The sequence below is a fragment of the Aliidiomarina sedimenti genome (assembly GCF_003986955.1).
Lineage (GTDB): Bacteria > Pseudomonadota > Gammaproteobacteria > Enterobacterales > Alteromonadaceae > Aliidiomarina > Aliidiomarina sedimenti.
Genome location: NZ_PIPN01000004.1, coordinates 115,343 through 171,835, shown reverse-complemented (window position 1 = coordinate 171,835; position 56,493 = coordinate 115,343). Strand labels below are relative to the sequence as shown.

Genomic DNA, 56,493 nt, shown 5'->3' with positions numbered 1-56,493 from the left:
AGCCAGTGCTGGCAGCAAAGTACTGCTGGATACGTCCGGCGCTGCGCTGACCAAGAGCTTTTACCATGGTGCCTACCTGGCCAAGCTCAATCGCCGCGAATTCGCCTCGCTGGGCTTCGATGAACACAGCTCAGTCGAGCAACTGCACTCTGATATGCAAACGCTGGTCGCGCAGGGCGCGGTCGAGGTGTTGATAGTCACGCTGACCCGCGGTGGCGCCCTACTGGTAGACAACAGCGGCCGTAGCCTGCATTTCAGTGCTCCTAAGGTGCCTATCGTCAGCCATGTGGGCGCGGGTGACAGCTTTATGTCCGCATTGACTCACCAGCTGGTGCAGGGCGCCCCCTTAGAGCAGGCATTTAAGTACGGCGTTGCCGCTGCCTGCGTTACCGTGCAATGCGAAGGGAACCAGCTGACGGACTTCGACTGGATGGAACGAACGCTGGACGAGATACAAGAGGAAAACATCTAAGCAGATGCACCATCGATAGCACCATTTCGGCGCAAAAATGCACTATTTTTGCGCATTTACCTTTCTGAAAATCATTCCTACCTATTTAAATCAACAACTTAACAAGTGGCTTACAAATTGAAATAGGTTCCCTGACTTTAATTCGTCATAAGGAAGCACTTCATGCGTTTAATCATAGCAATTATAAAACCTGCCAAGCTGGCTGATGTGCGCGACGCACTCAGCGACGTCGGCTGCAATGGCATGACAGTGAGCGAAGTAAAAGGCTTCGGCCGCCAGAAAGGTCTCGACGAGCTCTATCGCGGTACCAAATACAGAGCTGAATTTATTCCCAAGATGCGCCTCGATATCGCCGTCACTGCCGAGCAGTGTGACAACGTGGTTCACGCCATTAAAGATGCGGCCTACACCGGCAATACCGGGGACGGCAAAGTATTCGTCCTCAAACTCGAACATGCAGTCCGCATCCGCACTGACGAAACCAACCACGATGCCATTTAGGAGGCGACCATGACTTTGCAACAACTTAGTTACTCATTAGACACCTTTTACCTGCTTATCAGTGCAGTACTGGTGATGTGGATGGCCGCCGGCTTCTCAATGCTCGAAGCAGGCCTGGTACGAAGCAAGAACACCACGGAAATTCTGGTTAAGAACATCATGCTCTACGCCGTTGCCTGCACCTGCTATTTGCTGCTCGGCTATCAACTGATGTATGGCCAGCCAGAACTCACCGACTATGCGCCAGCGGCCGACTTTTTCTTTCAGGTTGTGTTTGTCGCCACCGCCATGTCGATTGTGTCAGGCGCTGTCGCTGAGAGAATGAAACTGAATAGTTTCCTGCTTTTCTGTGTGGTCCTGACTGCTGTTATTTACCCGGTGCAGGGCAGCTGGAGCTGGGGAGGCGGCTTTCTTAAAAGCGCCGGCTTCAGCGACTTCGCTGGCTCAGGCATCGTCCATATGGCGGGGGCAGCCGCCGCGCTGGCCGGTGTACTACTACTCGGTCCACGCCGCGGAAAATACGGTAAAGACGGTCAGATCTACGCCATTCCCGGCGCAAACATGCCCCTCGCCGCACTCGGCACCCTGATCCTGTGGATGGGCTGGTTTGGTTTTAACGGTGGCTCGCAACTCCAGCTAAGTGGTACCGAAAATGCACAAATTGTTGCTCAAATATTCGTTAACACCAATGCAGCTGCGGCATGTGGGGCTATTACTGCGTTTCTGGTGATGCGAATTCTGTGGCGTAAAGCTGACCTCACCATGATCTTAAATGGTGCCCTGGCCGGGCTGGTTGCCATCACCGCGGAGCCCAGCGAGCCGAGTGCCCAGGTTGCCTGCTTAATAGGGGTCGGGGCCGGCATACTGGTGGTCTTCTCTATCCTCGCGCTGGACCGGCTGCGTCTGGATGATCCGGTTGGAGCGATTAGCGTCCACGGGGTCGCTGGCCTGTATGGCTTACTGCTGGTTCCACTCAGTTCCGCCGACGCCACCCTAAGCGCTCAACTGCTCGGAGCCGGGGCGATCTTCGGCTGGGTGTTCGGCGCCAGCCTGATAGTTTGGCTGATCCTGAAACTCACCTTCGGGATTCGGGTTCACGCCGACGAAGAATATCAGGGTAGCGACGTCAGCGACTGCGGTGTAGAAGCCTACCCCGAGTTCACGCCAAGCAAACAAAACTAAAGGGGGAGCCGGAGGTGATTCTGGGGAAGCAGAATCACCTCCGACCTTTACTGTGAACGCTTACTGTTCACGCTGCGCCGCCAGCGTTTTACCGGCAGAAAACTAGTAATCACCACTCGCTGAATTAATAGCCCCAGTACAATCAATAACAGACCAACCACCGTCGCCGGGTAAATCACTTCACCAATGATCAGCGCTAACAGCAGTAATGAGATAAACGGCGAAATAAAGATCAGATTGCTGATTAAGGCCACGTTGCTCGCCTCGCGCATCGCTTTAAGCCAAAGGAAAAAGGTAATACCCATTTCAAACAGACCGACATAGCTGACCGCCAGCCAGCCTTGCAACGGGACTCCCGCCCAACCATGCTGCCAGGTGGCAACCAACAAAAGAACCGGCACTGCGACACTAAAGCCAAGCAGCAGACTCACCACGGGTTCGCCCGGATGACGCGTGTTCAGGATCCAGTAGCCTGCCCATAACAGGGTCGACAGCAGCGCCAGCGCGACCCCCAAAGGGCTACTGAAGGACAGCTCCAGCAGATTCCCGCGAGTGGCGATGACCAGCACTCCGAGGTAACCGAGCAATGCAGCCAGCCAGTCCCGTTTGCGAATTTTTTGTTTGAGCACGATAGCGGCAAGGAAACTCAACGCAATTGCCCAGGTATAGTTCAGTGGCTGGGCCTGAGAGGCGGGCAACAGATCATAGGCTTTGAATAACACCAGGTAATACACCGCCGGGTTTATCAGGCCTAAGGCAACATAATACAGAGGCTGACGGAGGAAGGTCGTCGCCAGCCCGCTCAGCTTGCCCTGAAACAAGCAGATAATCAGTAGCACCATCCAGGAAACGGTACTGGCCGCCGCCACCATTTGCAGCGGGGTTAAATAGAGCAGAGTGATTTTGAACGCCGTGGCCACGGTGGACCACAGCAAAACCGCCGCAAGTGCATAAAAAAGTGCTCGTTTATCTGCGTTCATCGCGCGGCTCCGTCAGTCCAGCTGAGGCAGTATACGTGAGAATGACAGCGTCAGTGAAGTCTGTCATTATCAGCAAAAAAGCGACCTATAAGAACCTTATGACTCTGATTGTATTTTTGTTTATCGTTTTCATTCTGGCGGCAAGCCTTGTCTATATTGTCCGCCGCCAACAACAAAAACCGGCATTACCGCCAGCCTTATACACACTGGTTCTTGGCATGGCGTTAACCGGGGGGTTAGTTGTCTTTGTAGTCCAGCAAGGCAGCCAGTTACCCGACGCAACCCTGACCAACTTTGCGCAACAGGAGACCGAACTGGCGGACTACCTGGATGGCCGCCCGCTGGTGGTAAATCTGTGGGCAAGTTGGTGCCCACCTTGCGTGCGGGAAATGCCGATGCTGCAAAACGCACAACAACGTCACCAGGATGTGCGTTTTATCTTTATTAATCAGCGCGAGCATCTCGATTTAGTGCGCCAGTTTTTACAACAGCATGAACTCAATCTGGAAACCGTCCTACTCGACAGCAGCGGTGACTTCTCAGCCATGGTTGGCGCCCATGTGATGCCGACCACCCTGTTTTTCTCCGCTGACGGGACACTGCAAAAGCGTTATTTTGGCGAAGTCGATGAGGCCGTACTCAGTGATGGCCTGCAACGCATTCGTGACCAACTAAAATGAAAGAGTGAAGCCAAGCTGAACCAGGTTCACGCCCATATTCGGCGACTTAATTCCGGCGTTCGAGTAATGCGCCATCATGAGAAAAAGCCGTGACTCGCTATTGTCACTAAACTGCCAGCTCAGACGCAGCAGGTCTTCAAACTGATAGTGGGTCGATAATTCCCGCGGCCCGGCTGTTACGCTGTCAATTAAGGCGCCGCCGATACCAGCCTCAATATACAGTGGTCGTTCATCACCCAGTACCCGCCATTGCAGCACCGGACTCAGGCCTAATGCAGTCAGGCCGGATTCCTTGTCACCTTTCACCCGTATACGGTTAACTGACCCTTCAATAAATAACTTTGGCGAGCCAAGCCAGGACGGCATCTCCCATTGGTTAATCTCATCGCTGCGTAAGGCAAGCCGACCCGCTCTGAACTGATCTTCCCACGCACCGGTACTAAAATGCAGCTCCTTACTATGAGCTACCGACCCCAGACTCATCATCCAAATCAAACCCAGGCTAATCGCCCATACTCCTCTCACATCATGCTCCCTGAAGGTTAAATAGCAGTTAAAAGACTAGACAAAAAAAACATGGGCGGCCAAGGGCCGCCCATGTTTTACCTTTTTCTTTCAGATAGATGGCTTACTGATCCGGGGCAGAGTGTTCGACCTTAATAATTTCCACATGCTGCGCACCACGCTGACCGGGCCACTCAATCGACTGGCCAATAGTAAGGCCGAGCAAAGCGCTACCAACCGGGGCAAATATCGAGATAGCATCGCTATGGGAGGCTAACTGGTCCGGGTAACACAAGGTTTTGGTAAAGGTCTGGTTCGCTTCCTCAATGCGGAAGGTGACCCGACAGCCCATGGCCACGCGATCAGCAGGCAAGTCAGCGTGCTTAACGATTTGCGCTCGCGCCAACTCAGTTTCCAGGGCGTCTACTACGTCGCGTTTCAACGCACTCTTTTCGATCCATTGCTCAATTTTAGCAACGTCGGCAGACGATAAAATAATGTCTGGCTGTGTACTCATTGCGTCTCCCATTGCAACTTCCGTTGCGTCTTTAAAAAGCCGGGTTACGACCCGGCAGCACAAGCGTTCAGCGCCTGATAATAGCCTGTTGGGTTAAAAAGACAAGCGACTGCTTAAGGCTGGTCGTCGTCCTTATTGCGCAGATACACGCCGTCCTCATACACAGCCCGGCTGTCTTCAACACCATTGCGATAGAAGATAGCGACGCCATGCTGCACATCGTCCTGGTATTCAATCACTGAACTCAACGCGCCGTCGCGTTCAAACTCAAACTGGCGGCCCTGGCGTAGCCCCTGATCATTATAATGACGGATAGCAACCCGGTGACCATAGCGGTCATAGGTTGTCCAACGCCCCACAGGGGTGTCATCCTGGTAGCGACCATGTTCGACATCACCGCCACTCCACTGCGAGGAGATACGCCATTCTCCCTGCCGCTGGCCGTCCACAAACTCTCCATCGGCGATCACCTGGCCGTCACGAATTTGTTGGTAAGGTCCGTGCAAGGTGCCGTGCTGATAGGTTTGGCGCAGGATGACGTCTCCCTCGCTATTCCGCTCGGTGCGCTCGCCATGCAAATTACCCTCGTCATCGAAATACTCCACCACGTAACCATGCCCGTCATGGCTGTCCCAGCGGCCAACCTTATTACCATGCTGGTACTCACCTTCGTTCACCACTTCACCGTCCTGAGTCTCGTAGTAACGCCCATGCAGTTCGCCGTCTTCATAGCTACCATGTTCGGTACCACCTCCCCAGCCAGTGCGCACAAAGCGCCCGACCTGTTCCCTGTTAAGTAGCTCGCGCCGCTCAATCTCCTCACCGTCTTTATTAAAGCGCTGGTTAAGCTGCCAAAGGCCGTTGTCGGCGACCTGGACTATCTCCGATACGCTGCCATCAGTGTGGTAATTGGTGCGCTGATACCCCGGGCCGTGGTCAGTTTCAATCGGTTCTTGCTCTCGCTGCATTGTGCCGTCGGTGCGAAACTCGCGTTCAGCGATTGTAGTGCCGTTATCATCAATCATGCGGTAGCGGCGTACGTCGCCCGGACTGCGGTATTCAATCTGTTCACCCCGTGGCGAGCTATCGACATAATTGCCTATTGCACGCACTTCGCCGGACGGAAAATACTCAACCAGTTCGCCTTGCAGCTTGCCATCTTCATACGTTGCTTCCCGGGTCAGATTGCCATCCCGGTCATAACTGCGCTCCACACCCACCTGGTCACCGCGATGATATGTGCTTTCTATGCGCAACTGACCATTATCAAAATAGCTTCGGTTGTCGCCATGGCGCTCATTATTCTCGACCATCTGCACGCGACGGGGTTTGCCATTTTCATAGTAGGTGGTGTATTCACCGTGGACCAGGTTGTCGCGGTAGGGAATGCTACGTAATACCTCACCGCTTTCATGGTAAACCGTCACCGTCCCCTGACGTTGCCCCTGCTCATCGTATTCACCTTCCTCAAGCACAGCGCCAGAGCGATAAAATGACTGGTAAGGACCGAAAAAGGAGGTTTCATTCAGTTCCAGCGTACGAGCCTGTGCCTGCAGACGCAGGCTGTCAGTCTCCGCATAATTGACGCTGATAGCATAACCGCCCTCCACAGCCTCATACCCGGCCAGATAGTACTCAGCATCGTCTTTCTCAACGGTCTGCATACTGCGGTCAAGCCAGCGGGTTTGTTCCTGTTCAGGCTCAGCGAAGGCCGGAGATAGCGTTCCAAGCAAGCAGGCCATCGCAAAAAACGTTATATAGATCAGTTTTGTCATCTTTAGTCCTCGCTCTCGAATGCTGGCAGCTCAGGAAAGCGATGCACTAACGTCTGGGTAATCTGCTCCTCGCTCATGGTCAGCTGCTCAATGCGTGCGACCTCACCACCAAGGCGCAGGTACTGACCATCCACCAGGTAGTCGCTAAGCGCACTGTCGCGATAGCTTAACTCGGCTTCCTCTGCTGTTGGCGGCAGCAACGCCAGCGTGCGGCCATTGGATCTGCTTTCGTTCGCGGCGATAAACCGATATTGCCGCAACATATCAATCGCGGGGGCCTCAGGATCGACCTGCGGTAACACCGCGATATCAATCAGCCATGAGGTTTCCGTGGGCTGCCAGTCAAGAGTCTGCCAGGCAGGCTCAGCGTGGCAGGTTATCTCAGTCGTCACCTCCTGCTGATAAAAGTACTCCCGACGCCCATCCTTGCTTTGCAGTTGCAGCACGGTCACATCCGGCACCCTGTTCGGCCCATTCAGCATCCGTTCCAGTGATTCGATCTCCTGCCAGGCCAGTTCGTCACTGGCCAGCTCCAGCTGACATGCTGCAACCTGCTCATTGGTTAACGCTAAGAAGGCCTGGGGCCGATCCATGTCCTGCACCTCAAATGAACCTATAGGCGCAGTAGAGAACGGAAAATCATCTGCCTGTTGCTGTCGCAGATAAACATTCTCCGGCGGCTTAATCCGGGGGTTATTGCCAATCACGTCAGGATCGTAGAATCGCGCTGTTTTTTGCCCGGCAGGTTGGTCCGCTTCGGTCATCTGAATCAGTTTGATACTCTCCGGCAGCCCGTCTTCAAAAAACAACTCCAGGTACATCGGGAAATGACCCCGTTCAGCCACGGCCAGCACCCGGCTTTCCCCAAGCTCCAGCCATTCAGGGGCACCTTCCAGCGAGTTGTAATCAAACTTCGAATCAGACGCACCTTCAGCAGCTGGCATAAAGCTGTGTTTTTCACCCTGTTCGAAACTCAAACGATACACCTGCTCATGCTCTGTCGGTTCGAAGCGGACCACTGCATCACCATGCCGCAATTCGCTGCCATCTTCGCTCAGCGCCATATCCACAATCTCGATCTGTTCCGGATACCAGTTGAGCGTGGCTTCAATATAAGCAAGCTCGCTGAGCTGTTCATGCATTTGATTCCAGCCCAGCGCAAATGCATCCACGGTGCTGCGAATGTCACCAGACTCATAGTTTGCATAGACAAAGGCATCGGTTGCCTGCCACTCAATATCAAGCGGCTCGCCGTCCAGAGTGAAGGCAGTTAATTCGCTGAATTCCATTTTCCCCGCCTGATCACTGGTCAGCGAATCATGGGGGTACATCAGGCTCATACGGTCGCGAAAGTGCTCTATAAAACCGCTGTCTGCACTAAATACCTGCTCTGCGCTAATCTCCTCTGCCGCTCTGGCATTGGTGAAGAACTCTTCGCTGCCGCCGGGCATGGCCGAGGCGTGACTGAAAAAACCCAGGTCCATTCCATACGGCCACTCAGCGGGGTAAATGCTCGCTACCGAACGAACTTCAGAATTATTATAATCCGGCACTCGCATGTCAGAGACCAGCGTGGCGCGTACCAACCATCCTGACTGGCGCTCAACGACCAGAATACCGAACAGCTTAACCTCGTCATTTTCGCCCTGCAGTTCCAGTACCACTTCGCGCTCGTCAAATGATCTCACCGTCAGGGTTAACGGCGGCAGTTGCTCAGTTCCGTCCACCCGCTGGGTAGCACCTTCGCGAATACTAATACCATGACCCAGGCCCGGACGTGTTGCATCCTGACGAAACACATCCAGCAGCAGGTCCGGTTCATTGGCGTTAAACTGGTCGCTTTGATGATTGCTTGCAAACTCAGTCACCTCAAGGGTATCGGGGTCGGCTTTAAAATAGAAACCAGCCTCCATGACATCGCGTATGTCCTGGTTGCCATCCGTCTGTTGGGTGCTGGCAAAATTTCCCTGACGGAAATCGGCGTACATATATTTCGGAGAGACATCAATCCGCAGGCCGTCCTCGTGAGTCACCCGGTAATCGACCAGCATTTCCATTTTGATGCTGTCCGAGGAGGCTCCATACATAGTTTCAGCGCGGGCTGAGGCATCGGATATCACCTGAAAAAGGCGTTTCTCACCATCCTCAGGATTAAAAGTAAGAGTTTCTTCACCAGGGCTACAAGCTGCGCTTACAACAGCCATTATTCCCACAAAAAACAGGCGCATGACGACCTCCATGTGCATCAGGGTGGATCAGGATTTGGGTAAGCTAAGCAGGGTACCTGCCCTGGCGTAAAAGACAAAGGTTCAGAAACAGAGCTGTCCTCACTTTGCATTATATTTACATTTTAAATCAGTTGCTTAGCTCTGGCTTTTTTAAAGCAACGCGATTAGCTGGAGAAGGTCACTATGGATCCCCGCCGCCGTTACTTCACGCCCCGCTCCCGGGCCCTGAATAATTAACGGGTTGGCGTCATAATGGCGGCTTTTAATCACGAAATTCGCGTTGCCCGGAGCCAGATGGGCATAAGGGCTGTCTTCTGTCACTGGCCGCAGCCGTGCTGAGGCCCGAATCACGCCATCAGCATCTCTACTGACAGAACCAATATAGTGGGACTGAGCAGCTTGGGTTGCCTCGGCCACTGACTGATCAAGCTCACCGACCTGCTGCCAAAATGTTGCAAGGCTACAGTTGCGTAACCCCGCGGGCACTAAATTAGCGATCTGGATGTCGCTAAGCTGCAATGACGCTCCCTCCTGCGGCCAGGCTTCACGGGCAAGGATTAATAGCTTGCGGGCAACATCCATGCCGCTCAGATCGAGTCGTGGGTCAGGCTCTGTCATGCCCTGCTCAGCGGCCTCTCGCAGCCAGGCGGAAAAGCTCTGACCACGGCGGTACTGCTGGAATATCCACGACAATGATCCGGAGAAATTGCCTTCCAGTTGAATAATCTCATCGTGACAGGTTAACCGCTCGGCAATGGCTTTTTGAATAGGTAAACCCGCACCAACGGTGGTGTTATACAGCCAATACCTGCGATGCGCGGAGAGCGTGTTGCGCAGTTCGCGGTAAAACTCCGGCGCTGCTGAGCCAGCGTATTTATTTGCACTAATCAGATGGGCTCCGGCAGCCACCCAGCAGGGGTAACTTCGGCTGACGGCTTTACTTGCGGTCAAATCCAGCACCACCACCTCAACGCCTTGGTCTGCAGCCAGCGCTTTAATTTGCTCAGCGACCCATTGCTCAGTGTCATGTCCAGGCTCAGGGTTGTCGGGTAGTTGCCTGGCTACAGGCGTTGCTGATGTCGTCAGTTGGGCGCTGCGCGAATTAGTAATGCCGTGAACCCTGGCATCCGCAGGCAGTTGCGGCGCAAAATGTTGTAACCAATACGAGGCAATATTGCCTGTTCCTACCACTATAATATGCAGCATTCTGATCCTTTCATTGGGGAACACATTCCGACACTACGGCCAGTGTATGCCTGCCAGTAAAGGATGTCTAGACGTCTAAACGTTATAGCGGCCCTTTTCGCATCGCCTTCTTTTCGCCGCGCTGCTTTTTCGACGTTAAACGTCGTTCTTTGGAGGCACGGGTTGGCCTGGTAGCAAGCCGCCGTTTCTGGGTATAGCCGGCGCGCTTAATCAGCTCCACAAATTGCTCAAGCGCCAGCTCCCGGTTCTGCAACTGAGAACGGGTTTGCTGGCTTTTGATGATAATTTTGCCACTTTGGGTAATGCGGTGATCAGCCAGTTTAAGCAGGCGGTTTTTGTAGAACTCAGGCAGCGAGGAGGCACGGATATCAAAAATAAGCTGCGCCGCCGTAGCGACCTTATTTACATTCTGCCCGCCAGCGCCGGCAGAGCGGATAAACTGCCATTCAATTTCATGGTCCGGGATACTGACCCGTTGCGATATTTCAATCATGTCATTAGTGTACCAGTTTCTGAGATGACTGGCCTAATGCCTCTTGCCAGCCGCCTGATTTTACGTCACCCTATTAAAAGAGCGTAAGCTCGAAGTATTCATCTTGTCGGAGTGCCCTTAGGGGCTGAGACCGTAGTACGGGATCCGTTGAACCTGATCAGGTTAGAACCTGCGAAGGGAACAAGTGTAGTCATGAACGACTGCCAGGCAATTCTGCGTCCGGCCGTCTATGCAAGTTCACGCACTGCAACTTTCTACGCACTCCTGACAAGCAAACCTACCCCAAATTCAGGGATTTGCTATGTCAACAACCAACCAAACTTTGTTTTCACGCCAGTCAATTCGTGCTGCATGTGAGACACCACCACGCACTAATCGCGAGCGGCGCCAACAAGCTCAACGCTTTATCGAGCAACTAAGCGGTGACTTTTATCCGGCGTCAAGCCGAACCTATCTGCAGGGATCACGTCCCGATATCAGGGTGCCAATGCGCCAGATTGAGCTTTCCGATACGCGCAGCGGCGACCCCAAAAACCCCAAAGTAACACCGAATGCAGCAGTCAGTGTCTATGATACCTCAGGTCCCTATGGTGATATCGACGCTCAAATCGACGTCAGCACCGGCCTGCAGAAGATGCGCCAGCCCTGGCTCATTGAGCGCCAGCAAGACGCCTCACCGACCCAGCTGCATTACGCGCGACGCGGCATCATCACGCCGGAGATGGAATTTATCGCTTTGCGTGAAAGCATGGGCGGCGACCATATCAGCGCCGAATTCGTGCGCAACGAAGTGGCCGAAGGACGTGCCATCATTCCGCTTAATAAAAACCACCCGGAAGCTGAACCGATGATCATCGGACGCAACTTTCTGGTCAAGGTGAACGCAAATATCGGTAATTCGTCCACCACCTCATCGATCGAAGAAGAAGTCGAGAAGCTGGTCTGGTCGGTGCGCTGGGGCGCCGATACCATTATGGACCTGTCGACCGGACGCGACATTCATCAGACCCGCGAGTGGATCTTACGCAACAGCCCGGTCCCGGTGGGCACCGTGCCTGTTTACCAGGCGCTGGAAAAAGTAAACGGCATTGCTGAGAATCTGAACTGGGAGGTGTTTTATCAAACCCTGCAGGAACAGGCTGAGCAGGGCGTTGATTACTTCACTATTCATGCCGGCGTGCTGCGTGATTTTGTGCCACTAACGGCCAGGCGAGTAACCGGCATTGTTTCCCGTGGCGGCTCGATTATGGCCAAGTGGTGCATGAGCCACCAGCAGGAAAACTTCCTCTACACTCGCTTTGCAGATATCTGCAAACTGTGTGCGAAGTACGACATTTCACTGTCGCTAGGCGACGGTCTGCGCCCCGGTTCCATTGCAGACGCCAACGACGACGCCCAGTTTGCCGAATTACGTACCCTCGGCGAGTTAACCAAAGTCGCCTGGCAGTACGATGTCCAGGTGATGATTGAAGGTCCCGGCCATGTACCAATGGATAAAATCAAAGCCAACATGGATGAACAACTGAAGCACTGCCATGAGGCGCCCTTCTATACTCTGGGACCGCTGACCACCGACTTCGCACCCGGCTATGACCATATTACCTCGGGTATCGGAGCCGCCATGATCGGCTGGTTCGGTTGCGCCATGCTCTGCTACGTGACGCCCAAAGAACACCTTGGTCTGCCAGACAAGGAAGATGTCCGTCAGGGCCTGATAGCTTACAAAATTGCCGCCCATGCAGCCGATCTGGCGAAAGGCCATCCAGGTGCACAGGTCCGCGACGATGCCTTGTCGAAAGCTCGTTTTGAGTTCCGCTGGGAAGACCAGTTTAATCTTGCTCTCGACCCGTTCACAGCCCGTGACTACCATGACCAGACTCTGCCTCAGGAGGCTAATAAAAATGCCCACTTTTGCTCCATGTGCGGGCCTAAATTCTGCTCGATGCGCATCAGTCACGAGGTGCGCGAGCAAGCCGAGGCCAAGCAGACAGCGCAAAACAACGCCATTAAGGTGACCGAACTATGAGTCAGCCGCCGATTGCCTGGACCATTGCTGGTTCAGATTCAGGCGGCGGTGCCGGCATTCAGGCCGATATGGCGGCCATGCGCGCATTCGGCGTGCACCCCTGTTCGGTGGTGAGCGCACTGACTGCGCAAAACTCACAGACAGTGACCAGCATCGAAGCTGTCTCGCCGGCTATGTTCGCCGCGCAGCTTGAGTGTCTGCACGCCGACTTACCGGCCAGAGCCATTAAAACCGGAATGCTGGCAACGGCCGGTCAGGTCAGTTACCTGGCGGATTACTATACCCGTTGCCTGGGTGATGTCCCGTTATTGGTGGATCCGGTAGCAGTCAGCGCCAGCGGCCAGCCCCTGGCCGGTAATCAGGTGCTCGACAGGATTCGCAGTCACCTCATCCCTCTTGCCGCACTGGTGACCCCTAATATTGCAGAACTTGCCATGCTTTGCGGGCACGCCATTGACAGTGACGAGAGTCTGCAGCAAGGCGCTGAGCAGCTGTTGCGACTAGGCGCTAAAGCGATACTGGTCAAAGGCGGTCATGCTGACTGGCAGGGCGACCAGGCCTGTGACTATTTCTTCAGTCCGCAGCTTAGCTTTAAGCTGATCCAGCCACGGCAGCCGACCTCGCATAGCCACGGCACCGGCTGCAGCATGGCCTCTGCCATAGCCGCCTGCCTCGCACGCGGTGACCTGGTTGAAGATGCAGTGGTGCAGGCGAATGCCTATATCGCTGCCGGACTGTCGCATGCGCAGCCACTGGGGCAGGGGCCCGGGCCTGTTGCTCACACTCAGCTTCCCTCGCCGCCCCGTTACTTTGCCAAACTAATCAGCCTGAGCCCGCTTATCCGTGACCTGCACAGCCCAGCCTTTGAAGCCGTCGACACGGACCACCTCGGTCTCTACCCCATCGTCGATAACACCGCCTTGCTCAGCGAACTGCTCAGGCTTGGCGTACAAACCATCCAATTGAGGATCAAAGAAGGGTCCCAGCTAAAAATTGAAGCAGCGGTGGCGGAAGCGGTGTTACTGGGACGACGCTATCAGGCGCGGGTATTTATCAATGATTACTGGCAGTTCGCGCTGAAGCATAAAGCGTACGGGGTTCACTTAGGTCAGGAGGATGTGCAGATGGCCGATCTGCAGGCGATTCGTCGTGCCGGCTTGCGGCTTGGTGTCTCTACCCACGGCTACTATGAACTGCTCAATGCGCTGGCGTTACGGCCATCCTACGTCGCTTTAGGCCACGTGTTTGCCACCCCCACCAAAGCCATGAAGAGCAGTCCTCAGGGGTTGCAGCGATTAGCGCACTACACCGCCATTGCCGGGGACATGCCAACCGTTGCAGTCGGCGGGATCAACCTGGACAACGCGGCCAAGGTTAAGGCGTGCGGGGTGGGTAGCATCGCGGTTGTCCGCGCTGTCACCGACTGCATCAATCTGGCGAAACAAGTGGAGGCGTTTACCGATGTTATCGGACGCTGACTTTCTGCGCTACAGCCGCCAGTTGATGCTTCCGCTTTGCGGAGAATCTGGTATCCAGCGCTTGCGACAGGCCCGGGTAGCGCTGGTGGGGCTCGGCGGGCTCGGCAGCCTGGTGGCGCCTTATCTCGCTGCTGCGGGGGTTGGCACCTTGCGACTGTTTGACCACGACAGTATCAGTCTGAGCAACCTGCCGCGGCAATGGCTCTACCAGGAAACGGATGTGCAGATGCCGAAAGTTGCGGTTATGGCCAGACAGCTAAAAACCATTCACGCAGGGCTAAAGGTGGATGCAACGGCGGCGCGGGTCTCAGCTGACAATATCCACCATCTGCTCAGCGATATTGACCTTATTATCGACTGCAGCGACAACATGGCGACCCGTCAGCTTCTCAACCGGCATGCGTTCATAGCTGAAGTTCCGTTGGTCACTGGTGCCGCTATTGGCATGCAGGCGCAGGGCATGGCCTTTCATTCTGCCCATTGTGGCACGGAATACAACGCTGGCTGCTACCACTGCCTCTACCCGATCACTGAGCTAGCGGCTGGCAGTTGCCAGACTGACGGCGTTCTTGGCCCCGTGGTCGGTATGGCTGGATGTTATCAGGCCACCTTAGCACTGCGTATTTTACTGCAGGACCCTGCCATGCAATGGAGTCAGCTGTGGCGCTTTGATCTCGCCAGTGGCCATCAGCAAATCATTCAGATTACTCAGGACACTGCCTGCCCGGTCTGTGCCGGCCACACCTCTGCGTTTAGCTAGGAGTTTTAATGTTTATTTATATTAATCAGCACGCCATAGCCTGTGGCAGCGACGACACCCTTGCAAAGGTGATCAGAGCGTACTGTGACGACCATCAGTTGCATTTTGACGAGGTCGCCGTAGCGCACAACGATAGTCTGGTGCCTCGGTCACAATGGGCCCAGCAAAGGATCGTTGCAGAGCAGCGGTTTTCACTTTTTAGTGCAGTAGCAGGAGGCTGATCATGTTAACCATTGCGGGCCATTCGTTTAACTCAAACTTATTAACCGGCACCGGTAAATTTGCCAGTCCAGCGCTGATGAAAAAAGCTATCGCGGGTAGCGGCAGTGAGCTGGTCACGCTGGCGCTGAAGCGGATTGAGCAGGTGCAGGACAAGGATATGACCTTGCGTCATTTACGCGAACTGGGGGTCAGGCTGCTGCCTAATACCGCGGGGGCCAAAACCGCCAAAGAAGCCATCCTGGCTGCGCAACTAGCACGGGATATGCTGGGTACCTCATGGCTGAAACTGGAGATTCACCCTGACCCACGACACTTGCTGCCGGACCCAGTGGAAACCCTGCTAGCCGCCGAGCAGCTGGTTAAAGACGGCTTCGTGGTGCTGCCTTATTGCCCGGCTGACCCCACGTTGTGTTTACGCCTGCAGGAAGCCGGCTGCGCGGCAGTAATGCCGCTTGGTTCACCGATTGGTTCAAATCAAGGCCTGCAAACCCGTGATTTTCTGCGCATTATCGTTGAACAGAGTCAGGTGCCGGTGATAGTCGATGCCGGTATTGGTGCCCCCAGTCATGCCGCAGAAGCCTTTGAGATCGGTGCGGACGGGGTACTGGTCAACACTGCCATCGCCACCGCCGCCGACCCGGTTGCAATGGCTCATGCATTTCGGCTGACCTGCGAGGCCGCCGCCTACAGCAAACAAGGGAAACCTGCTCAACCAGCTGCGGGTGCGCAGGCATCGAGCCCCTTCACCACCTTTCTGGAGCCATCATGAACCCCGTCCAGGCGATCATTGAAAACACGCCCAGAGCCGGGCCGTCGATGACCATTGATGAACTGGCCTGCCTGCTAAGCGATGAGGCAAAAGAGTACCTGCAGCCGATGGCCGAGGCCGCCGCACAGCTGACCCGTCAGCGCTTTGGCCATACCATGCGTTTGTTTATTCCGCTCTATCTGTCAAACCTGTGCGCCAACGACTGCAGTTATTGCGGGTTCTCGATGAGCAATGCGATTAAACGTACTACCCTTTCGATGACGGCATTAGAGCAGGAGTGCCTGGCTCTCAAGGCGCAGGGGTTTGATTCTGTTTTATTGGTAGCGGGGGAGCATGAGCGTAAAGTAGGTATGCCTTACTTTCGCCAGGCGATGGCCGTGGTCAGGCGCTTTTTTTCCCATATAGCACTGGAAGTGCAGCCTCTGGCCAGCGAAGACTACGCCGAACTGCGCTCACTGGGGCTGGCCGCTGTGTATGTTTATCAGGAAACCTACCAGCCGGAGGCCTATGCAGCGCATCATCTGCGCGGCAGAAAAACCGATATGCAATGGCGTCTTCAGGCACCTGCCAGAGTGGCCGCCGCCGGGGTTGATAAAATTGGTCTGGGTATATTACTCGGTCTGGCCGACTGGCGTACTGATGCACTGGCCTGTGCCCGGCACCTGCGTCAGCTGCAACAGCACTATTGGCGCAGTCGTTATTCGCTCGCCTTCCCCCGCCTGCGCCCGTGTGCCGGGGGGATACAAAGTCAGCATCTGGTCGATGACAAAACGCTGCTTCAGCTGATTTGCGCCTTCCGCCTGTTTGAGCCGAATCTGGAGTTGGTGCTATCCACCCGGGAATCGGCAGGGCTAAGGGATCATCTCATACCGCTTGGAATCACCCATATCAGTGCGGGCTCAAAAACTCAGCCCGGCGGCTATGCCGAGGACAGTATTGCGCTCGAGCAATTTGCCACCAGTGACCCGCGTAGTGCCAGCCAGATGGCCAGCAATTTATTACAGCGTGGCTTTGAGCCAGTCTGGAAAGACTGGCAAGCGGAGTTCAGTTAGCGCGATTAACGCGGTTCAATCCAGCCCGCTTTGTGCAGACCCTGGCAGTCCGTGGCATCGCGGCGGGTGTCGTCTTCGTCTAACGACGACGCCATGCCACCCGGGGTGCCAGGAACATCAACAAAACGAGGGTCGTCACATTCGCGATCCATGGTCCACAGACCACTGTCATCGCCATAATCAAAGCCACCGCACGCGCTTAATGTCAACGCTGTAGTAGCTGCCAGTAACGCCCATTTAGTTTTTGTAAGCATGTTATCTCCTTGATATGTGTTGCTCGCGTTCGCGATCTACGTCGCTATCGTTTCCATACTAGATTGCCTGCAAAACAAAGGTCAACGATTTATTAACTTTTACTAATTAGTCTGCCCCCGAATTGACCCTGCTCAAGAAACTCGAGGACGGCGTCCAGGCACGCTGGCTGCTGATGGATTGCCTTGTGTCCGAACGGCAGCGTAATCAGGCCATCAATATCATTCGCTCGCGCCGATGCGATCTCGACCCGGCCATCCGATTGCGCGGACAACCAGAACCGGCCAAGCCCCTGATTGCGGCTTCCTGCGATAACCCCAAGTTTAAATAACGAAGTAGGTTTGGCAGGATAAGGACGATTGCTCACCAGTGCATTAACCGCCTTAAAAAGCTGCCGGTAACCGGGTACTTTGCAGGCGATTTCAGCCAGCCTGCTGCCATCATGAGGTGTCGCAATCAACACCGAGTGCTGAAGATGCGGCACCGAGTATCGTTGCCAGTAAGCGCGCACAATAAGTCCACCCATGCTGTGGGCGACGAAACTGACTGATGGAGCCTGTCGAATCTGTGCGCCAGCCTGGTGATGTAAAGCGCCCACACAGTCATCGAGCGAGCCAAAGGTCGTCGGTAACTTAACCCTGAGGACAGAGTAGCCCCGCTGTTCCAGTCCTTTTGCCAGGAACGCCATATCCCGCGGCCCTTTAAAGAACCCATGAACCAGTACCACTAAGGTGTTTTGCATTGCTTTACTGCCCGATGAGTGTAAAAAACGCGTTATATAGCAAGAGTAAATTTGACAATCCACGCTCAGCGCCCAAGCTTTATAACTATCTACAGTATAGATTTAGTTATGCATATCAAGCCGTAACAGGTCTCAAACAGCCAGTTATCCTGGCTACTAACTTTGAACGAGGTTTATGATGAAAAAATTATCACTAACGTTACCCGTATTAGCCGGTGTCGCCATGCTAACTGTGGCCTGTACCGATCGCCAGCAGGACGACATGGCGGAGCGCGGCGACGACGTTGCAGAGCGTGTTGAGTCTATGTATGGCGACATGATGGACCGTTTACGCGAAGCCCGTGAAGAGGGCGAAATCTGTTTGTCGGAGCTCGAAGAAATGCGCGAAGAATGGAGCGAGCAAAATGACGAAGTCGATATCGACAGTCTCGACGAGGTAGACCGTGAGCGCATGCGGATGTATGGCAATCAGTTAAGCGATACCATGGACGACCTTGGCGACACCATTGACCGCAGCTGTTAAGCCGCAGTTTAAGCGAGGTCTAAGCAAAAGGAAGGGCGCGTCATTACGCGCCCTTTTTACTTGCTTCAATTCGTTGCGGGACAGCCTTCTTCACTCGCCGGATTCATAAAATACGAGACCATGGCGGAGATTTTGTTGTCGCGCAGCGTATAGAGATCACAAAAACAGAATTCGCGCTCGCTGCCATCACGTTCAGTCATTTGCATACGACCGCTCAGCAAGGCTTCATCTCCACTGATAAAGAAACGTTCGGTGGTTAACTGCATCTTATAATCAGCATTGCTCATTTCACCTATCCAGGTAGCAAACGCCTCTTTGCCGTGGATTCCTTTATCATCAGTAGCCATTCTGAAATGAACATCGTCAGTGACTGAATTAATAATGGTGTCGATATCCTGATCGGCCCAGGCCTGATTAAAACGGGTCAGAAATGCTTTGGTTGTACTCATAACGTACTCCTGTCGATTAGGGTTGCTAATCTAATCGCTTCCCCCACCGCCCAGTCGACACTTAGCAGTTATTTTTATTCATTAATAAATGATGAATTCGCTGACGCAGAAACTGCTGCTCACTACTCTGTTGGGTATTTTTTAACGCTTCGCGGTAACAACTCAAAGCGTCATCATCGCGTTTAAGCTGCTCAAGATAATGACCCCGGGTAGCATGCAGCAAGTGGTAACCATCCAGATCGCCACTTTGCATCAGTTGTTCTATCTCCGCCAGCGCCGCTTCGACCCCTCTGGTCTTCGCAATTGCCACCGAACGATTCAAACGGATGACAGGGGTATCCTGAATTCGCAACAGCACATTGTACAGGCCCAGTATTTCGTCCCAATCCGTTGCCTCCGCATTCGCGGCCGTAGCGTGAACCCCGGCTATAGCCGCCTGCAAGCTATAAGGACCCACCCGCCCACTGGCAAGAGCGACTTTAACCAGCTCATCGGCTTCATTAATCATGCCCTGATCCCATAAACGCCGGTCCTGATCATGCAGCCGGATGAGGTCGCCGTTGTGGTCAGTCCGGGCCCGGCGTCGGGACGCCTGAAACAGCATCAGGCTGAGCAGCCCTTTCACTTCAGGCTCATCCAGCAGGTTCGCTACTAAACGGCCGAGCCGGATTGCCTCCGCCATCAGGTCGGGCCGTTGCAGCCGGTTCCCGGTCGACGCTGAGTACCCTTCATTGAAGACCAGGTAAATAACCTGCAGCACCGCATCCAGCCGCGCCGTGAGTGCAGCTCCCTGAGGGACTTCATAGGGAATATTGGCGTCTTTTATTTTTCGTTTCGCACGCACAATACGCTGAGCCAGCGTCGATGGCTGAGTCAGGAATGCGCTGGCAACAGCTTCGGTGGTCAGCCCGCAGATTTCACGCAAGGTGAGGGCCACCCTGGCATGTTCGGACAGCGCGGGATGGCAGCAGGTAAACATAAGCCGCAAGCTGTCGTCTTCAATATAATCAGTCTCTTCCAGATCCAGTGCCGGGGTTACCCTTGCATCATCGCCGTTTTGACGCAGCAATTGTTGATGCCGCTGTTGCTGCCGAATTCTGTCGATGGCTTTGAAGCGGCCGGTAGAAATAAGCCAGGCACGCGGCTTTTCCGGAATGCCATCGCGTGGCCATTGTTTCAGCGCGGCCGAAAAGGCTTCCTGTAAAGCCTCTTCAGCCGCTTCAAAACTGCCCAATAGGCGAATTAAGGTCGCCAGAACCCGCCCTGACTGTTGCCGGTATAAAGCATCCACATACGACGGAATATCAGCAACAGGAGGTACCGGCATGGCTAAACATCCAGCTCACGTACCGGCCGCACTTCAATAGAGCCCACCCGAGCCGGAGGTATTTTTTCAGCAAACGCAATGGCTTCGTTCAGGTCCCGCGCCTCGATCATATAAAAACCTGCCAGTTGTTCTTTGGTTTCCGCGAACGGACCGTCAGTCACCGTTGCCTGTCCGTCACGGACTCTGACCGTAGTCGCAGTCGCCACCGGCTGTAAGGCCTGCCCCGCAATCAGCGTACCGCGTTCCGCTGCCTGACTGGCATACGCATGGCATTCACTGTCGTGCGGACTGTCCGGCAACGAATGCAGATCATTTTCATTGGCATAGACTAAACATAGATATTTCATCGTAATTCCTCGTCTGAAGTTGAGCGTCGTAGCCCTAGTCGTGCCATCTGGACGGTTTTCGACAGGCGCCGCTACCACTTTGTTCTGGTCTTATACACACTGCAACAACGGTCCTATTATCTTGAACTTTACCTGTACGTTTTCTATACCATAAAAACCGCCGCGAAAGCAGACCGAAAAACGACTTACAACCACTCCACAGGGAACACTATGAACGGACTTATTGAATACCTCGCCGTCACCATCGCCGCTTTATTTGTTATCGTGAACCCGCTTACCACCGCTTTTATTTTTGTGTCGCTCTTACCACGGGCCTCGGCTACCACCATAAAAACCACCGCGCGACGCTCTACGACCATAGCAACCTGCATTTTTATTACCTTTGCCTTGCTCGGCGGGGTGATCTTTAAGCTATTCGGCATCACCCTTGAGGCGTTTCGGATTGCCGGCGGCCTGATTCTTTTCGGCATCGCGATGGGGATGATTCGTAAAGGCCAGGATGAAGCCGAAGATGTGACCGGTGACGATCCGCACGGGGATGGCAAGATCGCCAATGATATCAGCGTCATTCCGCTCGCTATTCCATTCATAAGCGGCCCCGGCTCGATTGCCACGGTGATGATTCTGACCAGCGAAGCACCTTCAGTCTGGCATGTATCCATTGTCTTCCTGGCGATTCTTATCACCACCATTACCTGCTATTTCGGTATGATCTACTCTCATTCGCTGGTTAAATACCTCGGTGAGACAGGGAAGGAAATTGTGACCCGTATTTTTGGTATCATTCTCGCAGTACTGGCCGTTCAGTTCGTCATTAACGGCGTGCTCGACATATACCGAAGCCTGTAATGCAAGGAGAGAAAATGCCACCAATCATCAAACCCGCCTGGATACTTTGCGCCGTTCTGGTGTTGCCGCTATCAGCGGATGCCAACACCCCTCAGGGGGCGCATACTAAAGGTACCCCGGCACCGTATTTTGACGACTATGCGCCGGGTAGTCTGGAGGCGACTGTGGCATTTTTCGCTGAGCATAACCTGCTGGTCGAAAAGCGGACAAACCAGGTCGCGGTCCCTTTTCTGGTTGGTGCTTATGAGCGCGAAGATTTAGAGCAGACCTTTAACGACGACATTAAACGCTTTACTACAGAGTTTGGGCTTACACTCGAAGACATAGCAAACCGGCATAGAGATCAGGCCGACAATGGGATACATCGTCAGGCTGGGATGGCTTATTTTTCTGGCGATTACCAGACACTGGAGCATCTTCGTGCCAATCTTAAAGGTCGCTTCTATGTGTCAGACTGATTCACCCGGGAACCTGCATGGTAATTGATATCTTTAACGGCGACGCCGACGGCATTTTTGCGCTGCTGCAATGGCGCAAGGTCCACCCGCTGCCAGAGCAGGCTGACACGCACATGCTGGTCACCGGGGTAAAGCGTGACCACGCTCTGCTGCAACAGGTTTCCGCTAACGACTTAGCCAGCGCTGAACTGAACCTGTTCGATCTGCCCTTTGATAAAAATAGCCAGGCGCTGCAGGCCTGCATCGATCAGGTGGCTGCAGTCTTCTATTGCGATCATCACCACAGCGACCAGCTTTTTACCCACCCCAAATTAAACACCCTGATCGAAACCGGGGCCAGCGTTTGTACCGGATTGCTCGTCGACAGGCTGATACAGGGGCAACATCGGCTGTGGGCTTTAGCCGCCGCCTATGGGGATAATCTCGATGCAGTTGCCACTCAACTCGCCATCGAACAAGGCCTGTCCCCAACCCAGCAAAGCCAACTGCAACGGTTGGGATGGCTGGTGAATTACAACAGTTACGGCACTCAGGTAAGTGACTTGCACCTGACGCCGGCTGACCTTTACCAGCAGCTTTGCCACTACGACAGTCCGTTTGCGGTTATCGACGACAGTAGCTCAGCTTACCAGCTACTCGATCAGGGTTTTACTCAGGACATCGCCCGGGCCGAACAAACCCAACCTAGCCATTCCAGCAGCCATGTCATGCTGGTAGACCTCGGCGAGGAGCCCTGGGGACGTCGTATTAGTGGCAGTTTCGCTAACCTTCTTGCCCGGCGTCATCCCGGCAAGGCGATTGTCGTTGCGACGCAGAATCCTTACAGCGAACGGCAGGGCGAATCGCTGACTATTAGCTTACGCGCCCCACAACATCATTTAAGCGGTGCCAACCAGCTCTGCAGCGCATTCAATGGTGGTGGCCGTGCCGGTGCTGGCGGCGTGAATGACCTGCCAACTGCACAACTGGACGACTTTGTCCGCCAGGTGGATGACTATTATCGTACTTACCAACTATAAAAAACCAAGCATAAAAAAACGGCGACCCTCAGGTCGCCGTTTCATTGACTAACTAACATCAGTTAAAGCAAATTCGCTGTTACCGCAGGTCGAAACGGTCCAGCTGCATTACTTTCGTCCAGGCGCTGACAAAGTCGTTCACGAACTTCTCTTCCACACCAGATACCGCATAGGCTTCAGCGGTAGCACGCAGTTCTGCGTTGGAACCGAAGATCAGGTCAACCGGGGTCGCCGTCCACTTCAGGTCACCGCTGCTGCGGTCATAGCCGTTGAAGATACCGTCTTCGTCGTCAGACTTTTCCCAACGAGTAGACATATCGACCAGGTTTACAAAGAAGTCATTGCTCAGCTGGCCAGGACGGTCAGTGAAAACACCGTGCTGCGCACCACCTGTATTCGCATCCAGTGCACGCAAGCCACCAACCAGTACCGTCATTTCAGGAATGGTTAAGGTCAGCAGGTTAGACTTATCAACCAGCATTTCTGCAGGCGACACACGGGCATCTTCGCTGTAGTAGTTACGGAAACCATCAGCATCAGGCTTGAGCATGTTGAACGCATCGACGTCGGTCTGCTCGGCCAGTGCATCCGCACGACCTGGTTCAAATGGAACTTCAATGTCATAGCCTGCGTCGCTCGCTGCTTTTTCTACCGCAGTAGCGCCAGCCAGTACAATCAGATCTGCCAGGGAAATACCACGGTTGCCGCGACGGTTGTTGAACTCAGTCTGAATGCCTTCCAGCGTTTCCAGAACACGAGCTAACTCGTCCGGGTTATTCGCTTCCCAGTTAATTTGTGGTTCAAGACGGATGCGAGCACCGTTTGCACCACCACGCATATCACTGCCACGGAAGGTCGAAGCCGACGCCCATGCAGTACGCACCATTTCAGGTACAGTCAGGCCAGAATCAAGAATTTCAGACTTCAGGCGACGAATATCGCGTGCATTGACCAGCTCATGTTCAAGCTCAGGAATAGGATCCTGCCAGATTAACGCTTCTTCAGGAACTTCACTGCCGAGGTAACGAGCACGAGGGCCCATGTCACGATGGGTCAGTTTGAACCAGGCACGCGCGAAGGCATCTTCGAACTCAGCCGGGTCCTCTTTGAAACGCATTGAGATTTCACGGTAGGCCGGATCTTCACGTAGTGACATATCGGTGGTAAACATAATTGGTGCATGACGCACGCCGTCGCGGTGCGCATCAGGAACCATTGTTGAACCCTGACCATCGACCGGGATCCACTGAATAGCGCCAGCCGGACTACGGGTCATTTCCCATTCAAAACCGAACAGGTTGTCCAGGTATTGCGTGGTCCAGGCAATCGGGTTGGCCGACCATGCGCCTTCCAGACCTGAAGTGATAGTGTCTTCAGCATTTCCTTTGCCACAATTGTTGACCCAGCCGAGGCCCTGGTCTTCAATATCAGCAGCCGCTGGTTCACGCTCTAAACAATCACTTGGTTTGTGCGCGCCGTGTGCTTTACCGAAGGTGTGACCACCTGCGATCAGAGCAACGGTTTCTTCATCATTCATTGCCATACGGCCGAAGGTTTCACGAATATCTTCCGCCGCAGCCAGAGGATCAGGGTTACCGTTCGGACCTTCCGGGTTGACATAGATCAGACCCATTTGAGTGGCAGCCAGCGGACGCTCTAAATCGCGCTCTCCCTCATCGCCACCACTATAGCGCTCTTCATGACCCAGCCATTCTTCTTCCATACCCCAATAGGTGATATCTGCCTGCCATTGATCTTCACGACCGCCAGCAAAACCGAATGTTGGGAAGCCCATTGATTCCATGGCTACGTTCCCCGTCAGAACCATCAGGTCGGCCCATGAAAGCGAGTGACCATATTTTTCTTTGATTGGCCAAAGCAGGCGACGAGCGCGGTCCAGGTTAACGTTGTCCGGCCAGCTGTTAAGCGGTTCAAAACGCTGCTGAGCACCGCCTGCACCACCACGACCATCGTATTCACGGTAGGTACCCGCACTGTGCCATGCCATACGAATAAAGAACGGACCGTAATGACCGTAGTCGGCTGGCCACCAGTCCTGAGAATCTGTCATTAATGCTTCGATATCGGCTTTAACTGCCTGCAGATCAAGTTTTTTGAATTCTTCTGCGTAGTTAAAGTCAGGCCCAAGCGGGTTCGACTCGACACCGTGCTGACGTAATGGTGCCAGGTCCAGTTGCTCTGGCCACCAGAAGTCGCCTGATGCCGGCTTACCGGAACTAAATCCTGGCGCAGATGCCAGCATTGCTGACATGGCTACTGCAACCGCAGCTAGCGCCGTTTTTTTTGTTTTAAACATAGTTTGGTTCCTCTGACATATGAGAGAGATTATTAAGCCTGCTTACTATAAAGTTATAAATCCATTTAAGAAATGCATAATCAATTGGAAAAACAGATTGAATTCATCGGTTTATTACATTTTGGTTAACTAACGCTGCGGCGACTATTAGTTTAAGCTGAAGGTCATCGATGAATGACTTAACGCTTGACTTGAAGATTGACTTGACGATTGACGTACTAAATTAGGAGTGTGTAATGAAAGCGATTCAACTGCAGAAACCGGGTGGCCTCGATAATTTAAAAGTGGTCGAGCTGGATGATCCCGGTCAACCTGGTCGCGGTGAAATCCGGGTACGTATACATGCCAGCTCGCTTAATTTTCATGATCTCGGCGTGGCACTCGGACAGATGCCCGCAGCGGATGGGCGGATCCCCATGTCGGACGGCGCTGGCGTGGTTGAAGCGGTCGGCGATGGAGTCAGTGAGTTCCAGCCCGGTGACCACGTGGTCTCCACCTTCTTTCCTGAGTGGCTCGATGGCGAGCCAGAAATAGCTGACTTTTCCACCACGCCCGGCGATGGCATTGATGGCTTCGCCTGTGAATATGTGGTGCGCCCTGCAACTGCGTTTACCCGCGCGCCACAAGGCTATAGCTTTGCTGAAGCCGCCACTTTAACCACTGCAGGGCTGACCGCGTGGCGCGCGCTGGTGGTGAATGGCCAGTTAAAAGCAGGCGACACAGTATTGGTCCTGGGCACCGGTGGGGTTTCCATTTTTTCCCTACAACTCGCCAAAGCGATGGGCGCAACGGTGATTGCTACGTCGTCGTCGGATGAAAAATTGAAACGGGTGCAAAGCCTGGGTGCTGATCATGTGATCAACTACAAAACCACCCCGGACTGGGGTGACAAAGTGCGTGAGCTGACCGCTGGTCGCGGCGTTGACCACACGGTTGAAGTGGGCGGTCCGGCAACCCTGACACAATCCATTCAAGCCACCCGAATCGGAGGTCATATTTCACTGATTGGTGTGCTAACCGGCATTTCCGGTGAGGTTCCCACGGTCGCATTAATGGCCCGTCAACAGAAGCTGCATGGTTTGATTGTCGGCAACCGCGCACAGCAACTGGCGATGATACGCGCACTTGAAAGCACCGCCATCAAGCCGGTCATCGACCAGACATTTGCGCTGGAGAAGCTGGCCGATGCATTCGCTGTGCAGAAAAAAGGCGGTCACTTTGGCAAGATCGTTCTGGAGTTCTAGCCAGGCGCTCTGGTCAGAGCTGTTGATGCTGGCTACAATCAGGCTGTTTTATGGTTCGTAACTAACGGGAATTTACAATGCAGTTTAAAGGAATGCAGTTCAAAGGAATGCAATTCACAGCCACCTTAAATGCGCTTTCAGACGAGGCCGAGCAGACCATTGAGTTACCCGCAGGCTGGTCACAGGGTCGTGCCTTCTTCGGCGGGTTCGGTGCTGCCATTGCCTATCAACACGGATTCAATGGTGTCGAAACAGGGCAGGCTATACGGGCGATGACAGTCTCGTTTGTAGGCCCGCTGGCGGTGGGTCCTGTGGTACTGAAACGGAGGATTTTGCGGCAGGGTAAAAATGTAACCCAGGTCAGCGTCGACATCGAACAGCAAGGTCAGGTCGGACTCAGCGCCCTGTTAACCTTCGGCCGTTCACGCGACTCAGTGGTACGGGTAACCGAGACCCCGGCCTCTTCCGTTCCCTCGCGTGACAAAGGGGCGGACATGCCACGTTCAGATCTGGTGCCTGAGTTCGCCCGGCATTACGAGTACCGTCTCAATGTTGGCGCGATGCCTTTTAGCAACCAGCCAGAGCGTGAATTCGGCGGCTGGATGCGCTATGCCGAAGAAGACCAGCCGATCGATATCGGTTTATTCCTCGGCCTGGTTGATGCCTGGCCACCGGCCGTTTTGCCTCATTTGAAGCACCCGGCGCCGGCCAGTTCTCTGACCTGGACGATTGAGTTCCCCGAGCCTTTGCCCAGCCACCGCACTACTCGCAGCTGGTGGCAGTATGTCGCCTATATCGACTATGCTGCCGACGGGTATGGCCATACCCATGCCAATATCTGGGACGAAGACGGTAATTTGGTGGCAATTAGCCGACAGACCATTACGGTATTTGGCTAGTGTTTTCGGCTCGAGCCTAATTATTCCGGGTTTTTCATGTAAGCAATAAGCGCCGCCCGCGCCTGCTCACTGGAAAGCCCGGTAAATGGCAGACACATGGTATCGACCATGGCTTGCGGATCCTGCAGCCAGTTATCCATGCGTGATTCTGTCCAGACAAAATCATGCTCGGAAAGATGCTGCGGAAACTGCCAGCCTTCCACATCGCCAAACTGACGGCCGATAATCCCTTCCAGATGAGGCCCCGAAATCGCCCGGCCATCTGCGTCCACTGAATGGCAGGCTACACAGCGAATAAATTCGCGCTTGCCTTGCGCCACCAGGGCTTGATCGACAACGCGAGCCTCGCCAGCGTCATCCGTTACGGCGCTCGTCCCTGTATCATGGGCACAAGCCGTCACCAGCAGACTCAAGGCGCCCGTTATCACTACTCGATTCATTGCTGACTTCCATTTAGCCGATGTTTGTACGTCCCGATAAGGTTATCACAGGCTTAGAGGGATCTGTTCGTTACCTGGCTGCGTAAGATACCTACCGAGATTAAATAGTTGCCAAGACTACCAAGAGGTTTGTATGTTTGGATGGTTTAAGAAAAACCCGACCAGTAAATTACGTAAAGAGCTGTCTGCATTGCAGGAAAAGTCCATGCAGGCACAACGCAATGGCGATATTCGCGCTCATTCACAGCTGTCTGCGCAGGCGGACCAACTGTGGCGCGAGATTCAGCGGCTGGAAGAAAGCTGACAGCGCTGGCCGTTTATAACCACAGGACAGGCTATGAAAACTAATAAAAAAGATCAGCGCGTCTACAAGCACGGCGTTTTAACGTTCCTCGCCATCGTTGTTGCTCTGCTGGTGATACTGATCATTAGCACCCTGTTTACCCCTGCCCAGGCTCAGCAAGAGCCCGCCACTCAGGGCCGGGTTATTGCATCCGCTGACGAATTCGCGGTGCTGCCGTTCCGCGACCGCATTGAGCCTGAAAATACCATTCTGGACCAACGCCTCGAGCAATTGTTACCGCCGTTAATGGAACAAGCCGGGCTTGATATGTGGCTGGTGATAAACCGCGAATATGCGGAAGATCCGGTCTACTTCAGCCTAGTGCCGCAACCAACGTTCGCTGCCCGCCGCACCACCATGCTGGTATTTAACAGGACAGAAAACGGTACCATCGAACGCTTGTCGGTGAATACCTACCCGCTTGGCGACCCCTATGAGTCCGCCTGGTCGGGCGGCGATCTGGATGAGCAATGGGCGGCACTGGCAAGTCTGATTGAGCAGAAAGATCCCGCCCGGATTGGGATTAACGTATCGACCCACTGGCCCGAAGCTGATGGCCTGACCAAGGCTCTTCACCAGCGCTTACTGGATGCATTGCCAGAGTCTTACCATCCACGCCTGACCAGTGCAGAACAACTTAGCGTGCGCTGGCTGGAAACCCGTACTCAGGCAGAACTCGATGTCTATGCACAGGCGGTTGGTTTAGCACGGGGGGTTATCGCCGAAGCCTTTAGCAGCAGGGTCATAACGCCGGGGGCTACCACCACCGACGATGTGGCCTGGTATATCCGTCAGCGCTTTGCCGACCTGAATCTGCCCGCCTGGTTCATGCCTTATGTCACCTTCCAGCGCCATGACAACCAATGCAGCGACGACATGCCTTTTTGCAGTAACGGTCGCGGTGTGATTCAGCGCGGTGATGTGCTGCATACCGACGTTGGCATCTGTTACCTGAAGATGTGCACCGATACGCAGGAGATGGCGTATGTTTTGCGTAACCACGAATACGACGCACCAGCCGGATTAAAAACTGCATTACGGACTGGCAATCAGTGGCAGGATATTCTGACCAGTGAATTTGTGAGCGGTCGCAGTGGCAACGACATCCTCGCCGCGACCCGCGCTGAAAGTGAACGTCAGGGCATTACCAGCAGCACCTATACCCACCCGATCGGCTTGTTTGGCCATGCACCGGGCCCCACCATTGGGATGTGGGATAATCAGGGTCCTACCGCCGTCAACGGCGACTGGCCGCTGCACCCCAACACCGCGTACGCCATTGAAGGCAATATTCGGCAGCCATTGCCAGAGTGGGATAACCAGACTATTCAGATTATGCTCGAACAAACGGCCTACTTTGACGGCGAGCGGGTAATCTATGCCGCGGGCCGTCAGACAGAATGGCATTTGGTTCGTTAGCCTTGGCTAAGGCCCGTCGCTGCTACGGCGGGCCAATAGAACATTCCCGCCTGCTTACCCAGTACGGTGGCTGACTGATAGTGCGCACAACGCCTCTGGGCAAGTCCGTAGCAGACATGCAACGGCAGCAAATGCTCTTCGCGCGGATGGCAGAAACGGGCCTCCGGGGCGGACTCCCAGTTAATCAGTCGTTCAAGTCGCTGCCCTTCACTCAGCTCTGGGCTGACACAGGTATACTTGAGCCAGTCCTCGAACGCCTGGTTGCGCCGATTGCTGTCATCCGACGACGGTGCGAAAAAGGCGCGCATATTATGAAACGAGAAACCTGAGCCCATCACCAGCACATTTTCCAGATCAAGCTGTTGCAGGGCCTGCCCCAGTTGAATATGAGTGCGCGCGTCGAGGCTGTTAACCAGTGATAGCTGCACCACAGGAATGTCCGCTTGCGGATACATGATTTTCAACGGCACAAACACCCCGTGGTCCAGTCCGCGTTGGGTATCCAGCTCGCACGCCATACCAGCTTGCTGTAATACCGCCTGTAACTGTTCTGCCAGCGCGGGGGAGCCGGGGGCAGGGTATTTGATCTGGTAGGACTCCGCCGGGAACCCGGAATAGTCGTAGAGTAGCTCAGGCTGAGCACTGGCGGTAACCGTCGCCACGGCGGTTTCCCAGTGAGCGCTGATGACCAGAATCGCGGCGGGCTTCACCAGTTCGTTCGCTATAGCTTTAAGTTGCACTACCAATTCGCGATGAGCCGGGTCGCCCAGTAACGGCAACGGGCCACCACCATGAGAAATGTATAAAACATCGGGCGTCCCCTGGGTACGGGTGTGGGTTTGCATGTCATGCACCTTGGTTGATAAAAGGAGCACGGCTGCACGCCGTGCTGTATGAGCTTTACTGCAGTTTGCCTGCGATCAGGTTATCCAGGGCAAAACGACCACCGCCCTGCAAGGTTAACGCCGCGGTTGCTGCCAGCAGGGTCAGTGCAAATTCATAGCCGCCATTTGCCATAAACAAACCATTGCTGATGTGGACACTGAAAATTGCCACCACCATAGTCACGGCGGATACCAGTGCCGCAGGGCGAGTCAATAAGCCCAGAATCAAAGCCAGGCCGCCAAAGAATTCCGCGCCACCGGCCAGTAACGCCATCAGTAAGCCCGGTTGCAGACCAATACTTGTCATCCATTCCGCGGTACCAGCTAACCCATGACCGCCGAACCAGCCAAACAGCTTTTGGGCGCCGTGGGCGACTAGAATTATTCCAACCGGAACCCGCAGCAATAAAGCGGCTGTTCCGGCGTGCGAAGCGAATAGTTTGTGTAAGCGTTGTGTGTTCATTGTTCTCTCCTAATCAATCGGTTTTGAAGTAAGTACGGGGTAAATAAAAATGCCTGACTGGCGATAGTTACACTCTACTCCTGGTGATTAGGTAGATTAAGATGCTTTTTATTGTATGATTACCAACACTACATTGATAATTGAGGCTAATTTGCGTTATGAACCGACTCCAGGCCATGCAGACGTTCGCCAGCGTCGTCAGCGAAGGGTCTTTTACTCAGGCCGCCGATCGCCTCAATATCTCGCCGCAGCTGGTAAGCAAATACGTTAGCCAACTGGAAACCCATCTGGGGGTGCGTTTGCTTAACCGCACCACGCGACGCATCCACCTGACCGAAGCGGGTTTGCAGTATTACCAACGCGCCCAGCAGGTGCTCAACGATATTGAGGACATGGAATGTCAGCTCAGTGACTTGCAGAGCGAGGCTCGGGGCACCTTGCGTATCAGCGCGCCAGTCTCTTTTGCTATCCGCCATCTGGCCCCTGTGGTGGCCAATTTTCAGCAAGCCAACCCTGCGCTCAGCGTGGATTTACAGCTGAATGATCGGAAAGTCGATATTATTGAAGAGGGTTTTGATATTGCCTTGCGCATTGGCCGGCTAAAAAGCTCGTCACTGATTGCCAAACGCATTGCACCCATCCACCTTCTGTACTGCGCGTCGCCAGCGTATCTGGCTGAGCACGGTGAGCCAGCTAGTATTGAGTCGCTGACTGACCATCGATTCCTGCGTTACACCTACTCTGATGACAGCCAGGTTCAGAACCCCGCGGGCAGCCCGGCTGAAGAGCATTATCCATTGGTAAGTAATAACGGGGACGTCCTGACTGCCGCGGCCATCGCTGGGGCCGGGATTGTGTTACAACCCAGCTTTATCGCCAGCGAGGCGATAAAACTGGGGCAGTTGAAGGTAATACTGGCTGAGCAGGCGCCCAGCCCTATTGCTTTATACGCGGTCTATGCGCACCGCCAGTTGGTGGCCAGCAAAGTACGTCACTTTATCGACTTCATCGACGGCTACTTTGGTGACCCTCCTTACTGGGATGCGCTCGACGCTAACCCCGACAACGACTAAGCGACGTTCAGCTTAACCTCAATATTGCCGCGGGTGGCGTTTGAGTATGGGCATACCTGATGCGCGGTTTCGACCAGCTTTTCCGCATCGGCTTTATCTACACCCGGCAATGAAATATTCATTTCAACAGCAATGCCAAAGCCTTGCTCGATAGGGCCAAATTTCACTTCAGCGTCAATTGAGGTGTCATCTGGTACTTTAACCCCTACCTTGCTCGAAACGGCCTTCATTGCGCCCATAAAGCAGGCCGAATAACCCGCCGCGAACAGCTGCTCTGGGTTGGTGCCCTGACCACCGTCACCGCCCATTTCTTTTGGTGTCGACAACGACACTTTTAAACGCCCGTCATCCGACGCTGATTCACCAGTGCGGCCACCTTTGCTGGTGACTTTCGCTGTGTATACGGTTTCTTTTAATTTGTTCATAGAGTTCTCCTCGGTTGTTCACTTGAAGTAAGGCGCTAGAGTGCGACGTTAAAGTAATGCACTCACGTAAGGCACAAGCGCCAGTAAAATGCTTTGCATACAAAATATATAGCAGCTATCTTCCAATTTGCAAATACTTTTTATGCAAAGTATTCTCATTGGTATCGTTAAAAGGAGTTCATATGCGCCATCCCCAGTTGTTGCTGGACAACCAGCTTTGCCACCGTATTTACATGGCGAACCACAACCTCAACAGGGTTTATAGCAGTCTGCTCGAGCCCTTGCAGCTGACATACCCACAATATGTGGTGATGATGGCCTTGTGGCAGCAGGATCAGATAACCCTCAGCCAATTAAGCGAACGCACCCGCATCGATGCCGGCACTTTATCGCTGATGGTCAGAAAACTGACCGATAAAAATCTGATTGACGTGCGCCCCGGCAAAGACGACAAACGCCAGCGCGTGGTGCACCTGACAGAACCCGGCCAGGCTCTGGCCGACCAGGCTAGCAACCTGCCCGACCAAGTACTGTGCGCCTTCCCGACACTGGACCAGGACGAACTTAAGACCCTCGCGCAGCTGCTCGATAAACTCAACCAGGCATAATGAACGAACTGGCCAGCAAATTGGTGTTTTCACCAATTGTTAGTACAATTTATTAACGCTGAGCGAATAGCATGAGTTTAATCCTTTAATTATCAGATGGTTACATTGAGGCTCGATTCTTGCTTGCAGGTTATACTCAGAATAACCAACGCGCATATGAGAGACCGACATGCCAGTCAAACTAGAAGACAGACCGATCGAGCAGGTTCGCGAAGAAACCATCGACAAGCTCATTGTAAATTATAGCCACGGGATCATTTCTGCCGAGGCCTTTGAACGGCGCCTGGATGATGCCAGCAATGCCGACGCTCACCAGCCGCTGGTGGATTTGGTTGCTGACCTGCCACTGGAAGCAGACAACGAATACGAGCGCTATAAAGACAGTCAGTTCACCCCGAACTACCGTGCTGCCGGCGAACGGACCGAAGAACGCATTGTCTCCATACTGAGCAGCAATGAACGCGACGGCCAGTGGACAGTGCCTAAAGAACTGCACCTAATCTGCGGCATCGGTTCACTGACGCTGGATCTCACCGACGCCGTGTTTGAACATCAGCATGTGGTCATTCAGGTATCCAACATTCTCAGCTCGGTGGAAATTTTTGTGCCGGAGCATGTCAATGTCTCAAGCCGGATCACCAGTATTATCAGTTCAAGCGAAAACAGTGCGCCCTCAATGGGTGGCCGTCAGGCACCGACCATCTCTATCGAAGGTTGGTCAGTGCTGGGCTCTATAGAAGTGAAAGTGAAGAAAACCATGAAAGAAAAACTGGTCGCCTTCGCCAACAGCATTAAGTCGGCACTGAACGGTAGCCAATAGGCTAGAGCGCCAGCTCCAGGTGCTCGCTGACACCTGCGTCCTCAACAAAATGGTCGTCGTGACTGACCAAGAGCAACGCCCCGGGGTAGCCGCGAATAGCCTGAGCCAGTTGCCGCCGCGCCTGAATGTCGAGGTGGTTATCCGGTTCATCGAAAAGCAATAACCCGGGCTCAGCCTGCAATGTCACCATCAGCATCGCCAGCTTCATCGTTTCGCCACCGCTTAAGTAACCCGCGGGCCGGTCAACCGCGTCCGCCATTAAGCCCGCCTGTGCTAATGCTGTGCGGGCGGTCGTGGTAGTCAGGGTTGTCGCTTTCCCCGGCTGCGGCGAGTAGTTCAATAGGTTATCCAGCACCGTCCGCGCAGGGTCGACCAGCGAAAAACTCTGATCGAGCAAATGAACACCGGTATTCAATGCCAGCGCACCAGATAAAGGGCGCAGTCGTTTCGTCAACACATTCAGTAAGGTCGATTTGCCACTGCCATTGAGCCCCAGCAAGCGAACTTTATCGCCAGGCACCAGCGTGAATGTAACTGGCCGCTGCGACCCATAGGGCAACACCAGCTGCTCACAACTAAGGAGCCTCCTTTTACGCGGCTCAGCGCCCGAACCTTCGCCTGGCAGCTGGAACTGAACATCCTGCATCAGCGCAAGACGTTGCCGGGCATCTGTTAAGCGCCCGGCCGCCTGGCTTTGTTGCCGCTCCATTTGCGTTGAGCGTGCCCGCGCGCTTTGTTGTGAATTCTCTTTCGCAAAATCCAGCATTATTTTGGCCTGGCCGCCTTTGCTGCGGTCCGCTTTGCCTTTGGCCTGGCGTTTCTCGGCTTTCTCGCGGGTGCGCTGCAACGTTTGCTGCAGGCGTTTCTTGTCTTTCACCGCATCCTGCAACTGACGCTCGACCGCTGCAGTCTGCAAGCCAGCCAGCTCGCTATACGTGTTGTAGTTGCCTTCAAACCGCTGCAACCCCAGGCTAGTCAGCTCGCTCACACTTTCCACATGGTCCAGCAAGCTACGGTCGTGACTCACCAGCAGCAAACAATGCCCCGGCTGAGCCACAAATTTTTTGCATTGCTGCAGTAGCCAGGTGCGCCCCCGCGTATCCAGGTGATTACCCGGCTCATCCAGAAGCAGATTAACTGGATTCCCATTCAATGCAGGATTAAAAGCCTGAAATAAGCGCAGCCGGGTACGCTCACCACCACTAAGTTGATTTACTTGTTTGTCAAAGCCCCTGGCCGGGTCCCACAACCTCAGTGTTTCCAGTTGTTGCCGCAGATCATCGCGATAGGTCCAGTTGTCGCCGACCAACTCAAAGTCAGCCTCGTCAACGTGACCCTGCGCAATACGCTGCAGCGCGGCTAACAAGGGGGCCGCATTCAGGTAGTCTGCAATGCTTGCGTCTGTCGGCTGATCATTCTGACTGACAAAGCCCACACTGCCAGTACGGTGTACCGCGCCAGTCGTTGGCAGCAAGGCTGGTGGTGCCGCGTCGCCTGCCAGGACCCGCAATAAGCTTGATTTGCCGCAGCCGTTGCGGCCAACCAGAGCATGAAAGCCCGGCGACAAGGTAAAATTGATATCGCTGAAAGCAACGCTGCCGTCGCTCCATTGCAAAGAAATTGATTGCGCACTGATTGTCATGACGCCTCCGGTTACCGTGAAGATGGTGAACGCGGGGCGGGGTAAAGCCTGAGTGAGGCTAACCCACTAACCCTGGTTACATAAAGCATGTGTACAGGCTTAGTTGTTCATGGCGGCAGGCTCCAGAATGAGGAAGAGGTCAAACTATAGTTGAATTCAGGGGGTAAAATAAAGTGACAGGCATAAAAAAACGCACCCGAAGGTGCGCTTTTAGCAACGTAATCTATTGAAGTAGTTTACCGCGAACGGCGACTACTTCGAATAATTACACAGCTACGATGTTTTCTGCCTGAGGACCCTTAGGACCCTGAGTAACAGTAAATTCAACCGCTTGACCTTCAGTCAAAGTTTTGAAGCCGCTGCTAGCGATTGCGCTGAAATGTGCAAACACATCTGCGCCGCCTTGCTGCTCTAGAAAACCAAAACCTTTAGCTTCGTTAAACCATTTAACAGTACCAGTTACAGTATTAGACATAATTAATATCCTGAAATTTATATATAAGTGAGCTCACTGCGCTTTAAATTAAAATTAAATTTTATATTTAAACTAACGCCTGAGCGGAATTCGGAAAGGAAATAACAAAGATTAAAACAACAGGACGGAGATAATTACGAATAATTGTGCAACGAATTGAAGATCTAAATAATATTTACTTATCCAACGACGCCTAGACTACGCCCATCTGAAGTTAAGTCAACCATTCATTTCAACAGAAGTCATGTTTCGCTCATTTTTCACTTATGTTTCGGCAAGATCGCGGCGTATGCAGCCCTCCATTCGCCGATACAGTATCGTTATAATTAGCGCTCAAAACACGTAAGTGCCTGCTAACTATACGAATTTGCTTAACTTAACTGCACTGATTTTATATAATCCAGCCACTCTCGGAGAAGAGTAAGTTTCAAGGACATACTTAATTATATAAAGGGACCACCATGAAAAAACTAGTTCAATTCACTTCCTTAGCCAGTATCTTAGCCGCCTCTGCATTCGCTACAGCCAGTGCCAATGAAAATTTAGAAGGCTTTTCAGTTCAGGCAGGCGTGGGTGTTTTCACTCAGGACTTATCAGCGCCAGGGTTCGCCAACGAGGAGTCCGGTACTGGAATTAACCTGCGCGCATCATATAACTTCACGCCAAGCATCGCGGCTGACGTCAGCTACGCTGATTTCGGCGAGTACGAGCATTCTGAAGCCGGGCTCAATGAAACCTTTAACACCAGCGCTTTTAAAGTAGGGGCTACAGGTTTCTACCCAATCAGCGACTCAGTTCAGCTATTTGGACGTGTAGGCGTTGCATTCTGGGATACCGAATTTGCGATTACTGAAAGCGGTAGTGGCGAATCTTTGTCTTTCAGCGACACTGGAAACAGCATCTACTGGGGGCTGGGCGGTGAATATGCGTTCAACGAAAATCTGACCATCGCCATTGAAGTGGTGTTCTTAGATATCGAGCCAACGTTCCTTAACACTGAGTTCGAAAACTCCATTTCTGGCACCTTAGCGTCGATTAAATACTCGTTCTAAGCTAGCCACATTGATGTAGCGGACAGCAGTCCGCTACTTTTTCCATCTCCACCTACTCTTTACCCTGCCTTCCCGCGCTCAGCGCCGCATAATGTACATATAGCCGGCCAGACCCAGCACGGGCCCTGGCACTAATAACCAGACTGCATCAATACCCACATGCTCAAACAGCGCCATCGCCGCCGCTATTGAGACCATGGTAATGGCAAAGCCGATCGAGTTCTGAATCGCCAGTGCCGTCCCAACCAGTTGCGGCGGGCAGGCTTGTGCCGACATGGACGAGAACTGAGGTGAATCCGCACTGACCGACGCACCCCACACCAGCAGCAAAAGAGCCAGCAACAACTCAGGTAAGTCTCGCCAGCCCAGTGCAAAAATAAGCGCGCAAATGCCCGAACAGGCCAGCGCTGATAACGCCACCCGGGCACTGCCGACACGTTTAGACAGCGACCCGCCAAGCAAACAACCAATCGCGCCCATGGCAATGATCGCAAACGACATCAGCGAGATACTCAGCATCGGATAGCTGTCGACCAGTCGCGAGCGGGCCAGCAACAACGGCACCAGGGTCCAGAATGCATAGAGCTCCCACATGTGACCAAAATAGCCAACAGCGGCAGCACGAAAGCCACGAATTCTGAACGCGTCCATCACCCCCAGCGGCTTTCCCTGAGCTTTAGTTGGCGCCGAAAGTTGCCCGTTCGCATAAGGCCCGTCACCCAACAAATGAATGAGCAACGCCGCAAACAGCGCCAGCACAGAAGAAGCAGTAATAATCCATTGCCAGGGCAGATCGGCGCCAACTTCACGCAAGCCATGGGGGAGCGCCGTGCCCAGTACCAGCATCGCCAGCAACTGTGCCAGCGCAGCGCCGGTGCGTTCAGGCGCCCAACTCACCACCAGTTTCATGCCAATCGGATAAATACCCGCCAGCGACAAGCCAACCAGAAACCGCAAAATGAGCGCGCTGCTAAGGCCATCAGCAAACCAGGCAAACAGCACATTAAACAGAGCCCCAGCAATCGCGCTGGCAACAAATATCGTGCTCGCCCGCCATCGGTCCGCAATGCCCGACAGCGCCACCACCAAAGTACCAAGCACAAAGCCCGCCTGCACCGCACTGGTCAGCCAACCAATCCCCGTCGGCGTAAGCTGCAGGCTCTGCATTAAATCATTACCCGCGCTGTTCGCGCTAAACCACAGCGAGGTACCAAATAGCTGCGCTAAGGAAATGACTAAAACAGGGTCCAGTCGCTTCGGCAAAAAACTACTCGTCATCAGTGCGGGCAAGGACTTCAAACTCACCGTCCGCCGCTTCAACAATCACCACCTCAATCGGCTGACAACAGATCTGGCAATCCACAATTTGCTGTTGCTGCACATCGTTGACCGGATCAATCTCAATCGAATTCGGCGCCATGCAATAAGGGCAACTGAACTCAGCTTCGTGGGTTAGCGACATAGACGACTCCGTGGAATGGGGTTGTTAGTTACGATAGCAGGTGATGACTGCAACCAGGCAACAAGCATGATATAAAACCGATACGCTTTCCAACCATAATACCCGAATGAAGCACACGGACGAAGCAACACTCCAGTACTACCGCGACAACGCCGAAGAGATTTTCGAGCGTTATGAAGCCGTGAGCCAAAGCGGTATCGCCGAGCATTTCAGCTCAAGCTTCTCACCCGGCAGCAAAGTGCTGGATGTTGGTGCAGGCTCAGGCCGCGATGTGCGTAGGTTACTAGAACTGGGGTTTGATGCTTATGGCGCCGAGCCAGTGGAAGAACTGCGTGATTTAGCAATTAGCAAACACCCTCAACTTGCGACTCGATTATTCGCGGGTACTGTACCGAATGATTTACCTATCGATCAGAAATACGACGGCATCATATGTTCTGCGGTGCTCATGCACATTCCGCCTCCGCAGTTACCAGCCACGTTACTAACACTGCTGAATCTACTTACCGTAAACGGGCGCCTACTGATCTCAATACCAGCGTCGCGCTCCGATATAAACGACAAAGATCGCGACCCTCATGGGCGTTTATTTAACCCAATAACGACCGATAAATTAAAGGCGTTATGCAATAAACTCGCCCTAAAATGCGCAGCAGAACACGTAAGCGAAGACGCACTTCAGCGACAAGGAACAACCTGGTACACCTTATTGTTGATGCGCAGGCTTCAATAAATTAAATTCCTTTTTTGTGAAACACCTCACGATGGAACGCCATGTATTCCTGATGTTTTGCATACAAGGGCACCGTCATATCATCGTGTATACCTAAGCTCTGGTATTCACCAAGTTGGTCAGAAATCAGGATTTTCCCCTTTTCATCAAACGACACATAATTTAAGTCAAAAGCCTTATCAAGATTCGGAATCAGTAATAGACCATTGAAAGGGTCCAGCCGCTCCTTGTTATCGGAAGAAGACCAAGGCTTGATATGGGAAGCAAGCAGAAGTGAAATGTTGTCGTACCCAGTTACGGCGCAACGTTGCCAGCTGTCAATAAGACGCCGACGGAATTTGCCCTGCCCGCGACGAGCCTGTACTAAACTTGATTTCACCGTGGGCTCGAGTGATGTATCTTGTTCAATTACTTCAACATCATGCTGCGCCGTGGCATCCGTTAATTCGTCAAGGTAAGCTCGATACATCTTCAAAGCCGCCAGATACATGCCCTTACCACGCTTGTTATAGTCTACGAACTCTTGAACTTTTAGCGCGCTATCCATCACTCGAACGAGTGCAAAATAGTCCGAAATTGAAAGCAAATTGGTGTGCCACTGTCCGGCGTCTGAAAGCCAGTTAGGAATTGAAGTTTTTAACGCCTGAGTATAATTAGCTACCGTTTTTTCTGTCTTACCAATAGACAAAGCCCAGCGTTTAAAACCCTCTTCACGCGTATCGAGGTTCTCAACCAACGCATTACGTAATACGGCAGCAGTCGTGGCATCTTTCAGGAAGAAAAATAACTCATCATCCAGATACGCATAGGCGATAGTTTGGTTAATTGACTTATCCGAGGGGGTATTGATGCGACCGTAATCTACTTGCTTACCTACGTGGATAGCATGGTGCCAAAACGACGAGGAGCGCAAATAGAAGAAAGGATTGGCCGTATTCAATTGATCTTTTGAGCTTCTGAATTTTTCAAAATACCAGGCAAACCGATTCTTTAGCTCGTCATTATAATAAATCCCGTTCAGCCCAGCGCTACCATCCTCGATTAAATCCATTACCGCAAAAAGCATACACACCTTGTGGGGACTCGCACTCCCACCCGACCGATTAGGCCTTACGTCTTTGAATGCTTCGATGTAATCACTTAGGCCCATACCAGCTCCTTGGGTTATTCTAAAACTTGTTGGATAGCCGATTTCCCTACGATTCAGGAACCCACGCAAAGCGCGCAACGCTCTGCCCATCCACCTCAACGGTTTCCACGAACATATCGTACGGTCTTACCCACAGCTTGCGCTCGCCATACTGCGGGCGATAGAGCACCAGCCATTCGTTGGTTTCGGAATGGCGCACGGTGTCGATGACCTCATATAAAGGGCCTTTGTAATGTTGGTACGTGCCTGATTTGATGGTCTTCATGGATGTTCCTTTGACGTATTTGGTAACCGAACGAGGAGGGTCAATGCAGCAAATGCTCGCGCCGGGCTTCAATTTGCCCCGCGGGTAGCAGCGTACCTATCACCGGCTCCAGGGCAGCCTGTACCTGTGGAATTAAGTCGCGAAACTCGCTCAACAGGGACGCTTCTGACACCTCATCATCGAATACCAGCACCACCTTCAAACTTTGCGGAAAGCGCTGGTAGTTGACCTCGTGGGTCAGCCAGATGAACCCTGGGTGCGTGTCCTTGGCGGCTTCGCACAGGTCGGTGAGTTGCCTGATGATCTCGCGGTCGGTTTTCTTGTCAGTCTTACGCATGGGCTTGGTCGCCTGCTGTAGGGCTCAGGCTGCTAATGTAGCATAGTGAAGCTTAGTGACGCAGCTCGTGTTATACCGCTGAGTTTTATGCGCGTAAAAATGAACGTATACACACTTTTTAGCGCACAAAAAAGCGCACCACCGGAAGACCGATGATGCGCTGACTGTATCTACTTATTTCAGATACTTACTTCAGATGCTTACTTCAAGACCTATGAGCCTTTCGTCTCGCTGATATAGTCTTCTACAAACTGCTCAAGTACATTCAGTGGGACTGGGCCACTGCCAAGCACGACATCGTGGAATTCACGAATATCAAAATCGTCGCCAAGCTCTGATTTCGCCATTTCACGCAATTCCAGGATCTTGATCATGCCAATTTTGTACGCAGTCGCCTGGCTTGGCATTACGATATGACGCTCCACCATCTTCACCGCGTCGGCGCGGGCGTTCGGGGTGTTGGTGACATAAAACTCAATGCCCTCTTCACGCGTCCACTGTTTGTCATGAATACCGGTATCAACCACCAGACGAACCGCACGCCATAACTCCATCGCTAAACGACCAAAGTCAGAGTATGGGTCTTCATACAGGCCGATCTCTTTTGGTAGCAGCTCGGTGTAGAGCCCCCAACCTTCAGTGTAGGCTGTGTAACGACCATACTTTCTGAAACTTGGAATGCCTTCCAGCTCCTGGGCCATCGCGATTTGCATGTGGTGGCCTGGAATGCCCTCGTGGTACGCCAAAGCTTCCATCTGATAGGTTGGCATAGATGCCATGTCGTACAGGTTAGCGTAGTATATACCTGGACGTGAACCGTCCATCGAAGGCTGCTGATAGAACGCTTTGCCCGCAGACTGTTCGCGGAAAGGTTCTACCGCTTTAACAATCAGATCAGCTTCTGGCTTGTTCAGGAACAGTTCGTCAAGGCGCCCACGCATGTTGTCGATGTAAGCTGTTGCTTCATCCATATAACGCGCGCGGCCTTCTTCCGTTGCCGGGTAGATAAAGTCTTCGTTGTTGCGCATGTGGACGAAGAACTCTTCCAGGGTGCCCTCGTAACCTACTTGCTCCATGATCCCGCGCATTTCTTCGTGGATCCGCTCGACTTCGTCCAACCCGATTTGGTGGATCTCATCTGCAGTGAGGTCTGTGGTCGTGGTGCGTTGCAACGCATGGTTATAGAAAGCTTCGCCTTCAGGGAATTTCCAGGCACCGTCGTCGGTATTGGCTTGCTCTGCAATTTCCTCCACCTTGCTGATCAGGTTTTCATAAGCTGGCTGAACTGACTCGAGCATCGCCTCCCGGGCTGCATTCATCAATTCATCCCGCTGGCTGTCATCAAGATCCAGACTTTCCAGTTTGCCGGTGAAGTCAGCCCACAGTGCACTCGGCTCGCCATCGTCAAAAGGCGCGCCTGAAATAATATTTTCACTGTCATTGATGACGTACGGGTAGACAAACTGCGGTGCAATAATTCCCATCTCTGCGCGAATCGTCAAATTCTCTGCCAATTGCTCAAACAGTGTCGGCAAGCCATTCAGGCGGGCGATGTAATCCTCAGCATCCGACACTTCGCTAATGCCGTGCTGGTTAATCAGCAGCGACGCGACGCTGGAATGCATCCCAAACATCTGATTAACCGGGTAGTTGTAATGGCGCCACTCGTAATCAGCAATGTCATTTTCCAGCTGCTGCTTCATTAGCTGCCAGCTTACCCGGGTTTGATCATTCAGCTTCGACTCGTCTATAGCCATGACCCGTTCAAGCTGCGCTTGCTGAAACTCCAGATCTTCTTCTGCGCGCTGCTCAGAAATATCGTCCCATTTATCCTGGTCGTCCTTGATGCCAAGGTACGACTGATACATTGGGCTACGCATCACAGTTTGCATGAAAATGTCTTCAAACAGCTGATTGGCCTTTTCAGACTCAGTTTGCTCCGACTCCTGCGTGCCCGACTGGGCGGCCGGCGCTTGTGACTCGGCAGTGCTAGTTCCGGCCTGGTCTGACGAGTCAGAGCAGGCAGTTATCGCTAACGCTAGCGAAACAGCCAGCGCGATACGTTTATATTCGAACATGTGTTATCTCCTGTTAGTTTTACATACTTGTTAACTAGTATGGCTCATGATGTCAACGTGAAGGCGATTAGAAGGGCAATGGATCAGACAGTTGGGTCGGTAGTCGCTCAAACGAGGGGTCAGCGCGCTTGTGTTATTAACGCCATTAAACGCGAGTTCACAAAAAGCTTCTCCTTACCGGAGGCTAGTTCTTGTTACCGGAGGCTAGTTCTTGCAATACGCCAATATCGCATAATTGCTTCAGATAGACAGAGGCGGTCTGCCGTTTTGCTATGTCGCGCTCTACCAGGTTACTGATTCGGCAGTAGGGCTGCTCAAAGATTACCTGAACCAGCTCATGGCTATATATTTTTGGAAGTTGTGTTTTTACGTGCTCGACTGTGCTCTCCATGAGCGCCTTAATCGCAGCGATTTTGTCACAGGTCCGTGCAGCGGTTTGCTCGACACCTTTCAGTATAAACAAGAGCCAGGACTCCCATTGTTGCTCTCTGGTGACCTGGTTTAAAAGTCGGTAATAGTCTTGCTTGTTCTGGACAATAAATCGACTCAAGTAAAGTATCGGCAGGGTCAGCAAATTTTGTTCGATAAGATATAAAACGTTCAGAATGCGACCGGTTCGGCCATTCCCGTCATAAAAAGGATGAATGGCTTCAAATTGGTAGTGACTCACCGCCATCTTAACAAGCGGATCAAGGTCATCATCGTCGTGCAGAAAACGCTCCCAATTGGTTAGGAGGTTTCGAATCACCTCTTCCCCCACTGGCGGCGTATAGATGACCGCTCCCGTTGTTTGGTTGCCAATGATAGTGCCCGGCATCTTGCGAATGTCCATCTGCGCATTTTTAAGCGTGCTACAAACCTCAATGGCTGTTGCCGTGCAGAGTGGCTTTCTTTCTAGCTGGGTAAAACCTTGGTATAAAGCCGTTCGGCAGCGCAATGCCTCTTTCGTGGCGTGATCTGCCCCTTTATATTCATCGGCATGTTTGAAAAGCTCGTCTGTCGTGGTGACTAATAGCTATTGGCTCACTCTTAATAGTCACCATTTTTGTTACCACAAAGGAATGCTTTATAGAGCAAGTTCATCCTCAATTAATCTTACCTTATCTATTAAAGTCTGATTATATTCCTTAGCATCCGTCGCGTAATGGGCCCGGCGGTGACAATTCGGGCAAACGGCAACTACATTCTCCGGATGATCAGGGCCACCGTCGGCTAAGCGCGTCATATGATGACATTCAAGGAATGGACCCGACTTTGTTTCAAAAGGCGCGGGATCTCCGCAACCTTCGCAGATCCCTTTTGAACGTTTCAGCACATATTGTTTTATCGCCTCTGAACGAAGTTGAGTGATCGAAGCTCGCTCTTTGGATGTTGGGTTAGGTGAGGCGGATGCTGCCGCAAGTGCAAGCTCTCTCAACTCTTTCAAACTAGAGTTCTTCAACTTTGTTTCGGTATAATCGCCATATATCTTCTTAGGTTCATGCACTTGTTCTTTATCAAGAATCGAGTCAACAGTAAGATGGAACACAAAGGCATTTCTTAGATTACCATCTCGATCAGGTCTCTTCTCTTCGTGATAGTCGATACACTCTGCCTCGCCGATAAAAGTGACGAATGGGCTTTTTGAGTCCTGCTTTTCGAATATATACAATTTTTTCCCGTTGGCCTGGTGATCTCTTATTGCTAGATTACCTTTTTGCATTTTCATATCACCGAGCTGCCCTTCGCCGGTATACATGAAAATACCATCTACAAAGCCATCGATATATCCGTGCTCTTCACCACCAGGAGAAGTAAACAAAAAAACAGCTCGGTGGTCTTTTGGTGTGGCTATACCACCTCGTTGCTGACCTCCAAACCGTTCATGTATATCAGTTGCTCGTCGATAACTTTTCCCAACTCCAAACACAGAAGTCCCTTTCATTAACCGTCATTTAGAACAGGTTAGCTTTTACTCAGCTGAATGTCTCCTAGTCAATATCGCAAACTAGCGTGAGGCGAAATACATAGGCGTTGAACGACCTCATACCAAATTCGTTAATTAATAGTTATAGTACTGGCATACTAACCGGACAAAATGGAGTTTTGTTATGAAGTTATCCGTTTTAATTATTTCGCTAGCTCTCTTAGCTGGCTGCGCCAGCCAACCATCAGCAATCTTCGACATAAATTATGGCGATACAAGAGCTAGTGTGGTTGAGAAACTTGGCCCTCCGGAAGACCGTCAATTCAAAGAAGATTACGAAGCCTTCCAGTACTGCACTACCGGAACCAGCTTTGGCGCAATTACTTTTAATATCATTTGGTTGAGGAACGAGGTAGTTACAGGAATGAATAACTATACGGCCAATCATGAAGGTTCGTGTAGCGGACATTTCCGGCAAATCAGTTGAGAAGAGGCACCAGATCAGGTAATTGAAATTCGCGAGCGAAACTAAGTAGCTAAAAGCTATACTCTACGGAAACAATAAAGCTATGAGCCAATCACAGACCTTCCTGGAATTTATCAATTCGCACTCTCCCGAGACGAACAAATCATCTGAAGCCTGGTATCCTCGATATACCCAAACGTACCAGGAAATTGCTGGCGATCCCGAATCACCGCCATCTCTTGAAAAGCTCTGGGCTATGGCTGATAACTCAGTGGCAAGCATTCGCCAAGCAATACTGTCAGGTGATGAATATACCAAAGCGAAAGACTACTTAGCGGAGATTACGGCGAACATTTTATCATCACCATCTCACGCAACATATTCACAAGCTCTCTCGCAAATTGAAGACCTAAAGCAAAAACGCATATTAAAGCGCAGATATGTTGCCGTACTCAATCGGGTATTTGCGGCGCTTCATCCAGAGAAAGTTACATCGACTGTTATCGATGATGCTTTCAACACTGTCGCTCGTTACTTAAACGAGAAGTTCGATTTAAAATTATCTTTAAAAGGTGATTGGTACATAAGAAACACAGAGCTTAAGGCTGCCTTGAGCGAACATTTACCGACCGACTATGATCCAATTCGATTGAATGTTGCTCTGTGGAATGTCTATCAAGCTCTACAGAACAGACAAGCGCAAAATGAGGCTCAAGAATCCAATAACAATGCCTACAATTCATCGATAAAAGTATCTCAGCCTCTCAACCAAATCCTATTTGGCCCCCCTGGCACAGGGAAAACATTCACGACCATTAAACGTGCGGTAAGGGCTGCAGAGCCAAGTTTCACTTGGGCCGACCGAGACGGATTAAAAACAAAATACCAGGAGCTTATTCGAAAAGGGCGTATCCGGTTCGTCACCTTCCATCAGAGTTTTAGCTACGAGGACTTTGTCGAGGGGCTTACCGCACACACTGATAACGGAAACTTGGTCTATGAAAAGAGACTGGGCATCTTCCGACAAATCGTTAAAGCGGCTAAAGAATACCAAGTTAGCGAGGTTAAAGATGCTGCAACGTCATTTGATGAGTCCTGGGAGGCTTTTTTAACTAAATTAGAAGACCGTAATGACGGTATTAGTATCAAAACTCGCCGTAGCAACTTCACCGTTACAGAAGTTGATGCCAACACGATTCGTTTCGATAAAAGCCAAGGGCAGTCAGTTCACACGCTCTCTGTAACCTCTTTAGAAGCTGTTTTTAATGGCGACCGAGAAATCAAAGGTGGCTTGCAACCATACTACGAATCACTCGTGCGTCGATTGAAGGAGATTGGTTCTAAGCTGAACAACAAAAAGGTTGAGCGCCAGAACTTCGTGCTGATTATAGACGAGATCAATCGCGGTAATATCTCACGGATTTTTGGTGAGTTGATCACACTAATCGAACCTTCTAAGCGCTCAGGTGCGACAGAAGCGCTAGAGGTAACACTTCCACTGACCGGCGATAGATTCTCGGTGCCCGATAACTTATACATCATCGGAACAATGAACACTGCCGACCGTTCGCTTGCAGGACTCGATTTGGCTTTGCGTCGTCGTTTCGATTTCATTGAAATGCCACCACTTTCTGAAGAGCTAAAAGGAATTATCGTTGAAGGCATTGATGTTGAAAAGATACTCGATGTTATCAATCGCCGAATTACGGCCCTACTGGACAAAAACCACTGTATTGGGCACGCTTATTTTATCCACTTGCGGGACAATTCGAACGTTGCCTTAACCGACCTAGCCGAGGTTTTTCAGCAGAAGATCATTCCGCTTCTTCAAGAATACTTCTTTGAAGATTGGCAGCGTATCCGCTGGGTATTTAATGACCAAAGTAAGTCGAACGAACATGCGTTTATCGTAAAAGATGATGCAATTAGTTTTGATGAGCTGTTCCCCGGCGATGTGCCGCTAAACTCACGTGACCGTTGGCGGTTGAATGAATCTGCTTTTGAATACACCACATCTTACAAACAGATTTATGAAGTAGGTAGTACTCAATAATGACGTCGACGGTTGTTGTTCGCGAATATGCCTATTTAACCACCGCACCGGTAACGGCGAATACACTCGACCGCGCACATATTTGCGAATCTGCGTTTCGTTGGCTCGTTGAGCTTGGACAGCAGTTTCGACGCAATGGCCTCCCGTTATTTGAGCTTGATAGTCATAAGCTTCTTCGTTTGGATAATTACGTTGGTGTACTTGAGTCACCCTGCGGAACGGTGATTGAAGTACTACCGAAGCACACAACAGAGGAAACTTCCTCAGCCGAAGCTCGCTCGTTGCTTAAGCGGCTAATCAAAACCTCAATGCAGATTTCGGTTCGCGAGGCAGACTTTGCAAATGTTCAGCGATTTGAAATGCCCATCCGCGAATGGCTCATCACCTGTTTTCTGAGTGAGTTAGAAGTTTTACTCAAGCGAGGCCTACAGTTTGATTATCAAGTGCGAGAAGAAGAAGCTCGCTTCTTACGGGGACAGCTCAACATTACAAAACAACTACGTGAGTCACCTGGCAAAGCTCATGTATTCAATATCCGTCATGATTTGTTTTTACCGGATAGAGCGGAAAACCGTCTTATCAAATCTGCGCTAGTTGCAGTGTGCGCAGCAACCCATGACAACGATAATTGGCGGTTGGCCCATGAGATGCTCTCACAGCTTCTACAACTGCCCGAATCATCAGATCCAAGGGCTGACTTCAAATCTTGGTCAACAGACCGCTTGCTGACTCATTACCGCCCGATTAAGCTTTGGTGTGAGTTTATCCTCAACCAACATTTACCACTTGCAGTCTCTGGTGGCTGGCACGGCATAAGCGTGCTCTTCCCGATGGAAAGGCTATTCGAGAACTATGTTGCTGAACAACTGCGAAAAGCCATCGGTGACAAAGGCGCTGTTAGAACTCAGCTTGCTACCGAGCATCTTTGCCAACACAAAGGCAAAGGCGTATTCAAGCTGCGACCCGACATTGAAGTTGTTATTGGTGATAAGCGCTGGATCATGGATACCAAGTGGAAATTGCTCGATGTATACAATGGTGGTCCAACTTATGGCCTGAGTGAGCGGGATGTTTATCAGATGCTAGCTTATGGTACGAGATGTTTGGATTCAAAAGGTGAATTAGTACTCATATATCCTCATTGGGACCTTTTTCCATATACACAGCTTGACGCCTTTCACTTTTCACCAACCCTTAGATTGAATGTTCTTTCAGTTGACCTCAACATCGAAGTCATAAGTCTAGAACAATTCGTTGATTAGCTAAGTGATAAAGTTGGTATGATAACGGGAATTTGCCAGTTGGCTGGTTTACATTAGCGTTACAGCATAGGGAAGAAAATGAAAAACTCAGAGCAACAGTTTTTAGACGAACTAGATAAAAAGCTATGGGCAGCAGCAGATCGACTGCGCAATAATCTTGATGCGGCTAATTACAAACACGTCGTTCTAGGTATCATATTTTTAAAATACGTGTCAGATGCTTTTGAGGAGCGCCAGCAAGAGCTGCGCGTGCTCTTTACACAAGACAATAGCGACGACAATATCTACTTCATGCCTCGTGAAGACTACGAGTCAGTAGAAGAATATCAAGACGCTGTTAACGCTGAGTTAGAACTGCACGAATACTATCAAGAGAAGAACGTTTTCTGGGTGCCAAAACGTTCCCGCTGGGAATATCTGAAAAACACTGCGGCATTACCAATAGGCAGTGAACTATGGCTGGAACATGCTAGTAGAGAAGTATCTCCAGAAGAAGCGTTACTCATTAGGGAGAAGCATAAAGACAGTAACAGTAATGAAGAAAAGCAAAAAGACCCTATAACCATTAAAAAGCTCACCTCTATTTCGTGGCTCATTGATCATGCATTGGAGGCGATCGAAACCTATAAAATTAACGACAAACTGGCCAACCCAAAGCTTAAGGGCGTTCTGCCTCGCATCAGCCGTTATGAAGTGGACAATCATAACCTTACCGAACTGATTAACCGTTTTTCTGATACTAGCTTCCGAGACCCCGAATACAACGGTGAAAAGTTAGATTTACACAGCAAAGATATTTTGGGCCACGTCTATGAGTACTTCCTAGGACAATTCGCTTTAGCAGAAGGTAAGCAAGGTGGGCAGTACTATACACCGAAAAGTATTGTTACGCTGATTGTTGAGATGCTCCAGCCTTATCAAGGGCGAGTCTATGATCCAGCAATGGGCGCCGGTGGATTTTTTGTCAGCAATGACAAGTTTATTCAAGCACACGCTGCCGATAAACATTACAACGCCACCGAACAACGCAAACACATATCCGTTTATGGCCAGGAGAGCAACCCGACCACTTGGAAGTTGGCGGCCATGAATATGGCGATTCGCGGTATCGACTTTAACTTTGGTAAAAAGAATGCCGATACATTTTTAGATGATCAGCACCCAGACCTACGTGCCGATTACGTGATGGCCAACCCGCCGTTTAATATCAAGGACTGGTGGCACGCCAAACTAGAGGGAGATATCCGCTGGAAATACGGCACTCCTCCACAGGGCAATGCTAACTACGGTTGGATACAGCATATGCTGCACCACCTCAACGACAATGGCTCAATGGCGTTGCTGCTTGCCAATGGCTCAATGAGTTCGAATACTAATAATGAAGGGGAGATCCGCAAATCCTTAATCGAAGCCGATTTAGTCGAATGTATGGTGGCCTTGCCAGGGCAACTTTTCACTAATACTCAAATCCCTGCCTGTATTTGGTTTTTAACTAAAAGTAAAAAAAGCGGCAATAGTAAGCGTGATCGGCGTGGTGAGACCTTGTTTATTGATGCGCGTAACCTCGGCTTTATGCAGGACAGAGTACTTCGCGACTTTACCAATGAAGATATTTCAAAAATCGCCGATGTCTTTCATGATTGGCAATCTGGCACAAGCTACCAAAATGAAAAGGGATTTTGTTTTAGCGCCAAGCGAGAAGACATGCAAAAGCACGATTATTTGTTAACACCAGGGCGCTATGTAGGCTCTGCCGATGCAGAAGAAGATTCCGAGCCGTTCCAAGAAAAAATGCAGCGATTAACGGCTCGACTAAAGTCTCAGTTTGAAGAGTCGGACCGATTAGAAAAGGCAATTAAGGATAATCTAATGGGGATTGGTTATGAGCTCTAAAAAAAAGATATCAGACATTATCGAATTTAATCCTAAACGCCCGATTAAAAAAGGGGAGGTAAAGCCCTTCATTGAAATGGCCGCCTTACCAATCGATGTTCGAGACGTAGACGAGTTTGGGTACAGAGAGTTCAAGGGTGGAGGCTCTAAGTTTAAAAATGGCGATACTCTATTTGCTCGCATCACTCCTTGCCTCGAGAATGGTAAGACAGCAAAAGTTAACTGTTTAAGTCATGATGAGCATGGGCATGGCTCCACAGAATTTATTGTCATGTCCGCCAAAGAGCCAGAATTCGACGAGGACTATGTTTATTACCTGGCGAGGCATCCTAAATTCAGGGTTTATGCACAATTACATATGGAAGGTACATCTGGTAGGCAACGCGTAGCCTGGCAGTCACTTGCGAAGTTTGAATTCGATTACCCGGATAAAGATATAAGAAAGAAAGCAGGTAAATTCCTAAAAGAAATTGATGACAAGATAGCTTTAAATGCCAAAACAAACCAAACCTTAGAGCAAATAACTCAAACGTTATTCAAAAGCTGGTTTGTAGATTTTGAGCCAGTTAAAGCCAAAATTGAAACCTTGGCTGCCGGTGGTAGCAATGCGGATGCAGAACTCGCGGCGATGAGTGTTATCTCTGCAAAAACCATTGATGAACTCAACAGCTTGAAAACCGGCAATGCCGAAGCGTTTAAACAGCTTGAACAAGCCGCCGCGCTGTTCCCTGCTGCCATGCAAGACTCTGAGCTTGGGGAGATACCGCAAGGGTGGAGTGTTGAGCAACTAGGTGATCACCTTAGTGTTCTTCAAACGGGTAGCAGACCAAAAGGCGGTGTTGCCGGAATAGCGGAAGGCGTACCGAGCGTTGGGGCTGAAAATATACTTGGTGTTGGTAAATACACTTATGGTAAAGAAAAATTCGTGTCGCGAGAGTTTTTCGATAAATTGAAACGTGGCGTTGTCGAAAATTTCGATTTCTTACTATATAAAGATGGCGGCAAACCTGGAGAGTTTAAACCACGAATCTCTATGTTTGGATGTGGGTTCCCGTATTCAGAATTTGCAATCAATGAACATGTATTCAGAATGAGATCTGAATCTTTGGGTCAAGCATTTTTATACTTCCAAATTGGTCAGAAGCGTGTTTTAGATGAGCTTGCAAACCGAGGTGGTAAGGCGGCAATTCCAGGTATAAATCAGACGGATGTAAGAACCATTCCCATTCTTGTTACCAGTTCATCTGAACTATTAACTGAGTTTAACGATTTCGCTAAAAAAATAATTGAAAGCATCTTAAAAAAATCCAATGAGAGTAATCATCTGGTTAAAGTTAGGGATGCTTTACTGCCTAAGCTTCTATCAGGTGAAATAGACTTAACTAATGAGGTTGTTGCATGACAGCCTCTACTTCTTACTGGGGAAAAATTCCCCTGTGGAAAAGTGAAAGTCCAGAGCAAAGTTTTGATATTACCTCGGATGCTTTTAGTGGCCGTATCCCGGTCACTCGTATTGAGCATTGGCGTGATTTTTCTTCATTGTTGGAAAGCCCTTTTTTTAATCGTATCGATACCCAATGTATTTTTCGTGGACACCGCCGCTTTGACTGGGAGATGACGCCCACATTAGCGCGTGTGACGGAAAACGGCATTGTTACCGAAGAGATTGCTAAACAGCAGTTAGATATGTTCCGCAAGGCAATTCGTGGTCGTATTGCAGACCACTCACTGCTAGATGACGAAAATGAACGTGAGCATGATGAGCTGTGGTCAATCGGTCAGCACCACGGTTTGATGACCCCATTGCTTGATTGGACCTACTCGCCTTATGTGGCAATGTTTTTTGCTTTCGCCAAAGAAGACCAAACAGACGAAAAAGACAATCCTTATCGTTCAGTTTATATCCTTAATAAAAGCTTTATATCAGATAATGAACTTTGCCCTGATATTCGGGTGTTTGAACCAAAAAAGGACGACCATGGGCGCTTGGTGAGCCAAGCAGGGCTTTTTACCTTTTCACCTTATGACGCCACCATTGAAAATAAACTGACTGAAGTTTTAACGGATGAAGATTTCCCAGATGATGAATTAAAATCAGCGACTGAAGAAGAACAACCTGGCATTCTCGCTAAGTATATTTGTAAGGTGTATATCAAAAATGAAGAGCAGCAGGAGTGTTTAAAACATCTTAGGCGAATGAATGTTCACCATGCTAGTTTATTTCCGGATTTAATCGGCGCTGCCGATTATTGCAATATATTTATGGCGGAGATTGGGCGTGATAGGACGCTGCAACAACGAGTATCAACTCCTAAGCCAGAACCAACCGTTGAAATAACTCAGGTTGAGCAATCGGCATTACCACAGAGCGAAAACTCTGCTTCTATCCTAGAACTACTGAAGTCAACACCAGAAAGTCATGAAGTTGAACCTACCCGCATTCAGTTAATTGCTGATGAGCTAAATAAATACCTATCAAAATCAATGGTAGTGGATTGGCAAGAGCGAGAGACCGTACAAGCGGAAATGAAGAATGCCACGCGAGTGTTGTTGCGTAAGTTTGGTTACCCAGTAAATGCGAGAGATGCCATTGTAACCAATATTCTTGATGTAATTGGTGAAGGGAATGACCCATGAACGAAGAACAACTAGAAAACCTCTGCTTAGACTGGTTCCAGAAAAATGGCTGGGTTGTATGGCATGGCCTTGATATTGCACCAGATAGCGGCAATCCACTGCGTAATGATTACGCTAAAGTTGTACTTGAAGGTCTGTTAAGAACCGCGTTTGAAAAAGTCAATAAACACATTCCGGTTAAGCAGATAGAACACTGTTTTGAACAGTTTAAGGCGATTGTTTTAAAACCTGAAAGTCTTGATTTAGTTACCAACAACAGAGCATTTCATAGGTTGTTGTTAGAGGGTTTGCCTGTTGAATACAAGAAAGACGATGGCGAGCCAGTAACGGACCATGCTTTTATCATTGACTTCGATAATCTAAACAACAACACGTTTGCAGTCGTTAGTCAGTTCACTATCACTGGCACTAAACAGCCTCGCAGACCTGATGTGATTTGTTTTATCAACGGCTTACCAATTGCCGTATTGGAGTTGAAAAGCCCAAGCGATGAAAATACGGATATTTGGGACGCCTTCAATCAACTGCAAACCTATAAAGATGAGATCTCAGACCTTTTTATTTTTAATGAAGCATTAGTGGTGAGTGATGGTTATACAGCAAGAATCGGTTCATTAACCGCCAACCAAGAACGATTTATGCCGTGGCGTACCGTCAAAAATGAGGACGATAAGCCGCTGCTAGAATGGCAGCTAGAGACGATGGTACGCGGATTCTTTAATCGCGAGTTACTACTAGATTACATTCGGTTTTTTGTGCTGTTCGAAAGTGATGGTGAACAAATTACAAAAAAAATTGCTGGTTACCATCAATTCCATGCCGTGCGCGAGGCGATAAAAGCGACCGTTATTGCTGCACAAGACTCTAGTTTTGCTGAGGAAAAACGAGCTACGTACGGAGACGAAGTTATACCGGGGAGTAAAAAAGCTGGTGTGGTTTGGCATACTCAAGGTAGCGGTAAAAGCATCTCTATGTGTTGTTACGCAGGCAAGTTACTGCAGCAAAAGGAAATGAATAATCCTACTTTAGTAGTCGTAACAGATAGAAATGATTTGGATGGTCAGCTATATGCTACGTTCGCTAATGCTGTCGAATTATTAAAACAGACTCCTGTTCAAGCCTCAGATAGAGACGAATTGCGTCAATTACTTGCTGAACGAGAATCTGGCGGCATTATTTTCACGACTGTGCAAAAATTTGCTCTGCTCGAGGACGAATCGTCTCATCCTGTTTTAAATAGTCGACATAACATTGTTGTGATTTCCGATGAAGCACATCGAAGTCAGTATGGGCTCAAAGCAACTTTAAGTGCGAATGGACAATACAAGTTTGGCTATGCGAAGCATATGCGTGACGCTCTACCTTCCGCGTCATTCATTGGTTTTACCGGTACACCCATATCTCAAGAAGACAAAGATACTCGAGCAGTCTTCGGCGGCTATGTATCAATTTACGATATACAAGATGCGGTCGATGACGGCGCAACCGTTCCTATTTATTACGAGTCACGATTAGCCAAACTTGATCTGAACCATGCGGAAATTGCACTGCTATCGGAACAAGTAGATGAAGTCATCGAGGACGAGGAAGATCTTAATAGCCGCGAGAAAACCAAGGGTGAGTGGAGTCGTCTTGAAAAGTTGGTTGGCGCAACCCCGAGATTAAGTGAAGTTGCGGCTGATTTGGTTGAGCATTTTGAAACTCGAAATGCCACTATGTATGGGAAAGCCATGATTGTGGCAATGAGCAGAGATATTTGTGCGCACCTATATAACGAAATACTGGCGCTGCGCCCCGATTGGCATTCCGATGATCCAGAGAAAGGCGCCATTAAAATTGTCATAACCGGTTCGGCTTCAGATAAGCCACTGCTTCAACCACATATCTACAATAAAAAGACTAAAAAGCGCCTAGAAAAACGCTTCAAAGATGTTAACGACCCGCTGAAGTTGGTTATCGTTCGAGACATGTGGCTCACCGGCTTCGATGCGCCATGTTGTCATACGATGTATGTGGATAAACCGATGAAAGGACACAACCTCATGCAGGCAATAGCCCGAGTAAACCGCGTGTTTAAAAATAAGCCCGGCGGCTTGATTGTCGATTACATCGGAATTGCTAATGAACTAAAACAAGCATTGAAAACCTATACAGACTCAAAAGGTAAAGGCCAGCCCACACTCAATGCGGAAGAAGCATTCAGCATTTTGTTGGAAAAAATTGATGTTATTCGCAGTATGTTTGGCAAAACACCCAAATCAGAAGGACTCGACATATCGGGATTTGAGACCGACGCACACAAATTCTTGGTGCCCGCGGCTAATCATATCCTTGGTCTGGAAGATGGTAAGAGGCGCTTTCTAGACTTGGTTTTGGCCGCTACCAAATCCTACTCTTTGTGTAGCACTTTGGATGAGGCTAAAGAGCTTCGAAAAGAAATCTCATTTTACTCAGCTATAAAAGCCGCGATCACAAAATTCACTAGTGTTGATAAAAAGCGCACTCAAGAAGAGAAAAACTCTGCACTTAAACAGATTTTAGATAACGCTGTCATCGCTGAAGGCGTCGCTGATGTATTTGCCCTTTGTGGTTTAGACAAACCAAACATCGGTTTGTTATCAGATGAATTTCTAGAAGATGTTCGTCAAATGCCAGAGCGTAACCTGGCGGTTGAGTTGCTTGAAAAGCTACTTAAAGACGATATAAAGGCGAAAACACGCAATAACGTTGTTCAAGAAAAAAAGTATGCTGACAGATTGCATGAAACCCTAAGAAAGTACAACAACAGAGCAATTGAAACAGCACAGGTCATTGAAGAGCTAATCCAGATGGCCAAAGATTTTCAAGAAGAAATGCTGCGTGAAGCTGAGCTAGGTTTAAATCCAGATGAAATCGCGTTTTATGATGCTCTGGCCAACAACGAACGAGCTGTTCGCGAGCTTGGCGATGAAATTCTAAAGAAAATCGCGATAGAGATAACCGGCAAACTCAGACAATCGACCACCGTAGATTGGCAAGTTCGCGATAGTGTTCGAGCAAAGCTGAAGATTTTGGTTCGCCGTACCCTGCAACGCTATAAGTATCCACCTGATAAATCAGCTGAAGCAGTTGAGCTTGTTTTGAAGCAAGCCGAGACATTATCTAATTCCTGGTCTAAATAAGCAGCGTGAAGCGCCAAGGCTTCTTTTACGAACATCTTTATCGGCTTGAAATGTAACCCCCCAGCTGATGACTAAAGTTCATGGTAGAGGGATAAGGTCAATACACATAAGGCCACTATAAAGCGACCTTATCCAAACTTAGCAAAACTTAACATGACCCTATTCGATGTTCTGG

At 51.1% G+C, this 56,493-nt stretch carries 58 protein-coding genes and 1 riboswitch (2 of these 59 only partly in view); of the genes, 30 read left to right on the top strand and 28 right to left on the bottom strand.

The genetic code is table 11. From position 1 onward, the window contains the following. The 3 genes from CWE12_RS09860 to CWE12_RS09855 form a co-directional block, all read left to right on the top strand. On the top strand, positions 1–472 hold the 3' portion of the coding sequence (locus CWE12_RS09860) for a 1-phosphofructokinase family hexose kinase (RefSeq protein ID WP_126789545.1). The gene continues 470 nt to the left of window position 1, outside the view; the window shows 472 of its 942 coding nt (coding positions 471–942); its start codon lies beyond the left edge, outside the window; its stop codon occupies positions 470–472. Positions 473–634: 162 nt separating this feature from the next. Then, on the top strand, positions 635–973 hold the full coding sequence (locus CWE12_RS13620; RefSeq protein ID WP_198675732.1) for a P-II family nitrogen regulator: 339 nt from the start codon (positions 635–637) through the stop codon (positions 971–973). 9 nt (positions 974–982) lie between these two features. Next, complete coding sequence (locus CWE12_RS09855) at positions 983–2,155, top strand: ammonium transporter family protein (RefSeq protein WP_198675731.1); 1,173 nt, start codon at positions 983–985, stop codon at positions 2,153–2,155. Positions 2,156–2,202: 47 nt separating this feature from the next. Here the strand turns inward: CWE12_RS09855 and CWE12_RS09850 are convergent, their stop codons facing one another. Continuing rightward, positions 2,203–3,135 (bottom strand): DMT family transporter, encoded by a 933-nt coding sequence (locus tag CWE12_RS09850; protein ID WP_126789544.1) that lies wholly within the window; start codon positions 3,133–3,135, stop codon positions 2,203–2,205. A gap of 41 nt (positions 3,136–3,176) precedes the next feature. On the opposite strand from CWE12_RS09850, the gene CWE12_RS09845 reads away from it, so the two are divergent. Next, positions 3,177–3,815 carry a TlpA family protein disulfide reductase gene (locus CWE12_RS09845; protein ID WP_126789543.1) on the top strand — a complete coding sequence of 213 codons (639 nt, stop codon included), beginning with the start codon at positions 3,177–3,179 and terminating at the stop codon, positions 3,813–3,815. Here CWE12_RS09845 and CWE12_RS09840 read toward each other — a convergent pair. The 6 genes from CWE12_RS09840 to arfB all read right to left on the bottom strand — a co-directional run bounded on the left by CWE12_RS09840 (position 3,807) and on the right by arfB (position 10,538). Continuing rightward, complete coding sequence (locus CWE12_RS09840; protein ID WP_126789542.1) at positions 3,807–4,340, bottom strand: acyloxyacyl hydrolase; 534 nt, start codon at positions 4,338–4,340, stop codon at positions 3,807–3,809. The two genes, CWE12_RS09845 and CWE12_RS09840, sit on opposite strands and share 9 nt — an antisense overlap. Before the next feature lie 103 nt (positions 4,341–4,443). Beyond that, positions 4,444–4,836: a nucleoside diphosphate kinase regulator gene (rnk, locus tag CWE12_RS09835; protein WP_126789541.1), complete on the bottom strand. Its 393-nt coding sequence runs from the start codon at positions 4,834–4,836 to the stop codon at positions 4,444–4,446. A gap of 113 nt (positions 4,837–4,949) precedes the next feature. Beyond that, positions 4,950–6,611 carry a toxin-antitoxin system YwqK family antitoxin gene (locus CWE12_RS09830; RefSeq protein WP_126789540.1) on the bottom strand — a complete coding sequence of 554 codons (1,662 nt, stop codon included), beginning with the start codon at positions 6,609–6,611 and terminating at the stop codon, positions 4,950–4,952. Positions 6,612–6,613: 2 nt separating this feature from the next. Continuing rightward, positions 6,614–8,839 (bottom strand): hypothetical protein, encoded by a 2,226-nt coding sequence (locus CWE12_RS09825; RefSeq protein ID WP_126789539.1) that lies wholly within the window; start codon positions 8,837–8,839, stop codon positions 6,614–6,616. Between the two features lie 150 nt (positions 8,840–8,989). Next, positions 8,990–10,045 carry an aspartate kinase gene (locus CWE12_RS09820; RefSeq protein WP_126789538.1) on the bottom strand — a complete coding sequence of 352 codons (1,056 nt, stop codon included), beginning with the start codon at positions 10,043–10,045 and terminating at the stop codon, positions 8,990–8,992. 82 nt (positions 10,046–10,127) lie between these two features. After that, positions 10,128–10,538, bottom strand: a complete 411-nt coding sequence (gene arfB / locus CWE12_RS09815; protein WP_126789537.1) for an alternative ribosome rescue aminoacyl-tRNA hydrolase ArfB — start codon at positions 10,536–10,538, stop codon at positions 10,128–10,130. A 97-nt stretch (positions 10,539–10,635) separates the two neighbouring features. Then, a riboswitch (TPP riboswitch) is annotated at positions 10,636–10,735 on the top strand. 104 nt (positions 10,736–10,839) lie between these two features. On the opposite strand from arfB, the gene thiC reads away from it, so the two are divergent. The 6 genes from thiC to thiH are packed head-to-tail and all read left to right on the top strand — an operon-like array spanning position 10,840 to position 16,845. Further along, the gene (thiC, locus tag CWE12_RS09810; protein ID WP_126789536.1) at positions 10,840–12,564 is read left to right on the top strand and encodes a phosphomethylpyrimidine synthase ThiC; all 1,725 of its coding nucleotides are present in this window, start codon (positions 10,840–10,842) and stop codon (positions 12,562–12,564) included. Then, complete coding sequence (gene thiE / locus CWE12_RS09805) at positions 12,561–14,042, top strand: thiamine phosphate synthase (protein WP_126789535.1); 1,482 nt, start codon at positions 12,561–12,563, stop codon at positions 14,040–14,042. Before thiC ends, thiE begins: the two co-directional genes overlap by 4 nt. Then, positions 14,026–14,802 (top strand): HesA/MoeB/ThiF family protein, encoded by a 777-nt coding sequence (locus CWE12_RS09800; RefSeq protein WP_126789534.1) that lies wholly within the window; start codon positions 14,026–14,028, stop codon positions 14,800–14,802. Before thiE ends, CWE12_RS09800 begins: the two co-directional genes overlap by 17 nt. Positions 14,803–14,810: 8 nt before the next feature. After that, a complete protein-coding gene (gene thiS / locus CWE12_RS09795; protein ID WP_126789533.1) occupies positions 14,811–15,023 on the top strand; it encodes a sulfur carrier protein ThiS in 213 nt (70 codons plus the stop codon). A 2-nt stretch (positions 15,024–15,025) separates the two neighbouring features. Then, positions 15,026–15,793 (top strand): thiazole synthase, encoded by a 768-nt coding sequence (locus CWE12_RS09790; RefSeq protein WP_126789532.1) that lies wholly within the window; start codon positions 15,026–15,028, stop codon positions 15,791–15,793. Beyond that, positions 15,790–16,845, top strand: a complete 1,056-nt coding sequence (thiH, locus tag CWE12_RS09785) for a 2-iminoacetate synthase ThiH (RefSeq protein WP_126789531.1) — start codon at positions 15,790–15,792, stop codon at positions 16,843–16,845. The genes CWE12_RS09790 and thiH overlap by 4 nt, the downstream gene beginning before the upstream one ends. Positions 16,846–16,850: 5 nt before the next feature. On the opposite strand, the gene CWE12_RS09780 is transcribed toward thiH, so the two are convergent. Further along, positions 16,851–17,099, bottom strand: coding sequence for a hypothetical protein (locus CWE12_RS09780; RefSeq protein WP_126789530.1), 249 nt, complete (start codon positions 17,097–17,099; stop codon positions 16,851–16,853). Between the two features lie 92 nt (positions 17,100–17,191). Then, positions 17,192–17,839, bottom strand: coding sequence for an alpha/beta fold hydrolase (locus CWE12_RS09775; protein ID WP_126789529.1), 648 nt, complete (start codon positions 17,837–17,839; stop codon positions 17,192–17,194). Positions 17,840–18,017: 178 nt separating this feature from the next. Between CWE12_RS09775 and CWE12_RS09770 the strand changes: the two genes are divergently transcribed. Further along, complete coding sequence (locus CWE12_RS09770) at positions 18,018–18,362, top strand: hypothetical protein (RefSeq protein WP_126789528.1); 345 nt, start codon at positions 18,018–18,020, stop codon at positions 18,360–18,362. 65 nt (positions 18,363–18,427) lie between these two features. On the opposite strand, the gene CWE12_RS09765 is transcribed toward CWE12_RS09770, so the two are convergent. The 3 genes from CWE12_RS09765 to CWE12_RS09755 form a co-directional block, all read right to left on the bottom strand. Continuing rightward, positions 18,428–18,811 (bottom strand): nuclear transport factor 2 family protein, encoded by a 384-nt coding sequence (locus CWE12_RS09765; RefSeq protein ID WP_126789527.1) that lies wholly within the window; start codon positions 18,809–18,811, stop codon positions 18,428–18,430. Between the two features lie 61 nt (positions 18,812–18,872). Beyond that, positions 18,873–20,138 (bottom strand): RNA polymerase sigma factor, encoded by a 1,266-nt coding sequence (locus CWE12_RS09760; protein ID WP_126789526.1) that lies wholly within the window; start codon positions 20,136–20,138, stop codon positions 18,873–18,875. A gap of 2 nt (positions 20,139–20,140) precedes the next feature. Further along, a complete protein-coding gene (locus CWE12_RS09755) occupies positions 20,141–20,485 on the bottom strand; it encodes a YciI family protein (protein WP_126789525.1) in 345 nt (114 codons plus the stop codon). A gap of 210 nt (positions 20,486–20,695) precedes the next feature. Between CWE12_RS09755 and CWE12_RS09750 the strand changes: the two genes are divergently transcribed. The 3 genes from CWE12_RS09750 to CWE12_RS09740 are packed head-to-tail and all read left to right on the top strand — an operon-like array spanning position 20,696 to position 22,811. Next, complete coding sequence (locus CWE12_RS09750; protein ID WP_126789524.1) at positions 20,696–21,334, top strand: MarC family protein; 639 nt, start codon at positions 20,696–20,698, stop codon at positions 21,332–21,334. Between the two features lie 14 nt (positions 21,335–21,348). Then, the gene (locus CWE12_RS09745; RefSeq protein WP_126789523.1) at positions 21,349–21,792 is read left to right on the top strand and encodes a hypothetical protein; all 444 of its coding nucleotides are present in this window, start codon (positions 21,349–21,351) and stop codon (positions 21,790–21,792) included. Between the two features lie 17 nt (positions 21,793–21,809). Further along, positions 21,810–22,811 carry a DHH family phosphoesterase gene (locus tag CWE12_RS09740; RefSeq protein WP_126789522.1) on the top strand — a complete coding sequence of 334 codons (1,002 nt, stop codon included), beginning with the start codon at positions 21,810–21,812 and terminating at the stop codon, positions 22,809–22,811. A gap of 79 nt (positions 22,812–22,890) precedes the next feature. On the opposite strand, the gene katG is transcribed toward CWE12_RS09740, so the two are convergent. Then, positions 22,891–25,128: a catalase/peroxidase HPI gene (katG, locus tag CWE12_RS09735; RefSeq protein ID WP_126789521.1), complete on the bottom strand. Its 2,238-nt coding sequence runs from the start codon at positions 25,126–25,128 to the stop codon at positions 22,891–22,893. Positions 25,129–25,364: 236 nt separating this feature from the next. Here katG and CWE12_RS09730 point away from each other — a divergent pair, with 236 nt between their 5' ends. Beyond that, on the top strand, positions 25,365–26,372 hold the full coding sequence (locus CWE12_RS09730) for a zinc-dependent alcohol dehydrogenase family protein (RefSeq protein ID WP_126789520.1): 1,008 nt from the start codon (positions 25,365–25,367) through the stop codon (positions 26,370–26,372). 77 nt (positions 26,373–26,449) lie between these two features. Then, entirely contained in the window at positions 26,450–27,271 is an 822-nt protein-coding gene (locus CWE12_RS09725) for a thioesterase family protein (protein ID WP_241984184.1), read from the top strand. Between the two features lie 20 nt (positions 27,272–27,291). Here the strand turns inward: CWE12_RS09725 and CWE12_RS09720 are convergent, their stop codons facing one another. Then, complete coding sequence (locus CWE12_RS09720) at positions 27,292–27,711, bottom strand: c-type cytochrome (protein ID WP_126789519.1); 420 nt, start codon at positions 27,709–27,711, stop codon at positions 27,292–27,294. A gap of 133 nt (positions 27,712–27,844) precedes the next feature. Here CWE12_RS09720 and CWE12_RS09715 point away from each other — a divergent pair, with 133 nt between their 5' ends. Further along, entirely contained in the window at positions 27,845–28,015 is a 171-nt protein-coding gene (locus CWE12_RS09715) for a DUF6435 family protein (protein WP_126789518.1), read from the top strand. Positions 28,016–28,048: 33 nt separating this feature from the next. Beyond that, complete coding sequence (locus tag CWE12_RS09710) at positions 28,049–29,473, top strand: M24 family metallopeptidase (RefSeq protein ID WP_126789517.1); 1,425 nt, start codon at positions 28,049–28,051, stop codon at positions 29,471–29,473. On the opposite strand, the gene CWE12_RS09705 is transcribed toward CWE12_RS09710, so the two are convergent. Further along, positions 29,470–30,318 (bottom strand): DODA-type extradiol aromatic ring-opening family dioxygenase, encoded by an 849-nt coding sequence (locus CWE12_RS09705; RefSeq protein WP_126789516.1) that lies wholly within the window; start codon positions 30,316–30,318, stop codon positions 29,470–29,472. The two genes, CWE12_RS09710 and CWE12_RS09705, sit on opposite strands and share 4 nt — an antisense overlap. A gap of 55 nt (positions 30,319–30,373) precedes the next feature. Beyond that, positions 30,374–30,820: a DoxX family protein gene (locus CWE12_RS09700; RefSeq protein ID WP_126789515.1), complete on the bottom strand. Its 447-nt coding sequence runs from the start codon at positions 30,818–30,820 to the stop codon at positions 30,374–30,376. Between the two features lie 158 nt (positions 30,821–30,978). Between CWE12_RS09700 and CWE12_RS09695 the strand changes: the two genes are divergently transcribed. Next, positions 30,979–31,893, top strand: coding sequence for a LysR family transcriptional regulator (locus CWE12_RS09695; RefSeq protein WP_126789514.1), 915 nt, complete (start codon positions 30,979–30,981; stop codon positions 31,891–31,893). Here CWE12_RS09695 and CWE12_RS09690 read toward each other — a convergent pair. Next, a complete protein-coding gene (locus CWE12_RS09690; RefSeq protein ID WP_126789513.1) occupies positions 31,890–32,318 on the bottom strand; it encodes an organic hydroperoxide resistance protein in 429 nt (142 codons plus the stop codon). The genes CWE12_RS09695 and CWE12_RS09690 overlap by 4 nt on opposite strands. A 182-nt stretch (positions 32,319–32,500) precedes the next feature. On the opposite strand from CWE12_RS09690, the gene CWE12_RS09685 reads away from it, so the two are divergent. Continuing rightward, entirely contained in the window at positions 32,501–32,926 is a 426-nt protein-coding gene (locus tag CWE12_RS09685) for a MarR family winged helix-turn-helix transcriptional regulator (RefSeq protein WP_126789512.1), read from the top strand. Positions 32,927–33,095: 169 nt separating this feature from the next. Next, positions 33,096–33,746, top strand: coding sequence for a LiaF domain-containing protein (locus tag CWE12_RS09680; RefSeq protein WP_126789511.1), 651 nt, complete (start codon positions 33,096–33,098; stop codon positions 33,744–33,746). Between the two features lies 1 nt (position 33,747). On the opposite strand, the gene CWE12_RS09675 is transcribed toward CWE12_RS09680, so the two are convergent. Beyond that, positions 33,748–35,388 (bottom strand): ATP-binding cassette domain-containing protein, encoded by a 1,641-nt coding sequence (locus CWE12_RS09675; protein ID WP_126789510.1) that lies wholly within the window; start codon positions 35,386–35,388, stop codon positions 33,748–33,750. 265 nt (positions 35,389–35,653) lie between these two features. Beyond that, positions 35,654–35,863 (bottom strand): cold-shock protein, encoded by a 210-nt coding sequence (locus CWE12_RS09670; protein ID WP_126789509.1) that lies wholly within the window; start codon positions 35,861–35,863, stop codon positions 35,654–35,656. Between the two features lie 461 nt (positions 35,864–36,324). Between CWE12_RS09670 and CWE12_RS09665 the strand changes: the two genes are divergently transcribed. Next, positions 36,325–36,915: an outer membrane beta-barrel protein gene (locus tag CWE12_RS09665; RefSeq protein WP_126789508.1), complete on the top strand. Its 591-nt coding sequence runs from the start codon at positions 36,325–36,327 to the stop codon at positions 36,913–36,915. A 78-nt stretch (positions 36,916–36,993) separates the two neighbouring features. Here the strand turns inward: CWE12_RS09665 and CWE12_RS09660 are convergent, their stop codons facing one another. After that, a complete protein-coding gene (locus tag CWE12_RS09660; protein ID WP_241984183.1) occupies positions 36,994–38,178 on the bottom strand; it encodes an MFS transporter in 1,185 nt (394 codons plus the stop codon). 4 nt (positions 38,179–38,182) lie between these two features. Continuing rightward, positions 38,183–38,377: a zinc ribbon domain-containing protein gene (locus CWE12_RS09655; RefSeq protein WP_126789507.1), complete on the bottom strand. Its 195-nt coding sequence runs from the start codon at positions 38,375–38,377 to the stop codon at positions 38,183–38,185. A gap of 106 nt (positions 38,378–38,483) precedes the next feature. Here CWE12_RS09655 and CWE12_RS09650 point away from each other — a divergent pair, with 106 nt between their 5' ends. After that, a complete protein-coding gene (locus CWE12_RS09650; RefSeq protein ID WP_126789506.1) occupies positions 38,484–39,110 on the top strand; it encodes a class I SAM-dependent methyltransferase in 627 nt (208 codons plus the stop codon). 1 nt (position 39,111) lies between these two features. Here the strand turns inward: CWE12_RS09650 and CWE12_RS09645 are convergent, their stop codons facing one another. The 6 genes from CWE12_RS09645 to CWE12_RS09620 form a co-directional block, all read right to left on the bottom strand. Beyond that, the gene (locus CWE12_RS09645; protein ID WP_157981959.1) at positions 39,112–40,176 is read right to left on the bottom strand and encodes an HNH endonuclease; all 1,065 of its coding nucleotides are present in this window, start codon (positions 40,174–40,176) and stop codon (positions 39,112–39,114) included. A 130-nt stretch (positions 40,177–40,306) separates the two neighbouring features. Further along, complete coding sequence (locus CWE12_RS09640; protein ID WP_126789504.1) at positions 40,307–40,525, bottom strand: DUF1653 domain-containing protein; 219 nt, start codon at positions 40,523–40,525, stop codon at positions 40,307–40,309. 40 nt (positions 40,526–40,565) lie between these two features. Then, positions 40,566–40,862, bottom strand: coding sequence for a hypothetical protein (locus CWE12_RS09635; protein ID WP_126789503.1), 297 nt, complete (start codon positions 40,860–40,862; stop codon positions 40,566–40,568). 212 nt (positions 40,863–41,074) lie between these two features. Next, positions 41,075–42,940, bottom strand: coding sequence for a DUF885 domain-containing protein (locus CWE12_RS09630; protein ID WP_126789502.1), 1,866 nt, complete (start codon positions 42,938–42,940; stop codon positions 41,075–41,077). Between the two features lie 184 nt (positions 42,941–43,124). After that, positions 43,125–43,877 carry a Fic family protein gene (locus CWE12_RS09625; RefSeq protein ID WP_126789501.1) on the bottom strand — a complete coding sequence of 251 codons (753 nt, stop codon included), beginning with the start codon at positions 43,875–43,877 and terminating at the stop codon, positions 43,125–43,127. Positions 43,878–44,006: 129 nt separating this feature from the next. Further along, a complete protein-coding gene (locus CWE12_RS09620) occupies positions 44,007–44,864 on the bottom strand; it encodes an HNH endonuclease (RefSeq protein WP_198675730.1) in 858 nt (285 codons plus the stop codon). A gap of 166 nt (positions 44,865–45,030) precedes the next feature. On the opposite strand from CWE12_RS09620, the gene CWE12_RS09615 reads away from it, so the two are divergent. From CWE12_RS09615 to CWE12_RS09585, 7 genes are all read left to right on the top strand, one after another. Continuing rightward, positions 45,031–45,333, top strand: a complete 303-nt coding sequence (locus tag CWE12_RS09615) for a hypothetical protein (RefSeq protein ID WP_126789500.1) — start codon at positions 45,031–45,033, stop codon at positions 45,331–45,333. An 82-nt stretch (positions 45,334–45,415) separates the two neighbouring features. Then, positions 45,416–47,365, top strand: coding sequence for an McrB family protein (locus CWE12_RS09610; protein WP_126789499.1), 1,950 nt, complete (start codon positions 45,416–45,418; stop codon positions 47,363–47,365). After that, the gene (locus CWE12_RS09605) at positions 47,365–48,627 is read left to right on the top strand and encodes an McrC family protein (protein ID WP_126789498.1); all 1,263 of its coding nucleotides are present in this window, start codon (positions 47,365–47,367) and stop codon (positions 48,625–48,627) included. Before CWE12_RS09610 ends, CWE12_RS09605 begins: the two co-directional genes overlap by 1 nt. A gap of 78 nt (positions 48,628–48,705) precedes the next feature. Further along, positions 48,706–50,520 (top strand): type I restriction-modification system subunit M, encoded by a 1,815-nt coding sequence (locus tag CWE12_RS09600; RefSeq protein WP_126789497.1) that lies wholly within the window; start codon positions 48,706–48,708, stop codon positions 50,518–50,520. Next, positions 50,510–51,922, top strand: a complete 1,413-nt coding sequence (locus CWE12_RS09595) for a restriction endonuclease subunit S (RefSeq protein ID WP_126789496.1) — start codon at positions 50,510–50,512, stop codon at positions 51,920–51,922. Before CWE12_RS09600 ends, CWE12_RS09595 begins: the two co-directional genes overlap by 11 nt. Next, positions 51,919–53,157, top strand: a complete 1,239-nt coding sequence (locus CWE12_RS09590; protein ID WP_126789495.1) for an FRG domain-containing protein — start codon at positions 51,919–51,921, stop codon at positions 53,155–53,157. Before CWE12_RS09595 ends, CWE12_RS09590 begins: the two co-directional genes overlap by 4 nt. Further along, positions 53,154–56,318 (top strand): type I restriction endonuclease subunit R, encoded by a 3,165-nt coding sequence (locus CWE12_RS09585; RefSeq protein WP_126789494.1) that lies wholly within the window; start codon positions 53,154–53,156, stop codon positions 56,316–56,318. Before CWE12_RS09590 ends, CWE12_RS09585 begins: the two co-directional genes overlap by 4 nt. Positions 56,319–56,477: 159 nt before the next feature. Here the strand turns inward: CWE12_RS09585 and CWE12_RS09580 are convergent, their stop codons facing one another. Further along, positions 56,478–56,493, bottom strand: partial view of a YicC/YloC family endoribonuclease gene (locus CWE12_RS09580; RefSeq protein ID WP_126789493.1) — the 3' portion only. It continues 848 nt past the right edge of the window; the window shows 16 of its 864 coding nt (coding positions 849–864); its start codon lies beyond the right edge, outside the window; its stop codon occupies positions 56,478–56,480.

Excerpts from the sequence above, each read along its gene's own strand:
- CWE12_RS09745 (WP_126789523.1), top strand. The coding sequence starts at position 21,349 with ATGCCACCAATCATCAAACCCGCCTGGATACTTTGCGCCGTTCTGGTG.
- CWE12_RS09615 (WP_126789500.1), top strand. The coding sequence starts at position 45,031 with ATGAAGTTATCCGTTTTAATTATTTCGCTAGCTCTCTTAGCTGGCTGC.
- CWE12_RS09775 (WP_126789529.1), bottom strand. The coding sequence starts at position 17,839 with ATGCAAAACACCTTAGTGGTACTGGTTCATGGGTTCTTTAAAGGGCCG.
- CWE12_RS09800 (WP_126789534.1), top strand. The coding sequence starts at position 14,026 with ATGTTATCGGACGCTGACTTTCTGCGCTACAGCCGCCAGTTGATGCTT.
- CWE12_RS09790 (WP_126789532.1), top strand. The coding sequence starts at position 15,026 with ATGTTAACCATTGCGGGCCATTCGTTTAACTCAAACTTATTAACCGGC.
- CWE12_RS09715 (WP_126789518.1), top strand. The coding sequence starts at position 27,845 with ATGTTTGGATGGTTTAAGAAAAACCCGACCAGTAAATTACGTAAAGAG.
- thiE (WP_126789535.1), top strand. The coding sequence starts at position 12,561 with ATGAGTCAGCCGCCGATTGCCTGGACCATTGCTGGTTCAGATTCAGGC.
- CWE12_RS09855 (WP_198675731.1), top strand. The coding sequence starts at position 983 with ATGACTTTGCAACAACTTAGTTACTCATTAGACACCTTTTACCTGCTT.
- CWE12_RS09695 (WP_126789514.1), top strand. The coding sequence starts at position 30,979 with ATGAACCGACTCCAGGCCATGCAGACGTTCGCCAGCGTCGTCAGCGAA.
- thiS (WP_126789533.1), top strand. The coding sequence starts at position 14,811 with ATGTTTATTTATATTAATCAGCACGCCATAGCCTGTGGCAGCGACGAC.
- CWE12_RS09590 (WP_126789495.1), top strand. The coding sequence starts at position 51,919 with ATGACAGCCTCTACTTCTTACTGGGGAAAAATTCCCCTGTGGAAAAGT.
- CWE12_RS09755 (WP_126789525.1), bottom strand. The coding sequence starts at position 20,485 with ATGAAATATCTATGTTTAGTCTATGCCAATGAAAATGATCTGCATTCG.
- thiH (WP_126789531.1), top strand. The coding sequence starts at position 15,790 with ATGAACCCCGTCCAGGCGATCATTGAAAACACGCCCAGAGCCGGGCCG.
- CWE12_RS09630 (WP_126789502.1), bottom strand. The coding sequence starts at position 42,940 with ATGTTCGAATATAAACGTATCGCGCTGGCTGTTTCGCTAGCGTTAGCG.
- CWE12_RS09700 (WP_126789515.1), bottom strand. The coding sequence starts at position 30,820 with ATGAACACACAACGCTTACACAAACTATTCGCTTCGCACGCCGGAACA.
- CWE12_RS09770 (WP_126789528.1), top strand. The coding sequence starts at position 18,018 with ATGAAAAAATTATCACTAACGTTACCCGTATTAGCCGGTGTCGCCATG.
- CWE12_RS09620 (WP_198675730.1), bottom strand. The coding sequence starts at position 44,864 with ATGAAAGGGACTTCTGTGTTTGGAGTTGGGAAAAGTTATCGACGAGCA.
- CWE12_RS09720 (WP_126789519.1), bottom strand. The coding sequence starts at position 27,711 with ATGAATCGAGTAGTGATAACGGGCGCCTTGAGTCTGCTGGTGACGGCT.
- CWE12_RS09850 (WP_126789544.1), bottom strand. The coding sequence starts at position 3,135 with ATGAACGCAGATAAACGAGCACTTTTTTATGCACTTGCGGCGGTTTTG.
- CWE12_RS09820 (WP_126789538.1), bottom strand. The coding sequence starts at position 10,045 with ATGCTGCATATTATAGTGGTAGGAACAGGCAATATTGCCTCGTATTGG.
- CWE12_RS09640 (WP_126789504.1), bottom strand. The coding sequence starts at position 40,525 with ATGAAGACCATCAAATCAGGCACGTACCAACATTACAAAGGCCCTTTA.
- CWE12_RS09655 (WP_126789507.1), bottom strand. The coding sequence starts at position 38,377 with ATGTCGCTAACCCACGAAGCTGAGTTCAGTTGCCCTTATTGCATGGCG.
- CWE12_RS09825 (WP_126789539.1), bottom strand. The coding sequence starts at position 8,839 with ATGCGCCTGTTTTTTGTGGGAATAATGGCTGTTGTAAGCGCAGCTTGT.
- CWE12_RS09740 (WP_126789522.1), top strand. The coding sequence starts at position 21,810 with ATGGTAATTGATATCTTTAACGGCGACGCCGACGGCATTTTTGCGCTG.
- CWE12_RS09605 (WP_126789498.1), top strand. The coding sequence starts at position 47,365 with ATGACGTCGACGGTTGTTGTTCGCGAATATGCCTATTTAACCACCGCA.
- CWE12_RS09685 (WP_126789512.1), top strand. The coding sequence starts at position 32,501 with ATGCGCCATCCCCAGTTGTTGCTGGACAACCAGCTTTGCCACCGTATT.
- katG (WP_126789521.1), bottom strand. The coding sequence starts at position 25,128 with ATGTTTAAAACAAAAAAAACGGCGCTAGCTGCGGTTGCAGTAGCCATG.
- arfB (WP_126789537.1), bottom strand. The coding sequence starts at position 10,538 with ATGATTGAAATATCGCAACGGGTCAGTATCCCGGACCATGAAATTGAA.
- CWE12_RS09730 (WP_126789520.1), top strand. The coding sequence starts at position 25,365 with ATGAAAGCGATTCAACTGCAGAAACCGGGTGGCCTCGATAATTTAAAA.
- CWE12_RS09635 (WP_126789503.1), bottom strand. The coding sequence starts at position 40,862 with ATGCGTAAGACTGACAAGAAAACCGACCGCGAGATCATCAGGCAACTC.
- CWE12_RS09650 (WP_126789506.1), top strand. The coding sequence starts at position 38,484 with ATGAAGCACACGGACGAAGCAACACTCCAGTACTACCGCGACAACGCC.
- CWE12_RS09670 (WP_126789509.1), bottom strand. The coding sequence starts at position 35,863 with ATGTCTAATACTGTAACTGGTACTGTTAAATGGTTTAACGAAGCTAAA.
- CWE12_RS09750 (WP_126789524.1), top strand. The coding sequence starts at position 20,696 with ATGAACGGACTTATTGAATACCTCGCCGTCACCATCGCCGCTTTATTT.
- CWE12_RS09680 (WP_126789511.1), top strand. The coding sequence starts at position 33,096 with ATGCCAGTCAAACTAGAAGACAGACCGATCGAGCAGGTTCGCGAAGAA.
- CWE12_RS09765 (WP_126789527.1), bottom strand. The coding sequence starts at position 18,811 with ATGAGTACAACCAAAGCATTTCTGACCCGTTTTAATCAGGCCTGGGCC.
- CWE12_RS09845 (WP_126789543.1), top strand. The coding sequence starts at position 3,177 with ATGACAGCGTCAGTGAAGTCTGTCATTATCAGCAAAAAAGCGACCTAT.
- CWE12_RS09600 (WP_126789497.1), top strand. The coding sequence starts at position 48,706 with ATGAAAAACTCAGAGCAACAGTTTTTAGACGAACTAGATAAAAAGCTA.
- CWE12_RS09705 (WP_126789516.1), bottom strand. The coding sequence starts at position 30,318 with ATGCAAACCCACACCCGTACCCAGGGGACGCCCGATGTTTTATACATT.
- CWE12_RS09830 (WP_126789540.1), bottom strand. The coding sequence starts at position 6,611 with ATGACAAAACTGATCTATATAACGTTTTTTGCGATGGCCTGCTTGCTT.
- CWE12_RS13620 (WP_198675732.1), top strand. The coding sequence starts at position 635 with ATGCGTTTAATCATAGCAATTATAAAACCTGCCAAGCTGGCTGATGTG.
- CWE12_RS09595 (WP_126789496.1), top strand. The coding sequence starts at position 50,510 with ATGAGCTCTAAAAAAAAGATATCAGACATTATCGAATTTAATCCTAAA.
- CWE12_RS09645 (WP_157981959.1), bottom strand. The coding sequence starts at position 40,176 with ATGCTTTTTGCGGTAATGGATTTAATCGAGGATGGTAGCGCTGGGCTG.
- CWE12_RS09665 (WP_126789508.1), top strand. The coding sequence starts at position 36,325 with ATGAAAAAACTAGTTCAATTCACTTCCTTAGCCAGTATCTTAGCCGCC.
- thiC (WP_126789536.1), top strand. The coding sequence starts at position 10,840 with ATGTCAACAACCAACCAAACTTTGTTTTCACGCCAGTCAATTCGTGCT.
- CWE12_RS09610 (WP_126789499.1), top strand. The coding sequence starts at position 45,416 with ATGAGCCAATCACAGACCTTCCTGGAATTTATCAATTCGCACTCTCCC.
- CWE12_RS09585 (WP_126789494.1), top strand. The coding sequence starts at position 53,154 with ATGAACGAAGAACAACTAGAAAACCTCTGCTTAGACTGGTTCCAGAAA.
- rnk (WP_126789541.1), bottom strand. The coding sequence starts at position 4,836 with ATGAGTACACAGCCAGACATTATTTTATCGTCTGCCGACGTTGCTAAA.
- CWE12_RS09710 (WP_126789517.1), top strand. The coding sequence starts at position 28,049 with ATGAAAACTAATAAAAAAGATCAGCGCGTCTACAAGCACGGCGTTTTA.
- CWE12_RS09675 (WP_126789510.1), bottom strand. The coding sequence starts at position 35,388 with ATGACAATCAGTGCGCAATCAATTTCTTTGCAATGGAGCGACGGCAGC.
- CWE12_RS09725 (WP_241984184.1), top strand. The coding sequence starts at position 26,450 with ATGCAGTTTAAAGGAATGCAGTTCAAAGGAATGCAATTCACAGCCACC.
- CWE12_RS09760 (WP_126789526.1), bottom strand. The coding sequence starts at position 20,138 with ATGCCGGTACCTCCTGTTGCTGATATTCCGTCGTATGTGGATGCTTTA.
- CWE12_RS09690 (WP_126789513.1), bottom strand. The coding sequence starts at position 32,318 with ATGAACAAATTAAAAGAAACCGTATACACAGCGAAAGTCACCAGCAAA.
- CWE12_RS09780 (WP_126789530.1), bottom strand. The coding sequence starts at position 17,099 with ATGCTTACAAAAACTAAATGGGCGTTACTGGCAGCTACTACAGCGTTG.